The organism is Bacteroidales bacterium, assembly GCA_023228145.1.
In the GTDB taxonomy this organism is placed as follows: Bacteria; Bacteroidota; Bacteroidia; order Bacteroidales; family CAIWKO01; genus CAIWKO01.
On the sequence record JALOBU010000027.1, the window covers coordinates 1 to 40,444 of the forward strand.

A 40,444-nucleotide genomic window follows, 5' to 3' on the forward strand; every position below is an offset into this window, starting at 1 on the left:
GTTGTCCCGTCAGGGGTCGAACCTGAACTCTTCTGATCCAGAGTCAGACGTGTTGCCAGTTACACCACGGGACAATGCGGGTACAAAATTATGAATTTTTATAAATAAAAAATGAATTTTTTGATTTTTATCACTCTCGTCATACTCAAATTCATTTCGGACATGCTGAGCCGTTGTTCTGGAAAAAGATTCTATTTGATGAAAATCAAGAACAACGAGTCCCTGCCCGACTGCAGGCGGGGAAGTTGACCGATTAAGAAAAAGTATTTCGGATTATAACATTTGAGCTACATTTCAGCCTCAAAAATATGAGACTGCTTAATGTGACTCAATATCTTTTTCCACCAGACCGTTTGGATAAAAATAAGGATATAAATTATTTTGGAGGTTGCCAGACACCTTTTAATCCCACGGTTTTATTAAAAACTTTCAGTTCATTTGTTGAATCTGGATCCACACAAAAATACCCCACGCGTTCAAACTGCACGATGTCGCCAGATTTAAGATGATTTGTGGCAGGCTCGGTAAAACATTTAACGATTTTCAGTGAATCAGGATTAAGATTTGACCTGAAATCCATTCCTTCGGTAACGTCTTCCGGATTTTCCTTAGTAAAAAGTTTGTCATACAATCGGGCTTCGGCTTCAAGAGTGTATTTCGCCGACACCCAGTGTATGGTGGCTTTCACCTTGCGGTTGCTGTCGGGCATGCCACTGCGTGTATCGGGCAAATAAGTACAATGTACTTCTTTTACCTTGCCATTTTCATCCTTTTCAACACTGTCGCAGCGAATAATATAGGCATATTTTAGCCGCACTTCGTTTCCCGGATACAAACGAAAATATTTGTGAGCAGGCACTTCCATAAAATCTTCCTGTTCTATGTACAATTCACGGGAAAAAGGAATCTTTCGTGTCCCTGCTGCAGGGTCTTCGGGATTGTTAACAGCTTCCATTTCTTCTTCCTTGTCTGCAGGATAATTGTCCAGTATAAGTTTTACGGGGTTTATCACGCCCATCATGCGGCGGGCTTTTTTGTTGAGGTCTTCGCGCAGACAGTGTTCCAGCAGTGAAACATCAATAACATTATCGCGTTTAGCCACTCCAATTATATCGGCAAAATTCCTTAGGGCTTCGGGAGTATATCCGCGGCGGCGTATGCCGCAGATGGTGGGCATGCGCGGGTCATCCCAACCGTTAACTACTTTTTCCTGAACCAGTGACAACAGCTTGCGCTTGCTCATCACAGTATAATTTATATTAAGGCGGGCAAATTCTATTTGCTGTGGGGCATATATCTCCAGCTCCTGAATGAACCATTCGTACAATGGGCGGTGTACTTCAAACTCAAGGGTACATATTGAATGTGTTATGCGTTCAATGGAATCGCACTGCCCATGGGCAAAGTCGTACATCGGATATATACACCACTTGTTTCCTGTACGATGGTGGTCGGAATGTAAAATCCGGTAAAGTATCGGGTCGCGCATAAGCATATTCGGGGAGGCCATATCAATTTTTGCCCTAAGAACTTTTGCCCCGTCGGGGAATTCACCGTTTCGCATACGGGCAAATAAATCCAGGTTTTCTTCAATGCTGCGGTTGCGGTAAGGGCTTTCTGTTCCGGGCTTTGTTACGGTTCCGCGGGTGGTGCCCATTTCTTCCTGAGTCAAATCACAAACATAAGCTTTCCCCTTTTTTATCAGCCTGACTGCATATTCGTATAAAGTTTCAAAATAATCCGAGGCATAAAACTCTCCATCCCACTGAAATCCCAGCCAGCGGATATCTTCCATAATAGAATCTACATATTCCGTGTCTTCTTTTGTAGGATTTGTATCATCAAAACGAAGGTTGCATTTTCCTCCGTATTTTTTGGCCAGTCCGAAATTCAGGCATATAGATTTGGCATGGCCTATATGCAGATAGCCGTTAGGTTCCGGCGGAAATCGCGTATGTACTCTTTGGTCATTTTTCCCTTTTAAAAGGTCTTCTTCAATGATTTGTTCAATAAAATTCAATGATTTTGCATCACTCGCAGCAGATGATAAAGGGTTCAAAGTGTTGAAGTTTTCTTCCATAAATAGTTTTTTGCTATAGAGATGCAAAAGTAATCATTTACCGTGTTTTTTGGCTAATTTTGCCCCCTCAAATAAATTTTTATGGGTAGAATAATTCTTGAAAATATTGAGTTTTACGCTTATCATGGTTGTTTTACCGAAGAGCAGATTGTTGGCAGCAAATTTCTGGTAACTGTAAAATTTGATTACAACAGCATGGAGGCTGAAAAAACGGATAGCCTTTCAAAAACCATTAATTATCAGGAAGTATATGTTTTGATAAAAAAAGAAATGGAACAAAAATCCAGGTTGCTTGAACATGTGGCATCGCGAATAGCGGATGCTATTAAAAATAATTTTCATGAAGCAGAGAAAATTTCTGTAAAAGTTACAAAAATTAATCCTCCTTTAGGGGGCAAGATAGCGGGCGTTAGCTTTACCATCAAGAAATAATTAAAAATGAGTTTATAATGGTTTATTTTCAACGAACCCTATGAAACCGTATGCCATGATTGTTTTTCTTATCATAGTCTTTACAGTTCATCTGCTGGTTAACATTTATATTTTTCTGCGCGGCTGGCAGGCATTAGCATTCGCTCCTTCCATAAGGCCTTATTATATTGCATTGTTTGTTGTTTTGTTCTTATCATATATTATAGCCCGTGCATTAGAAAATTATATTGGCTATACCATTGCAGGTGTTTTCAATTGGATAGGCTCTTTCTGGTTTGCTGCAATGCTGTATTTTTTTCTCCTTATTCTTTGCATAGATATTATTCGCTTGCTTAACTACTGGTTTCATTTTTTGCCCGCCATATTTTATGCCGATTATGCCAAAACAAAAATTCTGGTAATGCTTGGTTCTATAATGGTGGTTTTCCTTTTGATGATATATGGTTTTATTAACGCATCGCAGGTGAAAATTTCAAAACTTGATTTAAAGCTAGATAAAAAGGCCGGGCAGCTGAAATCTTTGAATATTGTAATGCTTTCAGACATTCATTTAGGAACTATTATTGGCGCAAAAAAACTTAAAAAAATAACGAAGACAATTAATACTTTATCGCCTGATATTGTTTTGTTTGCCGGTGACCTTGTAGATGAAAATATCCGTCATGTTATTAAACAAAATCTGGGAGAACACCTCGAAAATATCACATCAAAATATGGCTCTTATGCTGTTCCCGGCAATCATGAGTTTATTGGCGGGGCAAATGCTGCCATTGCCTATCTGGAAAAGCATAGCGTTAAGTTTTTGCTCGATTCTGCAGTTCTGATTGACAGTGTTTTCTGGCTTGCCGGACGTAACGACAAAGATATGAAACGTTTTACAGGAAAGGAACGCCAGCCTCTTAATTCACTATTGGAAGGTGTTGAGAAAACATTGCCTGTCATCTTGCTTGATCATCAGCCTTTTTATCTTGAAAAAACTGCAGAAGCAGGAGTGGATTTGCAATTATCAGGGCATACACATAACGGACAAATATTTCCGCTCAATCTAATAACAAGAGCTATATATAACCCCGACTGGGGTTACAGAAAAATTGGCAACAGTCATTTTTATATTTCCTGCGGTGTTGGAACGTGGGGGCCGCCTTTAAGAATAGGAAATCATCCGGAAATTGTAAACATTACCCTTCATTTTATATAGCTGCTTAAACCTTTTATTAATTTTACAAAAAATTCCAGTATAAACCTGGGCGAGATATTAATGTTTGTTTTTTTTAATCCAAATTCGTCATTTAAAAATTAATTTCTAATGACCGTTATTTGACTCCATTTATTCCCGGGGGGTATTACCTGCTCCCCGAAATTTTAAAACTAAGTTTAAGGGCGAAATTTTTCAGCTCATTATCAAAAGCATAGGCTCCATAACGGTAAAAAACACCAACGCCCAGCTTCAGGTAAGCGAGATTGAACAATTTCAGTCGTAATAAATTGTCGAACATCAAACCCGATTCAAAATACCATTTATCTGGAACTTTGAAATCAATACCACTGTGATATTCTTTATGTGAAAGCTCTCCATAAAGTATGCTTTGGCATATATTTGGTTCGGGCCTGAATTTTTTTCCTTTAAATAAATAATTTCCAAAAGAATGCCTGAAATGAAAAGCAAAATATCGGTCATATAAAAATTCATCAATACGCATGGTCTGAAACGTATTCCTGAAATAAAAAACAAAGCTTGTTGTATAAGAACCCTTGCCTTTAAAAAGTTTTGTATAAGGCACTTCACCCCATATATAACCCGCTTCAAGAAACAGATATGTTTTCCCCAGGTGTTTTATTAAAAATTCCTTTTCCAGTGCCAGTTCCAGTTTGTCATAATTGAATTGCCCTCCCAGCAAGCCTTTAAAGCCATGAATATACGTTAAATATAAAACAGGATACTTTGTTCCGAGTGTATATCGTTTATTAAAAGCATCAATAAGTTTTTCGTCGTGAGCATAGCGAACACCGATTTTCAATTCGGTATATTTATGAATATTTCCGGCAAAAGTGTCTGATACTGTTGGTAAATAGTAATATGGATATTCCGGATTGCGGTTTTCATGCAATCCCGAAATTTCAAATTGTGCATACCTTAATGTCCTGAAATTAAAATATATATTGAGCTTTTCTGCAAAATCAATCCGGTCAATCAGAAATTCATTCCAATAAGAAAAATTTCGAAACCCCACAAAATCTGTCATCCCAGGAGTTTCCAAATCTTTAAGATAATACGCTCCAATAAATATTTCATGTTTTTTTGATAATGTAAATTCAAAATTACCGCCGTATTTAAATTTTTTGTCCCAAAAACCGTAAGCACCAAAGCCGCCGATGGTAAACCACCGACAAAGTTTTTCGTTAGTGCGAAGTCCCAATCCAATCCTAACACCTTCAATATTATTATAATTAAAAAGTTCCTCTAGTGAAAAGTCTAAAAAACTAAGTGGGATATAGCCTTCGAGTATTTTTTCAATTGCCAGAGAATAATAATCAAACTTATGTTTCTTTCCTAAGGAATCAATGACATGATACGTTTTTATTTCCTTTGCAGTGAGGGAATCTTTTCGGGAATTTTGCCAAAAGTCTGCATTACGAGAACCAGCTCCATTTTCAAAAACAAGATTGCTGGGGCCGAAATTTGAATTTTTCAATTCAGGGGAAAAATTAACATCAGAAATATAGCTCCTTCCCTTCATCACCACGCCCACTTTTTCTGAGGGATAATTAGGCAATAACCAGTCGTAATTAAGCTGTGACGGAAACCAGTATTTGTTATCCACAAATGTGTATAGTTGCTGTATTTTTATGGACCACAACCCTTCTTCGGCGGGCTGCGCAATTACATTCTGAATAGCATATCGGTTAGAATTAATGTAAAGAACTCCTTTCAAAGCATTAAAATTTTTTCCTTTCATGGGCATAAAAGAAATAACAAATACGCTGTCATTGCCGTCAAACAATGTGTCTTCCAGTATAAAACTGTATCTGCCAATACTTCCATTACTTATGGGGTTTAGATAGTCTTTTACGTCCGTTATGGAAAGCGAAATAAAATCCGTATAAAACGAAAAGGGTTGTATATCGGTGGCAAGTGTCGTAAAGTTTGCGTCAGTAAACCCTGAAACTTTTGTTCCCAAAACGGTTTCCTGGCTTTTCCCATCCTTGTAAATACGTTCGGTAAAGGCTTCGAGCATCATTATATGTTGTTCATCGGCTAAACGACTCATCTTCAAAAAAGTACTATCATCTTTTAACTTTGAGTCGGGATTGGAACTAATGGTATATTTTGTTTTGTCTAGATACCATTCGGCAACGACTTTGTTGTAACAATTATACTTAAATAAAGGAATGTTTTCCGGATTGTTTATTTTCTTATTTGCCTGAACTTTCCGTATAATGTTATGAGCGGGGTTTTCGCCCGGATATATTTCCACGCCGCTTAATTCAAGGCTTTTGCGCAGCATCAAGATTTTTAGTGATTTTGCCGGGGCCGTCATTTTGACAACAACAGGGTTATACCCGACAAACTTAAATGTCAGCGTTTGTATGGGAGTGGGCGATTTAAAATAAAAATTTCCGTCAATATCCGTTGAGCCGCCAAAATCGTTGTCGTTGACCAGAATATTAACAAAGGCCAGGGGCGCCCCGGTTACCGAGTCAATAACTTTACCAAATGCGAGATGTTGTGCCGTTGAAATTAAAACGGCTATATGCAACAAAAAAACAAATATGAAAAGGCGGCGTATCATTGCGGCAAAGAAAATAAGAATTACTGTAATAACAGATTGTTTTCTTTAAAATTGCATTTAAAAAACTTATTTATGGGTATTTATTTTATGTAAATTTGTGCTTCAGCTTGTAAATTCAGGTTGTTATTGTAAGCATTTGGATTTCCCGAAATGAGAAAAATAATTGGATACATCGCGAGGAATATCTACAAAAACAAGTTCTCTCAATTACAAGAACAACTTCTTTTTGAATACTCATTTTCATTGAAGGGTAAAAGAAATTTGATTAAAAACTACAATTGTAATAAAGCATTTTCAAATGGCCGAACATAACGAACTCGGAAAACAGGGCGAAGATGTTGCTGCAAAATACCTTGCTGAAAAAGGATACAAAATTTTGTTCCGTAACTGGCGTTATGGAAAAGATGAACTTGATATTATTGCCGAAACGGACACCCACCTTGTTTTTGTTGAAATAAAAACCCGAAGCAATATCATTTTCGGTGAACCCGAAACTGCTGTAACCAAAAAGAAACAAAGCTTTCTGATACGTGCGGCAAATGCGTACATCGAAAAAAATAATTGCACAAAAGAAGCCCGCTTTGATATTATTTCCGTAATTTTGCCGTCGCATCCTGTGCATATAAGCCATATTGAAGATGCTTTTTATCCAACTCTTTGAAATTTTATATTATGAAAAAATCCGGTAGTTCCCCTTTTAAAAAAAACACTAACGGCCAGAAAAACCGGAAACCAAGCGATAAAAAACCTTTTTCCCGTAAACGCTACGACAAGCCATCTGGTAAATATAGCCACGAAAAAGAAGGCTCATCAGTTCCTTCTGCTAAATCCTTTGAAAATAACTACAGTGGCTCTGAAAAAAAATATTCTAAAACAAGCGGCTACAAAAACAAAACAACAAAACCATATAGAAAAGAAGAAAAAGATGGCCCTGACAGGCCAATAGAACGTTACATCCACAAAAGAAGCAGCGAAGACAAAAAACCATATTCCGATAAACCATATGGTTTGAGAGAAAAAAAATATAGGGAGAAATCAACGTATTCTGATAAAAAATTCACCGGCAAAAATAATTACAAAAAAAGAACAACACGTCCATCCCGGAAAGAAGAAGGTGTTGCCGACAGGCCAATAGAGCGTTATACCCACAAACGAAGTAGTGAAGATAAAACATCCTATACTGACAAGCAACATTTTTTGCATAATGGTGAAAATGAAAACACTCATTTTTCGAACAAAAAAAGGCCGCGCAAAACAGAACAAAAAACGTATATCCCCCGAAAACATGAATATCGCAATACGGAGATATTTGTGCAAGACAACACGTATGCCCCGCGGCGTAATCAAAACAACAAGCTGGGAGAAAAAGGTATCCGCCTGAACAAATATATTGCTAATGCGGGTGTATGCTCCCGCCGCGAAGCAGACAAACTTATTGAGTCGGGCGCAATTACTGTAAACGGAAAAATAGTTACACAGTTAGGCATAAAAATTAAACAAGGAGATGTGGTAAATTTAGGTGGTCAAATATTAAGCGGAGAAGCGCTGCAGTATTTACTTTTAAATAAACCCAAAGGATATCTTACCACAACAGACGACCCTCAGGAAAGGCAAACCGTAATGGAAATCATTAAGGACGCTTGTAAAGAGCGAATCTATCCTGTGGGCCGACTGGATAAAAACACTTCGGGTTTGCTACTGTTCACCAACGATGGTGAGCTTGCAAAACGACTTACGCACCCGAAGCACAGAGTTGAAAAAGTTTATAAAGCCGTATTGGATAAACCGCTTTTGTATGAAGATTTAAAAAAAATTATTGCAGGTATCGAACTCGAAGATGGTTTTATTAAGGTGGACGATATCGCTTACGGTGAAACAAAAAAAGAAATAGGCTTAGAACTTCACTCCGGCAGAAACCGTATTGTACGAAGAATTTTTGAATCATTGGGTTACGAAGTAATAAAACTTGACCGTGTTGTTTTTGCAGGGTTAACGAAAAAAGATTTGCCTCGGGGAAAATACCGTTTTTTGAGCAACGAAGAAGTGAATATTTTGCGAAGAATCACATAAATCATTCAACTGCCATCTTCTTCCGTTTTAAATTTTATTATTTTTACACAAGATATTAAATCCATAAAATTTTTTACGTATGAAAAAAATATTACTTGTTTCTTTCGCAGTCCTTATGCTGTTTGTGTTATCTTCTTGCAATAAACTTGAAAAACAAATTGTAGGTACATGGACAAAATCGGTTCTCTCTGTTACGCTGACAGCGGTTTTTTCTGACGGAGGCTCTATAACCCTTACATGGGGTGCTTACAACACCAACGGAGTTTATTCTTTAGACGACAACGAGCTTACAATAACCACCAACGATTGTGTACCAGTCGGGGTTTATACCATTGCCATTGATGGAGATGCAATGACTTTAGTAAAAGTAAGCGATGATTGTGACGGACGTAAAGATTTGCTGGCCGGGGTGTTTAATAATAACTGATTTTTTACTTTACGATGGCTTTCTTAAAGAACCGCGAGTTCCGATAGCTCCCTGTAAGCCGGCATAAAGCTGTATTCCGGCTAAACAGCCCTTCGTTATCGGAATTGCCATTGCTGTTCCATAGAGCATTTATGTTGCGGCTTATAAATTCTAAAATTTTATTTTTTGAATTAATGCAATTATATTTGCTGAAAAGATATTTTTTGTTTTTCATAGAGATTAGAAAACTTTGAATGCATAAATTTTCAAAATTTTTTCTTTTACTACTTCTGTTTCATACGGTAATAAGAATATTTATTACTGTTTTCACTAATTTGGGCGTGGATGAAGCATACTATTTTGCATACGGTTTGTATTTAGACTGGAGTTATTTTGACCATCCTCCCATGGTTGGATTGCTTGTCAGGGCTTCAACATTATTGTTTAACAGCAATTCCGAACTCGGCGTCAGGATGCTGGCACTAATTATAGGAACTATAAATCTCATTTTAATTTATAAAACAGGTCAACTATTAAAAGACAACATGACCGGGTTTTATGCCGCTTTATTGTTTTCGGCATCCTTTTACTGTTCTATCATATCCTCTGTTTTTGTTCTGCCCGACAATCCTTTAACTTTTTTCTGGCTTCTGGCCGTATATTTCTTTATTCAATTTTTATATGCAGAAAGGAAAAAACAATTATACCTTATTTTCTTTGGAATAGCTGCCGGCATGGCTTTCCTTTCAAAATATTCGGCTTTGTTTTTATGGCTGGGGTTGTTGTTGTTTGCATTAAAGGAAAAAAAATTAAAACTTTTTAAAAATCCCTATTTGTATGTTTCTGCAATTGTTTCTTTAAGCCTGTTTTTGCCCGTAATCATATGGAATTTCAACAATGACTTATCAAGCTTTGCGTTTCATGGTAAAAGAATTGTTTTTGAAAACCTGCAATTTAAACCAGGATATTTTGCTGCGGAATTTTTCGGGCAGTTATTTTACAACAATCCTGTAAACATATTTATTATTTTGTCCAGTATGGTGTTTTTTTTAAAAAATAAAAAACAAGTAAAGGAGCCTGCGATTTCTTTTTTGTTTTTTGTGAGTTTGCCGGTTATTGTTACTGTTTTATTTATTTCTTTTTTTAACAGAACACTTCCTCATTGGAGTGGTCCTGGCTATCTCGGACTCATATTATTTTCGGCAGTTATGCTAAGAGAAAAACATAATAAATCAACAAATTCCAAAGCATTTAAAAGCGTTTTTTTAGGAAATATTTTTTATTTATTTATAGTTGTATCTGGGCTGGTTTTCGTTAATTACGGCATTTTTTTAAACAGCAAAAACTCTGAAGCCGAGACATTGGGAAAAAACGATATAAGCCTTGACCTGTACGGGTGGCAACAAGTTAAGGAACAAACTGTAAAAATGATAAATGACGACCTTAAGAATGGCCAAATTGACAGCAATTATGTATTTATAACACACAACTGGTTTCCTGCGGGACATATTGAATTTTATATTGCAAGTCATTTTAAAAAGAATTTGTATGTTTATGGAAACGCAAATCACGCCCATCAATATTTACGCATTAACTATCTTAGGGGTGCCATTCCACAAAATACCGATGCTTATTTTATAACTACCAGCCGTTATTACAGCTACCCGGAACAATCATTACTAAATAAATTTGAACACTTTGATGCCGGAGAAACCATACGTGTTTCAAGAAATTCCAAACCAGCATACAATGTTTTTATTTACAGATTGAAAAAAGCAAAAGCGGAATTTTCCGCCTCTAATAATCTTTAAAATAACCATCATTTGCCGAAACCAAAAAAAACATAACAATGACAAACAGAAAAAAAAAGCGATTTTTAAAAACCATTATAACGCTTTTTGTCATTTTGTTAATCATAATTACCCTTCCTTATTATAAAACAAAAATTTATCGTTTTTCAGAGCCGGCACCTTTTAAAGGCGAAATATTTTATAATCCTTATGAAAATTTAAAGGAGAATTGGATAAAAGCCAATTTCCATGCACATTCAAAAACATTTGGAGGCATTACTAATGGAAAAAACACCGTTGAAGAAATTATTGAAAGATATGTTTCTTTGGGCTATAATCTCATAGGTATTTCAAATTATAACCAAACTACCGAAAAGAAAATTTCACAAAAAATATTCTTTTATGTATATGAACATGGCTATAATTTGATGCGTTCCCATCAATTGGTAATAAATTCAGAAAAACCATCCTATTTTGATTTTCCTCTTTTTTTAAGCAGAAGCCATAAACAGTACATCATAAACGACATTAAAAAAGAAAACAACATCATTGTTCTTGCGCATCCTTTATTTAAGAAGGGTTACAGCCATGACGATTTAAAATACCTTGTAAACTACGATTGTATTGAGGGTGTAAGCCCCATGGCTCAATCTGTTTCGCATTGGGATTATGCGTTATCTCATGGTCATACCGCATGGATAATGGGAAATGACGATGCACACGATATAACCGATGGCAAGTCCGGCGTTTGCTGGACAATGATAAACGCAGATACACAGGAAGAGAAAACCGTCATGGAAAGTTTAAAAAGAGGCAGCTTTTATGCCGTAAAAGGTTGGCTGGGGCAGGAAATGAACCGGATAAAAAGTGTTGCTGTACACCATGATACATTTGAACTGGTGCTTGACAAAATTTCTGATTCTATAATTATAAAAAGCGATTGGGGAAAAACCGTTTCTTTTGAAATCAATACTGATAAAATTACTTATAAAATAAAAGAATCAGATTCTTATATACGCGCAGAGATTTTTGATACCGAACCCTACAACGATTACACAAAAATTTACCTTAATCCCGTCATCAGAACAAATGATAATTGTTTTATTAAACACAACAATACCATTCAAAAAAATTATACGGCAACTATATTTTTTGTTGTTTTGTTAGTTTTAGTTCACTGTACTTTGATTTATCTGATTTTTTTATTAAATTTCAGAAAGAAAAAAGTAAATAAATTTTTACCATAAAAAAATTGTTATACAATTTAAGTTTTCATACCCTCAGTGTTTAGCTAAATCGGGTTAAGTTTAATAAATTTGTATTAAATTATACGCATGAAAAAATTTATATTTTTTTTATTATTTTTATCATCCATGTATCTAGCTGCACAACAAAAAGATGATAATTATCCTTATCGGGAATTTTTTGAGGAGGCTTACCAAAAATTTCCTGAGATTCCCCGGGGCGCGCTTGAAGCTATAGCTTATACAAATACTCATATACGCCATATAAATCCTTTAACAGAAGAAATAAGTTGCACGGGTATGCCTGGGTTTTATGGAGTGATGGGTCTGGTATTGGACGGCAAAGGGTGGTTTCGTGAAAATCTGAAAACGGTGGCCTACCTGTCGGGTTATAATTTAAATGATATTATCATTGAACCGCGCTCTAATATTCTTGCTTATGCAGCAGCGTTTGATAATGTTCTTTCACAACAAAAAAGTAATGGCGATGTCGCTTTAAAAATTTCCCGGGCTTTGATTCATCTTAGCGAATTAAATATTGAAGGGCTTTCCGGCATAAGTGATTATACTATGAATTTATACATTTATGCTATCTTTCGTTTTTTAAACGAAAAGTCTAATCAACAACAATATCTTTTTCCAGAATACACTATTAACCTGAAAGAATTTTTCGGGGAAGAAAATCTTAACATATTTTCTTCAAAGCGGGTTAATATTTCAAAAGAAAAAGCCGTTGATGAAGAAGGAAATGTGTATGTTCCTGTCTTTTTATCCGGCCCCTGTCCGGATTACAACCAGCCAAACTGCACCTGGATAGAATCTCCCAATCATTATACAGGCTGGAATGGATATACTGTTTCCGCTATCGCCATACATACAGTTCAAGGGTCCTACACAAGTTGTATCAACTGGTTTCAAAACCCTGATGCCAATGCTTCAACTCATTATGTGGTGGCGTCCAATTCTAGTTATGCTGGACAGGTTACTCAAATGGTTAATGAAAACAATGCAGCCTGGCATGTTTTAAGCGAAAACTGGTATGCCATCGGTTACGAACACGAAGGATGGATTGATGACCCGACATGGTACACGCCTTTGATGTATCAGACTTCAGCAGCCCTCACGCGGGATGTTTGCAACGACCATAATATAAATCCCCTGCGGACTTTTTGCAGAGAAACCCTTGATGACGGCACACAGTTAGATAACGGGCTTCACCCTCTGGGTGGAGAAACGGCTTGTGTCAAAATAAAAGGGCATCAGCATTTTTATAATCAATTACATACCGACCCGGGGCCAAACTGGGACTGGGAATATTATTACAAGCTCATAAATAACTCAACGCCCGTTACAACCTTAATCTCTGCATCGGGGAATTTTTATGATAGCGGAGGAAGCTCGGGAAACTATGGAGATGATGAGCGTTTGTTCTGGCTCATACAGCCTCCCGGAGCTTTGAGCGTGACATTAACATTCTCACAATTTAATGTTGAAGCAGATTACGATTTTCTTTATGTATATGATGGACCCAATGAATTTGCTCCGCTCATAGGAAGATACAATACTATCAGCCCCACAACAATAAGTTCCACAGGGGGTTCGCTTTTTATTGAATTCCGTTCCGACTGTGCAACAACAGCATCCGGCTGGGTTGCAAACTGGACGTCCACTCAAACGGATACAGAAAATCCTTCTACAAATATCAGTGCTTTACCTCCATGGGTTAATAGTGATTTCACGGCTACTTTCAACGACACAGATAATCCCGGCGGCAGCGGTGTAAGTGACAAATATTACCAGGTAATCGACTTTAACGGAGCTAATTGGTATGCCAATGTTCAGAACGGTTTTTTCAATGATAATTTTGATACAGCTTTGAACGCAGACTGGGACATTGCTGATTCTCTGGGAATATGGAACGTAAGCAACGGATATCTAAATCAAATATATACAGGTCCTGACAAAACAAGGCTTTCGGCTTATGTTTCCCAGGATTCAAACCATACATGGTTGTATCATTGGCAGATGGCTTTCAATGCGGGAAGCAACAGGCGCGCCGGGATATATATCATGTGTTCTGATTTTGCACAATCATATCTTGGCAATGCATACATGATTTGGTTTCGCACCGATGACGATGCTTGCCAATTATACACGGTAAAGGATAGCATTATTTCATCAAACCTTACCAACGATCCCTGTACTATTAACGATGGCGTATGGTATGATTATAAAGTAACTTATGAGCCTTTAACCGGCATTCTTAAAGCTTACCAGAATAATGTGATGATTTCCACTTTTACCGACCCCCTGCCTCTGCATACAGGAATTGGCGTTTCATACCGCACAGGCAACGCCAGTGTGATGTTTGATGATTTAAAAGTTTATAAATCACGTGATGTTTCTATATTAACAAAGGTGGGCCCGGCCAACACGAAGGATGTCCGTTATCAGAGTCCTGATAATGCAACAGAATCATGCCGGATAAATTCTGTAGTGATTGATGAAACAAACAACTGGTCGGCTGTGGCTTCTGCTAATGTCAGGGTTGATTGGACATCTCCGGAGACCGAAGTAAATGCATTGCCTTTGTGGCAAACATCGGATTTTACGGCAACATTTTCTGATAATGATGTTCTGAGCGGTTTTGAAACCGGATATTATCAGGTAATAGAAAACCAGAACGGAATATGGGGCACTAATGCTTCGAGGGGATTTTTTGCTGATAACTTTGATGTGCTTGATACAATTAACATATGGAATATACCCGTATCCTCGGGGATCTGGAGCCTGAGCTCCGGATTATTGCAGCAAACCGATGAAGGGGTTTATAATTCCAACTTTTATACACCACTTAATCAAAATTTATCAGATAAATACCTGTATCACTTTAAAGCAAAGGCAGAAGGTTCGGGTACCAATCGCCGTTTTGGGTTTCATTATTTCTGCGACAGCGCATCGCTCTCCAACAGAGGTAATTCATATTTTGTGTGGTTTCGTTTAGAATATCAAACACTGGAGTTTTTTAAAGTAATTAATAATAGTTTTTCCTCAGCAAAAAAAATAATTTCCAATGTGAAAACCATACCCGGACAATGGTATGATTTTAAAATTATTTTTGACCGGACATCGGGAAAAACCGACGTGTACCGGAATGATACCCTGCTGGGTAGTTGGACAGATTCCACGCCACACACAAACGGGAAATATATTTCCTTCCGCAGCGGAAATTCAAAACTTAGTGTTGACGAAATTAAAGTTTACCGCTCAAGAAGTAATGCCGTTAATATAACCGTTGGCTCGTCATCTGATAATGACATCCGTTATGAAAATCAGGACCCTGGTACATTTTCAGCAAAAATAAAATCAATAGTTGTGGATAGCGCCTCCAATATCTCCCCCATTTATTATTACTATCTGAATGTTGATTTTTCACCTCCGTTAACAGTTTTAGTATCCGATGGAAATGATGCGGATATAGACACGACTTTTATTCCAAATACACTCAGCGCCCATTGGAGTGCATCGTCTGACAGTAATTCTGAAGTTGTAAAATACTGGTATGCGATAGGAACAACTCCGGGAGCTACAGATGTATTAGGCTGGACAGATAACGGAATAAATTTATCGTTTACACAAACAGGCCTTGTCCTGAATGATTGTCAGGTTTATTATATTGCAATCAAAGCCGAAAATGGTGCCGGTCTTTTTTCTGAAACTGCAGTTTCAGACGGGCAATTATACCTGATATCCACAGTGATTGATAAAAATAAAGATAATATATTTTTTACGCTTGCACCCAATCCCTTTAAAAAAGAAACATATGTTTCTTTTTTAATACCTTCGGCTGAAAATATCAAAATCTCTCTTCATGAACGCTCAGGCAGATTGGTTGGAATATTGCACAACGGCCCTATGACTGCTGGGCATCATAAACTGGTTTTAAACAAAGAAAAAATGAAACTCGTCAGAGGCATGTATTTTCTTAATTTTGTTAGTTCCGGAAAAAACCTCACCACAAAAATAATTATACTGTAACATGGAAAACTTTGTAATAAATAACCCCACCTGTCTTCATTTTGGCAGAGGGGTAATTCAAGAATTGCCGGCCGTAATAAAAAAATACGGGAAACGTGTGCTGTTGGTATATGGAAAAAATTCAATTAAAAATAATGGCATTTACCAGGATATTATCAAACAACTTAAAACAGCAGGAGCAGAAATAGTAGAATATTCCGGCATCAAATCCAACCCGGTTATCAGCGATGTTGATGCGGCGGCTGCAACTGGAAGAAAAAACAACGTGGAGATGGTTGTCGCTGTCGGTGGGGGCAGTGTTATTGATTCCGCAAAAATAATTGCTCTGGCAATACTGCTAAAAAATAAAGCCTGGGATTTGTTTGAATATAAAGTAAAGCCCACTGGCGCCCTTCCGCTGATAGCGGTGTTAACACTTGCAGCGACAGGTTCGGAAATGAATGCTTTTGCTGTAGTTCAAAATGATGAAACCAAACAAAAACCCGGATATTTCAGCCCATTTATTTACCCCAGGCATTCATTTCTGGATCCTGAATACACCTTGTCGGTTCCGGCAAATTATACAACTTATGGTATTGTAGATTTAATTGCTCATGCATTGGAGGGTTATTTTGGTAAAGGTGAAACCTCGCTCACCGACAGATTTATTTTTTCAATTATCAAAGAAGCCGTTGAATACGGTCCATTGTTATTGGACAACCTTAAAAATTACATTTATCGTGAAAAAATAATGTTTGCCGCCACTTGCGCTTTGAACGGAATGACTGCATTTGGAAAAAGAATGGGCGATTGGGGTGTTCACAGCATAGGACACACCTTATCCGTTCTTTATGATATTCCTCATGGTGCCTCCCTTTCTGTGGCTTACCCCGCCTGGATGAAACATTTTAAAGAGACCGTTGCAGATAAAATTAAATTGCTCGGCAGGGAAGTTTTGGGGAGCTCTGACACAGGAGAAACAATTGAACAACTAGAATATTTTTTCAAGCATATTCAGGCACCTGTTAGGCTCTCCGAATTTGGACTCAATGGTCAGCATAAAAAAGAAATTATTGAAAATCTTTTACACAATAAAGCCAGTGGCGATAATATTACAATGTCAATAAAAGATTACAACAATATATTTGATTTAATGACATAATTTGTTTTTTATTCAACACAATTATTCAATTGTCTTATATAAAAAACATTTCAAGTATTTTTTCTAAATTTGCACCATCTATTAACTCGAAAAATAATTTCATGAAAAAACTTCTATTTTTTACTTTGATTTTCTCTCTATACTATATGAATATTAATGCGCAAGTAAGTTTGGGAGGAACACCTTTAAGTTTTGATTATCCGAATCTTGAGAAAATAATAGATTTCATATCTATCCCCGCACCAAATCTTGATGCTTTAGCCTCAGAAGATGCAGAACGTGTTGCCAAAAGTGAACCATACCGCATAGGGGTTTCAATACCTGTTGATTTGAACTTGAATAATTCCGGAACGTGGATCAATCTGCCTGATAATAACGGAAGTTTGTGGAGACTTTCTTTACGTTCGGAAAGTGCACTGGCAATAGGGCTAAGTTACAGAGACTTCTTCCTGCCGGAGGGGGCAACGCTTTTTATTTATAATAAAGACAAATCCATGATACTTGGCGCATACACCGAAATCAATAACATAGATAACCGTTCTTTTGCAAATGAATATATTCAGGGCGATGAATTTACTCTTGAATTATTCGTACCTGAAAATCGAGTCAATCAAGTTGCACTGAATATCAGCTCTGTTGAATATTTTTACAGAGGGATTAATTTTCCCAATCAATCTAAATCATCAGACTATTGTGAGGTAGATATTAATTGCCCTGAAGGAGCCAACTGGCAGGATGAAAAAAAAGGTATATGTAAAATTGATATTAAAATTGGTAGCGCATGGTTTAACTGTACGGGTTCATTGATGAACAATACTAAAAATGACTGTAAACCTTACATTTTGCTTGCCGACCACTGCATTTATTATGGAGGCTACCCTTCTGCTTCTGATTATAATTCCTGGGTTTTCAGATTTCATTATGAGAGAACTACCTGTGGGGGCTCCACAAATGCCGCTGTAAAAACAATGACCGGATGTGCTCTGAAAGCTCATGATACATATGGACAAACATATACGGGTTCTGATTTTTGTTTGGTACAATTAAATTCAACAATTCCTACTACACATAATGTTTATTATAACGGATGGGACAGGTCAACTTCTGCAAGTTCAAGCGGAGTCGGAATTCATCACCCTTCGGCAGATGTAATGAAAATCTCCACATATACTACAACCCTGACAAATTCAAATTATGGTACTACACATTGGAAGGTGTATTGGGCAGCTACAGTTACCGAGCATGGAGTTACCGAAGAAGGTTCTTCCGGTTCTCCATTATTTAACAGTTCCGGCAGAGTTGTAGGAACTCTTACCGGTGGCTCGTCTTATTGTTCCACTCCTAACGACCCGGATCATTACGGAAAATTTTCCAAACATTGGGATGCAAACGGAAGCGTTCCTGCCAAACGCCTTAAAGACTGGCTGGACCCAACACCATCCACAGGAGTTACTTATGTAAACGGTATCGCCACCTGTAATTCGGCAGGTATTTTTGAAAATTTCCCACAAGAAGAAAAAATACAAATCTACCCTTCTCCTGCCAACGATGAGATATATTTGAATTTTTCTGTTGTCGGAAATAAAATTGAAAATGTAATTATCTACAACATCATGGGCGTTGCTGTAAAAAACACCCCCCTGCTCATTCTTGAAAACGGGAAAGCATCAATAAATATCAGCGACCTGAGTGACGGCGTTTATTTTCTGACAGCCCAAAATGATAAAGTCATCTTTAAAGGCGACTTTATAAAACTAAAATAATTTTTTCATGAAGAAGCTATTATTAATACCGGCTTTTGTTTTCATCTCACTAAGTTGTAAAGCGCAAATAAGCCAGGGCGGGTCTCCTTTGAGTTTTAGTCTGCCTGAAATTCCTCAAACATTTGAAACAAAAATATTACAGCAGCCTGACATGAATTTTATTGGCATGGAAGATACTGATGATGAAAAAAACGGAGTATTAAGAAAAATAGCACGTTCGGTTTCCGCTGACATTAACCTGAATAATTCCGGCACATGGGAAGTGTTATCTGATGGCAACAGGATATGGCGCCTTAAAATTGTTTGTAAAGATGCCCTGGCACTTGGTGTATATTATAACAGATTCTGGTTGCCCGATGGTGCAAAATTATTTTTATACAACGAAAATAAATCTCAGGTTTTAGGTGCTTATACCAAAGAAAATAACCACGAATCCGGTTTATTTGCTAATGAACTGATAGCCGGTGATGTGGTCATTCTTGAATATTTTGAGCCTGCAAGGACACAGGGAGCCTCGATAATTCAAATTTCAGAGATTGCATATGTTTACAGGGACTTTAACCCAAGAAACGGCGAAAAAGATTTTGGCGAGTCAGAAAGCTGTGAAGTTAATATCAATTGTTCAGAGGGGGCTAACTGGCAGGATGAAAAAAAAGGTGTGGCGCGTATCATGATTAAAGTTGGGTTTAGCTATGGCTGGTGCACAGGCACCCTGCTAAATAACGAGCGGGAAGACTGCACTCCTTATTTTCTAACTGCAGATCACTGTGGGGAGGGAGCGTCCACAGCAGATCTGAATCAATGGGTTTTTTACTTTAACTATGAAGCACCAGGATGTCCAAGCCCTTCTACAGAACCAAGCTCTAATACAATGACTGGTTGTGCCTTTAAATCTTCGGGAGGAAATGGCGGCAGTACAGGTTCTGATTTTTACCTTGTGCAATTAAACCAGACACCAAGTTTTAATCCTTATTATAACGGATGGGGCAGAAACGACAATCCCAGTTCCAGCGGCGTCAGCATTCATCATCCTTATGGAGATATAAAGAAAATTTCCACTTACACAACAGCATTAGTATCATCCACATGGCAATCTGTACCCAACACACATTGGAGGGTAGTTTGGGCAGCTACGGCTAATGGGCACGGGGTTACAGAAGAGGGTTCTTCAGGTTCGCCCATTTTTAACAGCAACGGACAAGTGGTTGGAGACCTTACCGGGGGAGGCTCTTATTGCAATACGCCCACACAGCCCGATCTTTATGGAAAATTTTCATATTCCTGGGACCAAAATGGAACGACACCGGCTACCAGATTAAAAGATTGGCTTGACCCTGATGAAACAGGTATCACAACGCTGAATGGTTTTTACTGCGGCGGAGGCACAGCTCTTAATGCTAATTTTTCCGGTACGCCAACATCAATTCCTGTGGGAGGTACTGTTGACTTTTCAGACTTATCTTCCGGCAGTCCAACATCGTGGTCATGGACTTTTACCGGAGGAACTCCTTCATCTTCCGCAACACAGAATCCAACAGGTATTCAATATAATACAGCCGGCATTTATCCTGTATCCTTAACCGCAAGTAACGCAACCGACACGGATACAGAAACAAAAAACAACTACATTACCGTAGGGGACCCTCCTCCAGCAGCAGATTTTGTCGGCAATCCCACAAGTGTTCTTGTTGGCGGAACCGTCAACTTTACAGATTTATCGGGAGGCAGCCCCACTTCGTGGTCATGGACTTTTACCGGAGGAACTCCTTCATCTTCAACTTTACAAAACCCCACAGGAATACAATATAATGCTCCCGGAAGTTATGCCGTATCCCTCACAGCAACAAATGCAAACGGCTCTGATACCGAAACCAAAACAGCATATATCTATGTTGGAAATGAACCCGGATTAATACAGTGCGACTCTTTACGTTATCCTCTACCCGGAAATTTGGTTATGTATTCTGTGTATTATCCAAATGGAACTTATGGCTATGTTTCAGGGAACAATGGTTATTCCGACAAAGCAAAGGCAGATTTTTTTACACCCATGGCTCCTTTTACAAAAATTGAAGGCGTATTATTTAAATTCGGCAGAGCAAAAAGACTGTCTTCGCATCATAACAATATTGCTGTTCATGTATGGGATAACTCAGGTCCTGGCGGCTCTCCGGGAAATATTTTGTTGACCGACTCTATTCCTTTTGCTCAAATAATTTCGGATGTTAACAACCACAATTATACTTTTTTTGAATTTTCAACTCCTTTAGATGTTACGAATTCTTTTTTCCTTGGAGTTGTCCTTCCTTCATTGCCGGGCGATACTCTAGCTCTTATGACAAACAAATCCGGGCAATCGTTACCGGGAACAGCATGGGAATTATGGCAAAATGATTTATGGTACCCCTATTCCAATATAAGTTCATGGTCATACGATCTTTCTCACGCCATATTTCCGGTTCTTTGCAACCCTCTTTATTTCAATATTCCCGAAAACAAAAGTTTGAACATTAACATTTATCCGAACCCCACCAATGAATTTGCCAATGTTTCTTTCGGAACAAACTACTATGAAAACATTCGGGTGCGGGTATATAACCTTGTTGGAAAAGAAGTTAAAAACTTTGTATTTAAAGGAAGTTCCACGAATGTAATCCGGATAGACCTTTCAGATTGCCCTGCAGGAGTTTATATGTTGAATATTCAAACTGATAACTTCACGACAGGCAAAAAAATTACTTTACTTAAATAAATTAATAAAACTGTCATCATACTTTCCGGCAGTTTATTCGAATGACAAACCAGCTTGAATATTACTTGGAAAAGAATTTCATTAAAGGCAAAGAGAATATCTCTATCGCAAAAAAAATTCTTGACGCAAAACAGATAAATGTTGATGATTGTTATTATCTCTATAAAAAAGCTGATACAGGGTTTCTGGCTTTACTCGCAACTTATGTTAGGCATAAGAAAAACAAATCGAAAGTTTTTTTTATCAGAAACACACATCTGGAGCCCAGTAATATTTGTGTCTATAATTGTAAATTTTGTTCTTTTAATGATAAGTCCGGAATTTTAAAAGGCTGGAATCATTCATATGACACGATAATGCAAAAAGTTGCACAAACAAATAAAAACATTAAAGAAATTCATATAACCGGCGCCTGTCATCCTGATGCCACACTGAAATCTTTTATTGAACTCATCATGCTGGTGAGGAATATTTTACCTGAAGTCCATATTAAAGCTTTCTCTGCTGCAGAACTTTTTTATGTTTGCAATAAGGAAAAAATACCTTACGAAATAGGGATAAAAACATTAATTAAAGCCGGGATAAACTCTATCCCTGGCGGTGGCGCCGAAATTTTTGACGAAAAAATAAGGAAAAAAATCTGTCCGGAAAAAGTTTCTTCTGCAGCGTGGCTAAAAATTCACAAAACAGCACATCAATGCGGATTGTTTTCAAATGCCACCATGCTTTACGGCCATATTGAAAATTTTAAACACCGCATTGACCATATGTTACTCTTAAGAAATTTGCAAACCGAAACATCCGGATTTAAAGCTTTTATTCCCTTAAAATACAAAAAAAACAATACCCTGCGTATTCAGGAAACTACCCTTTTGGATGATATGCGGAATTATGCCATTGCAAGAATTTTTCTTGATAATTTTCCTCATCTCAAAGCTTACTGGCCTATGCTTGGAGAAGAACAGGCTCAGCTCTCTCTTTCTTTCGGAGTGGATGATATAGATGGAACTATTGACGATACCACAAAAATCTATAACACGAAAACAAATAGTAAAAACAGCTTAAGCACCGGGGAGCTTAAACATATTATCAGTCAGGCGGGTTTTAAGCCTGTGCAAAGAGATTCAGATTACCGGACTATATGAGATTAAAAAGGCCAGAAATTATTATCGAACCAAATTTTTTCTTTCAGTTCGTTATCCAGCTCATTTAAAATTTTCACATGACCTTTTTCCCAGTCGGCCAGCCACATAAAGAGCTCTTTTATGCTGACATCAGAAGATCGATTAGCAAATTCGGTATAAACTTCAACGGCTTTATTTTCCATATCTATAGACGCAGAAATAGCTGCGGCTTCATAGCCGGCTCCGCTTATCTGGTTTTTTATTTCCGGCGATAATATCATATTTACCACATTTTCGTCAGACACTTCTGGAAGTGTCTGGTGGTCGGGTTTGCCGGTATTTTTAATACTGCTGTATTGTTTTGAAAGATATTCGGCGTGAAGTTTTTCTTCACTGGCCATTATATTGAAAATGTTTTTTACATCTTCGCTTTTAGTCTGTTCGGCCACATTTTTATAAAATGCTTGTCCGCGGGCTTCCATAAGTATGGCGCTTTTTAAAATTTCCAGAGCTTTTTCATTTTCCATGTTTTAAATATTAATTTGTTTTTATTTTTCAAATACTATAAGTTTTTTAATGAGTAGTAGTGTATAATCTCCATTTATTTATCACAGCTTGCATATCTTCCGGAATTTCTGAATCAAAAAAAACATTTTTCTTGCTCGCAGGGTGCTTAAACCCCAGTGATTTGGCATGCAAGGCCTGTCGTGGTAATTCCTTAAAACAGTTTTCAACAAACTGCCGGTATTTGGTAAAAGTTGTTCCCTTTAAAATAGCATTACCACCGTAAGCTTCATCGTTAAACAACGAATGCCCTATGTGTTTCATGTGGGCGCGTATCTGGTGGGTACGGCCTGTTTCAAGTGAACACTCAATAAGGGTAACATAACGAAAACGTTCCAGCACTTTGTAATGTGTGATGGCTGTCCGCCCGACTTCCCCGTCAGGGTAAATATCCATAATTTTCCGGTTACGGATGCTGCGCCCGATATTGCCTTCAATAGTTCCCTGCTCTTTATCAAAATCGCCCCAAACCAAAGCAACGTATTTTCTGTCAATGTCGTGTTCAAAAAAGCATTTCGACAGCACAGCCTGGCTGCGCTCATTTTTTGCCACTACCAGTATTCCGGAAGTGTCTTTGTCAATGCGGTGCACCAGCAGCGGCTGTGCTTCACTTTCCTGAAAATAATATAGTAATGCATTTAACAAAGTACCGGTATAATTTCCGTAGCCGGGATGCACTACCATGCCGGCAGCTTTATTCACTACGATGATATCTTCATCTTCAAAAACGATTTCAAAAGGTATGTCTTCAGCTATCAGTTCAAATTCGTGGGGCGGGTGGGGCATTACCACCGAAATAATATCTCCGGGTTTTATTTTATAACTGGACTTAACCGGCTTGTCGTTCACCAGTATGGCGCCCGCATCAGCAGCACTTTGAACTTTGCTGCGCGATACATGTGCAATGCGGTCAGTAAGAAACTTGTCTATGCGTACCGGCTGTTGCCCCGGGTCAACCAGAAAGCGATGGTGTTCATAAAATTCTTGTTCATCATCAGGTGAAACCTTGTGCTCCTGCATGAAGTATGTGTTTAACGAGTAATCACCAGTTTTTCTGTAAAAACCTTTTTGGTATTATTGTCTGAAAGACGTATCATGTAAACGCCTTTAACTAAATCTGAAACATTTAACTGCCTTGTAAAAGGAACATTGAATATATTCCTTCCCAGAAAATCAAAAACTTCAATAGTCAATTGCCCGGAGTTGTCGGAATAATCGGAAGGCAGGGTAATATTCACAATTCTGGTGCTAGCAGGGTTTGGATATATAGAGAAATGCAAATCTTTTTCAGGATTTTCATGTACGCTTAAATACTGTTGCCATTTTTTCCCCAACAACGGCCTTATCATCAAAGCCCCGTTAAAAGAGGAGTTTACCCAACTTCCTCCCACATTATAAAACATGTTTGTTTTTGCATTGTTGTTTCTGTCAAAACCCACATTCAGATTGTTATCTGTAACCTGTTGCCAGCCGACATAAAAAGTTCCTTCAATGAGCAAAGTTGTATCACTAAATACGTAAGTACAATATTCATTAATACTATCCGTAATGACCGGTTGTTTTTGCGGTGATTTATAAACGAGGGTTTCGGGGTTGAGCGACGACCATACCATCAGGTTAAAATATTTACTTGCTGTGGAACTGTATGTTTGATTAAAATAAATCTGTACGCCACCCAGTGTGTCAGGTTGATTCAGGTTAAATTTATAAGCAAGCTTTGAGTTTTCGCCTGAAAGTCCGTATCCGTTTTCTGCAGAACCATCGTCGTAAGCAAAATAATTATTAAACTCCTGTATGTATCTTACTGTGTCGTTTAAAAGTATTTCGTCGGTCCATCCATTGCTCGACAGCATATGCGTTATCGAAAAAGCAGTTTTTTCCATTCCAGCCAGTGAGGGCAATGAAAAATCTACAACCGGCGAAGTATGTAATTGATAGTTATGATATCCGTTAGTAATAAACGGGAGAATATCCCATACCCCGCCCGACTTTGTATAGGTGAAAGCACCTCCTATTTCGTTCACAACATATTGGCATGAAATGTTGTCAAGCACATTATTTAGGTTACTGATTTTTAAATGAAGCGTGTCTGTGAGTTCCGAGTCGTTAAACTGCCTTATGGGCATTTGTTGGTAATTTTTAAGTATGGCGGGAGCCTTGTCGACAAATGTTACATCGGCAAAAACAGTATCATTTTTACTGCGTTCTGTATTCAGATACACATAATCAACATTCCACTGGTCAGCATTGCTTTGCCAGCTGGGCATACTGAAGGGGGCAATGCTGGCATAATTTTTAAAACGGAATTTAAAGCCTTTCTGTATATATGTAGTATCGGTAATAGGTATCATAACCTGCTTAAAGTATGTATTATATTTTGTCAGGAATGTGTCAAGTTTCATACCCTGCGAAGCCCATATTGTATTCCACTCGTCCAGATGCGGGGAATAAAATTCAAGAACAAGAGAGTCGTCTGTTTCCGGAGCATCGGCATTGCCCTGTGGTTGATAATAAAAACTAAAATATATGGAATCGGCAGCGGTAATGGCTGTTGGAGTTCCATTAAATAGTGAATCAAGTCGTATCGGCAATGATGTCAGAACATCGGAAATAAAGGGCGTAGTAGTTGCATTAGGATATACGGCCCCTGTGTCATTTAAAACATCAAAAGTGGCAACTCCCAAGCTCGGAGGATTGATAGAGTATCCGCTATTAATGAAAACATCCCTGTCTTCCCACAAAGTGTCACTGGGAAAAACACTTTTAACACCTGAAAAATCGTCCACAAAAGGCAATTTTGCTTCTGTTGCCTGTTTAATAACATTGATTTGTTCAAGGTTTTTTGGTAATAATTTGGAATTTATATAGATACCGGTTAAATACTCCTGTGCGTTAAGAGTACAGCTTATGACGACTAAGACAACAGGGATTATGAGCTTTTTAATCATCGGTATTGTTTTTATTATTAGTAAAATCATATTTTTTTTCTGAGCGGTACCATACATCCACTGTACCTCCATACTGAATAGCAGTATTGGCTTCAGGCCTCTGTTTGTAAACTCTTGCAACGGTAGTATCATTACCGTCTAAAAAAATTTCATTCCCGATATTCAAAGAAGCGCTTTGTAATATAGATAATACCTGGTTTTGCTTTTTACCAAACAAGTCCGGGGCTTTTGTGCTTTCATTATCTTCTCCCTTTCCCAATACCAAATCAATGCTTGAGCCTTTTTCAATAAGTGTTCCTTCTTTAATGTCAGCGCCTTTGAATTTCTGGCGCAGAACAGCATTGTGAGCGATGTCGGGGACATAGGTCAGTGAGCCAGCTTTCAGCCCGTAAGTTTCAAGCATGGACAAAGCCTGCCGCATAGTCAGGTCAATGAGGTTAGGCATATTTACCTGTTCGGGATTCAGTGCAACAACCGTGAGGTATATTTTTCTGTTTTTTTTAACTTTTGTGCCCGGCAAAGGATCTTGTTTTATCACACTACCCTTGGGCTGAGCATTATCATACAAAGAATCGTTTATTATATATTTTATGTCATGGTCAGAAGCAAAATCTTCAAGGTCAGCAATAACAACGCCGTAAAAATCAGGAACAATGATGTAACTTCCATGACGTGTATAAGCATTAAGCAATTTTAAAGATACCCATATAATCACCACCGTTAGTACAATGGCTATCATGGTGTGTCGTAAAAAAATTTTGCTTTTTAAAAATTTAAGAAAGCCCATGCACGTAAAAAATTTATCAGGTAAAAAACTGAATGAGTGCGAATTATTAACTTTTTTTACATTAAAATATTGTAACCGCCTGCAAATATAACAAAAAAAGGACGATACATAAATCACAAATTCTGGTTAAATTTGCGCAAAATAATAAGTGTATGAAGAAAAATATTGCGATACTGGCCGGGGGATTTTCTGACGAGTATGAAATTTCAATTAAAAGTTCCCGTATGCTGATAAATAACATTGATAAAAAAAAGTATAATTGTTATTTAATTTGTATCACGCGCTTAAAATGGGTTTATATTGATGAGAAAAACAAAGAATACCCTGTTGACAAAAATGATTTTTCCGTAAAGATTGGTAAAACAAAAATAACTTTCGATTGCGTTTTTAATATCATTCATGGTACGCCCGGTGAAGATGGAAAAATTTTAGGATATTTTGATTTGCTTGGTATTCCATATACTTCAAGCAACCACTGTGTTTCTGCGTTTACCTTTAACAAAGCGTATTGCAATAGTATCGTTGAATCCTTAGGTGTCAGCGTACCCAAATCCGAGCATCTTTTCAAGAGAGATAAATATAATATTAAGAAAATTATAGAAAAAATTAAGCTTCCGGCATTTGTAAAACCATGCAATGGCGGCTCAAGTTTCGGGACTTCTAAGGTAAAAACCACGGGCGAAATGGAAAAAGCCATACAATTGGCCTTTAGTATTGATGATGAAATACTTGTTGAAGAATTTATTAACGGTACAGAAATAACCTGCGGCCTTTTCAGGTTTAAAAACCGCATGATGGTTTTGCCTGTTACAGAAATAGTCCCAAAAACAGATTTTTTTGATTACGAAGCGAAATATAAAGGAATGTCGGAAGAAATAACTCCGGCGCGTATCTCACAGAATGAAGCCAATTTGTGTTCGGCAACTTCTGTTTTTTTATATAACAAACTAAACTGTGAGGGGGTAGTGCGTATTGATTATATTATTACCAAGGGAGGAAAAATGTTTTTTCTTGAAGTGAATACTGTTCCCGGGATGTCTGATGTAAGTATCGTCCCCAAACAAGCAAAAGTCTTTGGCTATAAACTCCCCGAATTGCTTGATATGCTTATCGAAGAGGCGATGAGCTGTAAAAAAAATCTTTAACAACAGAATTATTTAAACGCTTTTTCCGGCAACCCATCTCCCCGCAAAGATAATCGCTCAAAATAAGATGGTACGTCTTTACCGCAAAGAGCATCTACATATATTTTTGCCAGGTACTGCCCCAGCATAAACCCCTGGCCGCGCAAGCCAAGGAATAATCCCGATTTTGTGTCAATAATCATTCGGGGCTCAATGTAATAACCTGCCCATATTGCCTGAAACCCTACCGATGACAACCGGGGAACCCAGTCTATGAATATCTCTGTAGCAATTTCAAGGAATTCTTTAGAGTTTATTTTCAGGTTTTTATCGGCTTCCTGAGGGTCAACAGCCGGTGATGCGCAGCCGATAATCTGCCCGGTTTCGGCAAGCTGCTGGCCGTAAACAGCAACAAATCCTTTGTATTTGCGGCGGTCAATAAGCATATCCAAAGGTTGGCCATTGATACCAAGCGGCGGAAGGCGGCGCGTGATAAAGGCCTGGTGCTTTACCGGATATAAGCCGGTATCAAGACCCAGCATACGGGCAAATTTTTCTCCTTCAGGACCCAAAGCATTAATGAAAATATCCGTATGATATTCCACATATTCTTTGTTGTGTTTTCTGACAAGAACTACATATTTTTCCCCTTCTTTGGTAACATTAATCAATTGACAATCTTCGAGTATTGTGCCTCCGTTTTCTATGCCGATACGGCGAATTAAATCAATTACCCTGCCCGGAGTTGCCTGCCAGCAATTGTTGGTAACAAAGGCTCCCAGATATTTATCCAATAACGGATTGATATATGGAGAAATTATACTGGTAAAATCTTTGGGTGAAAGCATATACGCATCCGACCACGACATACTTTCAACGCATGCTTTGTATGTTGGTTCATCATGAGCGAAAGTAATATAACGTGTTTGGTGGAAGTCAATGTTTTTAATTTGTTGCAACTCTTTGAATATCTCCAGATTGTGTTCGGCGATATCAGCAATTTCGGGCAAGCTGAATGCGGGGCGGCCTCCGGCAATGTTTCTCCACGATGCGCCACGCCCATAATTTATCAAAACGGGTTTCATACCGGCTTCCGCTAAATAACGAAACAAAGCACTACCCCCGATACCACCTCCGGCAACAAAAGAAGCCACTTCAATTTTTTTAATTTCCTTTCCGGCAACTGTAGTGTGAATTTTATTTGAAACAGTTTTTGGGTAAAGCTCTCCGAAATTTATTTGATTCGACAACGGCCCGCGGGGAGTTGCCTCTCCGACAAGCGAAATGTCGTATCCGCGCAACACCTGTTTCAAACGCCTTATACAGCGTTTTCCCCTGCAGGCACCCATGCCGAGTCGTGTTGTGTGTTTAATTTCGTCAACGGAAATAAACTGCCTGTCACCAATGACATCTAAAATTTCAGTCAGAGTAACATCATCACAATGACATACATATTTTTCAAGTTCTTTGGATTTTTCCGTAGTAAGAAATTTTATTTTTTCAGGATAATTATCTTTTATAATAAAGCCTCTAACCGCTGTCAGAGTTTCACCATGAATGCTCAACGATTTCACCCTGACGATATCGGTTTTATTTGGTTTTTTCAGCACTTTTTCAATGATGCCTTCGCCGAGTTTTTGTCCGTTATTCCCAACCAGAAACACTTCTGACATTTCCTCTACATGATATTCCACAGGCAGGAAAAGCCAATCCTTTTTTAAACTATAGCCGAATATTGCCAAACCCGGACATTGATAAACACAATCCATACATCCCACACATTTATTAAAATCAATCTGAGGAGCAGTGCTTGTGGAAGTTTTGGTGATAGCCCCGTGCGGACAGGCAAATTCGCAGGGATTACAGGCAAAGCCGTATAAACAATCAATCAACACAAAGGGTTTCTCCGTCATACGCTCAGGAGTGGGTATATACACATCTTCAATCACCCGGATGGGATGCTGCTGTGAATCAATATATTCCTTGGATGTTGCAAGATATTCATCGTAGTTGAAGGGCTCGTTCATTTCGTTTAAAATCTCAAAAGCAACCTGCTTGCCCCGGACTACTGCACTGGTGCCTTCGCCAATGCGTATTGCATCACCGGCACCGAAACAATTTCTGCCGAAAATTTCATTTCCTTTTATCAGTAGCTGGTCGTCAGGCACAAGCCCTGTGCAAATATTTATGGCATCAATGCCGTCAATTATTTTTTCCGTTCCGGGTATGGGCTGAAAATCTTTACATTCAGCTACCACAGCTCCCAATATCCGGTCGTGTTTTTCATTCGGAATGGCTTTGATGAGGATGTGAGAAAGAATGACTGGAATTCCCAGGCGCCTTACACGATTTGCCTGGACGGGAAATCCACCCTCAACGGGCATAGCTTCAATGATAGCTTTTACTTTCGCTCCTGCTTGCATCAACTGGTAAGAGGTAAGATATCCGATATTACCAGCGCCAACCGTCAGCACATTTTTCCCCAGTAGTGTAAACTCGTTGTTCATCATTTTCTGAACCACGGCAGCAGTATAAACCCCCGGCAAGTCATCGTTTTCAAATGCCGGCATAAAAGGCACGGCTCCGGTGGCCACCACTAAATAATCAGCATCCACAAAAAAAATGTCTTCGGTTTTAAGGTTTTTAACAGCAATGCGTTTGCCTTCAAGGATATCCCAAACTGTGGAATTCAGCATAATGCCGTCGTGGTTATCTCCGGCAAGTGTTGTAGCAATATCAAATCCTCGCATACCGCCGAATTTCTTTTTTTTCTCGAAAAAGAAAAACTGATGGGTTTGCATGATAAACTGACCACCGATTTTATCATTATTATCCAGCACTATGTTTGATATGCCATACTTATTCAGTTCTTCACGGCAAGCAAGCCCCGCAGGGCCGGCACCGATAATCACCACATCCGTTTTATAAACATCATGAGGTTTTTCAGTTTGCGGTTTGGTAATTTCTGGAGTGTAATCTTTCGGGATTTCAGAAACTTCTTTAACACCATCAACCAGCGTAATACATATTCGTTTTATTTTCCCATTCACAAGCATTTCACAAGCGCCGCATTTGCCAATACCGCATTCCAGACTTCTTTCGCGGTTTTTTAAGCTGTGGCTGTGTACGGGAAATCCTGCCTGATGAAGGGCCGCAGCAATGGTATACCCGGATTGTCCTTCAACGGTTTTCCCTTCAAAACGAAAAGTAACATTGGAAGTTCCTTTTACTTCGAGTATAGGGTGTGACGATATCTTAAACATAATCTGAGTTTGTAAAATATTTATTTTTAGTTTTTGAAAAACACTACAAAATTATATTATTCGCCGCTCACAACTGATTTTTTTCAGAAAATTGTTTTATGAAACGAGGTTACTACATATAACATATTGCCTTACAGAAATATAAAGCATCGTAGTATTTCAGGGGTGAAGCCAGAATTTCTGATTGTAATAATAAGCCGAAAAAGGACTTTAGTCATGATTGATTTGATTAAATCAGTAATAATAAGTTTTAGAATAGATATATTTGTAAAACTGTAAAAGGCACTCATATGACAAAAAAACTGAAAGAATTCAATGAATATCGCAGCAAAATGAACGAGAAGCTTTTGGCTGCCGATGGTAATTTTATGAAACGTTTTTTTAATCTTGACACCAACGCATATCTCGACGGGGCACTACCAGTAAAAACAAAAGAAATGCTCGGGCTGGTGGCTTCCATGGTGTTGCGTTGCGATGACTGTATAAAATACCACCTGATAAAGTGCCATGAACAAAAACTTACCAGGGGAGAATTATTTGAGGTTTTTGCCATTGCTAACCTAGTGGGCGGCTCTATCGTGATTCCGCATACCCGCCGGGCACTTGAGTTTTGGGAAGAGTTAAATTAAGCAACGTTAGGATGATTGAGCACCAACTTGCTTTTAGACAGTCATCCCGACACAAGTCGTTTTTTATGCTTTAATAATGATGCTGCATTTTATTATTTCGCTTTGCTTACTACATTTGTATGCTTATATGTTATGAAGCAACAGGCAGTTTTTAAAATCATATGTTTATTACTGGTAATAAATTTGCCGGTTTTTGTTTCTGCTCAAAGCGACAAAACCCTGATTACAAAAATCATGGGAACCGTGATTGATGCAAGCACAAAAATACCAATACCCTTTGTGAATGTATATTTTGCAGGCAGCGATGTGCAAACCGTTACCGACTTTGATGGAAAGTATTCTATAGAAACAAAAAACGCCAAAGATTCTCTCACCGCACAATATATGGGATATGTAAGCCGTAAGTTGCCGGTGGTAAAAAACAAATTCCAATTTATAGATTTTGAACTTCAGCCCCAATCATTTGAACTTGCAGAGGCTGTGATTCTACCTGGAGAAAACCCCGCAGAGGTGTTGCTGAAAAAAGTAATTCAAAACAAGGAAAATAATGATATCGCTTTTCTCGAATATTATAAGTATGAAGCTTATACCAAAATACAAATTGACGCAAACAACTACACGGAAAAATTTCAAAATAGCCTGGTGATGAAACCCTTTAAATTTGTTTTTGAAAATTCCGATACTTCAGTTATTAACGGCAAGGTTTTTTTACCTGTATTTTTTTCCGAAGCAGTTTCTGACATATATTATCGCAGAAGTCCAAAATCTTATAAAGAACTTATCAGGGCAAGCAAAGTTACAGGTATGGAAAACAAAACTTTGTCACAATTTTTTGGGGATACCTATTTAAAAATAAATATTTATGACAACTACAATGTATTGTTTGAAAAAAACTTCGTCAGTCCCATTGCCAATTTTGGCCTTTCATATTACAAATATTATTTAATAGACAGCAATTACATTAACAATAGATGGTGCTATCACATTATGTTCAAGCCGCGCCGTTCGCAGGAACTTACCTATACCGGCAGTCTCTGGATACACGACTCAACATATGCTGTTGTTAAGGTAAACATGCGGGCAGTAAAAGATGCTAATATTAATATCATTAATGAAATTGTTTTTGACCAGGAGTTTACCTTTGTTAATGACAAGTATTGGATGCCAATAAAAGATAATATTGTTGCCGACCTGAACATCACAGAAAACCTTAGCAAGGTGATGGGCATTTATCTTCATAAAAAAACATCATATCAAAATTTTCTGGTTAATCTACCTGCTGATTTAAGCATATATAAACTGACTGATGCTATATCTATCACTGACAGTGCAGTAAAACTTTCCGACGATTATTGGGAAAAAAACAGGCCTGAAGAGCTTACAAAAGAAGAAAAAAGAATCGGGAAACTTGTTGACACTATCCAAACCTTAAAAATGTATAAAATTTATAAAGGCGTTTCGGAAGCACTTTTGGGTTTTGGGTTTAATGTAGGATATATTGACATCGGCCCGGTTTTATCTGCATACAGTTCAAATCCGGTAGAAGGTAATCGTTTCAGAATTGGTTTTCGGACAAGCAGCAAATTAAGCACAAACTTTCAGTTTATCACCCATGTTGCTTATGGTGATTTGGATGATAAGTTTAAATACGGTGCCAGTTTTTATTATATGTTTCGTAAAAATCCGCATACACTGGCTGGTGTGCGCTACCGTAACGACATAGAACAACTCGGTCAAAGTGAAAATGCTTTTAGTGAAGATTATTTTTTCCGGTCTGTCCTGGCCCGCAATCGCTCGGCAAATCTTACTATGGCACAAGATATTATGTTTTTTGTCGAAAACGACTGGTTTATGGGTTTCTCAAACATGCTTTACCTGACATATAAAAAATTTTACCCCATTTCCGGTGAATCTGTTTTTAAGTATAACGACAATCAACAGGTTTTTACAAAAAATAACATTACCATTGCCGAGATTAAACTGGTTACTCATTTTGCTTATAACGAAAAGTTTATTTCCGGGGCTTTCAGGAGGAGAAGCATCGAAACAAAGTATCCGGTTTTGGATGTAGCTTATGTGTATGGCATGAAGAATGTTTTAAATAGTGATTACGAATATCATAAAATTGACATTAGTATAAAACAAAAAAGAATCAATATAGGAAGTATTGGCTGGTCGCGATGTTCCCTGAATCTTGGAAAAATCTGGGGAACGCTACCCTATCCGCTTTTAAAAATTCATGAGGGCAACGAGACGTATATGTGGGATGAACATTCATTCAATACCATGAATTATTATGAATTTATCAGCGATCAGTATTTCAGTTGGTATTATACACATCATTTTGACGGCCTTCTTTTTAATAAAATTCCTTTGCTGAAAAAGCTGAGATGGAGGGAAGTTGTTTATTTCAGGGGCTTGATAGGAAGTATCAATAATAAAAACAAAAATTACAGTGTTTTTCCTGAAAATGTTTACTTTCTTAACAAGCCTTATTGTGAAACCGGCTTTGCTATTGAAAATATCTTTAAAATATTACGTGTTGACGGCATATGGAGGCTTAACTACCTCGATCACCCTCACACGCGTAAATTTATGGTTATGGTTTCTCTGTGGTTTAATTTTTAGTGTATTTTTGTTTGTCAATTATAGTACTATGTTATTACGTACCGATAACCTTGTAAAAAAATACCGCTCACGTACAGTGGTCAAAAATGTTTCTTTGGAGGTTAAGCAGGGTGAAATTGTTGGATTACTCGGGCCAAACGGCGCCGGAAAAACAACTTCTTTTTACATGATTGTTGGCCTTATTAAACCCAATTCGGGAGGCGTTTTTCTGGATGAAAAAAATATTACAGACGAGCCTATGTATCGCAGGGCACAAACCGGCATTGGTTATTTGCCACAGGAAGCCTCCGTATTCAGAAGATTAAGCGTGGAGGATAATGTCATGGCGGTCCTTGAATTTACCAAACTAACAAAAATCCAGCAGAAAGAGCGCCTAGAAACGCTTTTAAATGAATTTGGCTTGCAGCAGGTACGAAAAAACAAAGGCATTACTCTTTCAGGAGGCGAACGCCGCCGGACAGAAATCGCCAGGGCTTTAGCAATGGACCCAAAATTTATTTTACTTGATGAACCCTTTGCCGGAGTTGATCCTATTGCTGTTGAAGACATACAAAACATAGTGTCCAAGCTTAAAATAAAAAATATCGGTGTGTTAATAACCGACCATAATGTACACGAAACGCTATCTATAACCGACAGGGCTTATTTACTTTTTGAAGGAACTATTCTCAAATCGGGAACAGCAGAAGACCTTGCAAACGATGAACATGTTAGAAAAGTTTATCTGGGCCAAAACTTTGAATTAAGAAGATAATTTGTTTCGCTACTCGACCGGATTTTCTTCCCGTATAATATGGAAATATTTTCGCTTCACCAAAAAAAGTATCATCAGGGCAAGGTTAAACAATGCTTTTAAAACAAAAGACATAATTATTGCAATCAACAAGATTGCGTGGAATTGTTCTTCATTTACACCTTCCGGAATGGTAAAAACATCTTTCATTATTATCAATGCTTTTGCAAGGATTTCTTCTGCAATAAGTATGGACATCAGGGAATTTATAAACAATGCCATAAAATAAATCGTAGCCACTATCCATATTTTGGCATAGCGTTGATAAATGCCAAAAAGAATTATCAATGGAAAAGCAATGCAAATAAAAAATTGTGCATTTACTGCATACAATTCATAAATTATTCTTCCAAAAAATTCATAGCCGTTATTGTAAATATCCTGTAATGATAAAAGAGCCCCCATGAGCCTAAAAGCCAGAATTACAAAAATTATTTTTAATACAAGCGGTAATGGGCTCCAACCTGTTTTCATTGTTTAATTATTGATTGCTGTATTTCATCGTTTCTTCACTCATATATACAAGCTCTACTCCCGCCATAGAAAACATTTCTTCAGACTCTGCCCCTGCATGATATTTTTTTTCACAAACCACTCTGACAATTCCACAATTAATAATAAGCATGGCACATGTCCGGCAGGGAGTCATTCGGCAATAAAGGGTAGCACCGTCAAGCATGATTCCCCGGCGGGCTGCCTGACATATTGCATTTTGTTCTGCATGAACTGTCCGCATACAATGATTTGTTGTGTGCCCGTCTTCATGGGTAAGCTGCTTAAATAAATGACCCACATCATCACAATGAGGTAACCCCATTGGCGACCCTACATATCCTGTAACAAGAATTTGTTTGTCTCTGGTAATAACACATCCGCTTCGTCCCCGGTCACAGGTGGCCCGCTTGGCAACGGTATCTGCCACTTCCATAAAATAATCGTCCCAGCTGGGGCGTATATGTTTTTTTTTATTTTCTTCTGTCATGTGATTTTAAGTTTTTTAAACAAAACGGCAATCTGCTTGTATAAATCATCAATGCTTCCTTCATTAATAATTTTGTAGTCGGCCATTTCAATACATTTCTGGAGGTTTTGTTTGTTCGGGTCATCCGAGGTCATTTCCCGTTTTTCATTTTCAATAAATGTATGATAGGAAACATGGTCTGTTGCTGAAGCACGCAACTGAATGCGCTGATAACGCAAAGCAGAAGGTGCATCTACGGCAATCAAAATAAAGTGGCCTTTCTTTTTTAAAAGATATGCTTCTCCGGGGGTACGAATACTTTCAATCACGCAATTTTTTTTATTTTTTTCAGCTTTCGCAAAAAGCTGCTCCACAATATATGAGGGAGAATGTTTGGCCCTTAAATCATTAGCCACAGCAACAAGGTTGTCGCGATTTATATCAAGTTTTCTTTTTTCTAATTCCTCAGTTAAAAAAAAACGTACAGAAAAATGAACAAAGTTTTTTTTCTGTACAAGATAATCTACAATTGTTCCTTTTCCCGCACCTAATGTTCCAGTAATTCCTATAATAACCATAAAACAAAGTTACAATAAACACTTATCTGACCAAACAAAATTAAAAAAAAAACGCCTGAAAATTTCAGGCGTTTTTTTAAAGATAAAATGTTTACTTTTTCTTTGCCGGCGCTTTCTTCACAACTTTTTTTGGAGCGGCTTTCTTCACAACTTTTTTTGCCGGAGCAGCTTTCTTAACTACTTTTTTTGCCGGAGCGGCTTTCTTCACAACTTTTTTTGCCGGAGCAGCTTTCTTAACTACTTTTTTTACTACTTTTTTTGCCGGAGCTTTTTTTGCCGGAGCTTTTTTTGTTGTTGCCATTGTAATTTTGTTTTATTAATTTGATGTAAAATTATATACAAAGTTGTTGTAATAATTTTTGTTCAACAAAAAAAATAAACATATTTATTAACAATTTGATTTTTGTCATCACTTTCTGCATCTGTTTGTTTTAAAGCTATACAGAATGTCTTCATCTTTTTTTTTACAAAAATATTTTTGTAAAAAATTTTTTATAAAAAAACAGGCACCAATTTTTTTATTGATGCCTGAAATTTTAAAAGAAAAATTTTTTCTTTTTTATTTTTTCTTTCCACCGCAGCAACCTTTTTTTGCAGGTGCTTTTTTAGCTGGAGCTTTTTTTGCGGGTGCTTTTTTTGCTGTTGCCATAATATTTTGTTTTTGATTATCAATGGCAAATTTATATAGCAATTTTTTTTATGTACTTTTTATTTTAAAAAAAAACAAACATAGATATCAACAATTTTCAACTTTGAAATTCTTAAAAAGAGTATGCTTTTGTTTTTTAATATTTTTCTCTTGTTTCAAATTAATGAATATATTTGTACCCGTATATTAACCAAACTTTATCAATCATGGCTTATAAAATTTCTGAAGATTGCACAGCATGCGGAACCTGTATTGACGAATGTCCAGTCGAAGCTATTTCTGAAGGAGATATTTACAAAATTGATCCGGAAATTTGTACTGAGTGCGGTGCATGTGCTGATGTATGCCCGGTAGAAGCTATTCATCCAGAATAAGCTAAATACCCCGACAAAAAAACCCTTCCCGCAAGGAAGGGTTTTTTGTTTATAATCCGTAACTTTGTGATAAAAGAAATTAGATAACAAGCTTAAAGTTGCAGGATTTTAATTTTATTTTTTAATAATAATGAGAAAAAATATAGATTTTCTTGTCATCGGTTCCGGAATTGCAGGATTGAGTTACGCCCTAAAAGTGGCAACCCGGGGTAGTGTTTGTATTGTTACAAAATCAAAGGCCGAAGAGTCTTCCACTAATTACGCACAGGGCGGTATAGCTGCGGTTATGTACGACCCCGATACCTACGAAAAACATATTAATGACACATTAATCGCCGGGGCGGGTTTGTGTGATGAAAAAATTGTCCGATTAACTATTACCGAATCAACAGAAAGAATACAAGAACTGATAAATTGGGGAACTGAGTTTGATAAAAACCAATCCGGAAAATATGACCTAGCTAAAGAAGGTGGCCATTCGGAGTACAGGGTTCTGCACAGTAAAGACCGCACAGGAGCGGCTATTGAAAAAGCTCTGCTGGATGAAGTAAAAAAAAATAATAATATTGAAATTTTAGAAAACCACTTTGCCATTGATATCATTACCGAGCATCATTTGGGGATTGAAATTAACCGACACACTCCGGAAATAAACTGTTTCGGCGCTTACATTTTAAACCCTCAAGAAAAAAACATTATAACCATCTTGTCAAAAAACACACTGATTGCCACGGGGGGAGCCGGTAATGTTTACAGCAACACCACGAATCCTTCTGTAGCCACCGGAGATGGCATCGCTATGGTTTACCGTGCCAAAGGGAAGGTGGAGCATATGGAATTTCTTCAATTTCATCCTACGGCATTATACAACCCCAAAGAGCGCCCTTCATTTTTAATAACGGAAGCGATGAGAGGTTTTGGCGGAATATTGAAAACTATCAGAGGAAATGAATTCATGCAGAAATATGACACCCGTCAAAGCCTGGCTCCAAGAGATATTGTTGCCCGCGCAATCGACACCGAGATGAAGCTCAGCGGTGAAGAACATGTGTGTCTTGATTGTCGGCACCTGGATAAAAACGAAATGATACGCCGTTTCCCGACAATTTACGCAAAATGTCTGAGCATTGGTATTGACATAACAAAAGAAATGATACCTGTTGTGCCGGCAGCTCATTATATCTGTGGGGGTATCCGAGTAGATGAAAACGGGCGCAGTAATATAAAAAATCTTTATGCAACGGGAGAATGTGCTTGTACTGGGCTTCATGGAGCAAATCGTCTCGCCTCAAATTCCCTGCTAGAATCTGTTGTTTTTTCTCACCGTGCTGCAATGGATGCTATTAGCAATTTAAAAAACATTGATTTTAACAACAATATTCCCGAATGGAACGCTGAGGGGACTGTTCTTAACGAAGAAATGATTTTAATTACACAAACCACCAAAGAGCTTCGGGAAATCATGAGCAATTATGTGGGAATTGTCCGTTCAAACCTTCGCCTTAAAAGAGCCATGGACCGGCTTGAAATTCTTTACCGTGAAACGGAAGAGTTATATGAACACTCGGTTCTTACAGTCAAAATATGTGAATTGCGCAACATGATAAATGTAGCTTACCAGATAATAAAAATGGCATCACAACGCAAAGAAAGCCGCGGGCTTCATTTTTCACTCGATTATCCCGACCTAAAAAAATAAAATTATGGCTCTGATAAAAAAAGTTAATGGTATCGGACCTAAATGGGGGGCTGATTGCTTTTTTGCTGACAACGCAACCCTGACCGGAAACGTGGTCATGGGCGATAAATGCAGTGTTTGGTTTCAGGCGGTTGTCAGAGGCGACGTACATTATATTCGAATCGGAAACAACGTAAATATACAGGATGGTGCTATTGTGCATTGTACATACCAAAAAGCCCCAGTTAATATAGGAAATAATGTGTCCATTGCCCATAGGGCTATCATACACGGGTGTACTATTCATGATAATGTGCTGATAGGGATGGGCGCTATCATCATGGATGGTGCTATAATAGAAAGCAATTCTATCATTGCAGCAGGGGCAGTTGTTACCGAAAAAACAATAGTTGAATCGGGAAGCGTATATGCCGGTATGCCTGCAAAAAAAATAAAAAGTATGGGCACCGCCTTGTTAGAAGGTCAGATTAACCGCATATCAAAAAACTATATGATGTATGCCGGATGGTACGATAAGGACTAAAATCTGCATAAGTTTCAAAAAAAACACCGATGAAGGTTCTGGGAAAAAATTATAAAACGGTTTGGATGGAGCATGGCTCTGTATTTATGATTGAGCAGAATCTGCTTCCTTATGAATTTAGAATTTTTGAATCTAAAAATTACCGTCAAACCTGTTACGCTATAAAAACCATGATAGTTCGCGGTGCCGGGGCCATAGGTGTTGCTGCAGGATATGCCATGGCACAGGCATTTGTTGAAAGTTCCCGTGAAGACATCCCTGATTTTATCAAAAAAGCAAAAGAAGAAATTGAA

At 37.8% G+C, this 40,444-nt stretch carries 31 protein-coding genes and 1 tRNA gene; 20 read left to right on the top strand and 12 right to left on the bottom strand.

Annotation, left to right across the window (positions count from 1 at the left end):
* Window position 1 precedes the first annotated feature (1 nt).
* Together M0R16_11320 and M0R16_11325 are read right to left on the bottom strand one after the other, a co-directional pair.
* A tRNA-Gln gene (locus tag M0R16_11320) sits at window positions 2–74 on the bottom strand.
* 302 nt (window positions 75–376) lie between these two features.
* Window positions 377–2,080: a glutamine--tRNA ligase/YqeY domain fusion protein gene (locus M0R16_11325; GenBank protein MCK9613461.1), complete on the bottom strand. Its 1,704-nt coding sequence runs from the start codon at window positions 2,078–2,080 to the stop codon at window positions 377–379.
* Window positions 2,081–2,161: 81 nt separating this feature from the next.
* Between M0R16_11325 and folB the strand changes: the two genes are divergently transcribed.
* Window positions 2,162–2,512 carry a dihydroneopterin aldolase gene (gene folB, locus M0R16_11330; protein MCK9613462.1) on the top strand — a complete coding sequence of 117 codons (351 nt, stop codon included), beginning with the start codon at window positions 2,162–2,164 and terminating at the stop codon, window positions 2,510–2,512.
* A gap of 55 nt (window positions 2,513–2,567) precedes the next feature.
* Complete coding sequence (locus M0R16_11335; GenBank protein ID MCK9613463.1) at window positions 2,568–3,710, top strand: metallophosphoesterase; 1,143 nt, start codon at window positions 2,568–2,570, stop codon at window positions 3,708–3,710.
* A 145-nt stretch (window positions 3,711–3,855) separates the two neighbouring features.
* Here M0R16_11335 and M0R16_11340 read toward each other — a convergent pair whose 3' ends face one another.
* On the bottom strand, window positions 3,856–6,273 hold the full coding sequence (locus M0R16_11340; GenBank protein ID MCK9613464.1) for a DUF5686 and carboxypeptidase regulatory-like domain-containing protein: 2,418 nt from the start codon (window positions 6,271–6,273) through the stop codon (window positions 3,856–3,858).
* A 328-nt stretch (window positions 6,274–6,601) separates the two neighbouring features.
* On the opposite strand from M0R16_11340, the gene M0R16_11345 reads away from it, so the two are divergent.
* The 10 genes from M0R16_11345 to M0R16_11390 all read left to right on the top strand — a co-directional run bounded on the left by M0R16_11345 (window position 6,602) and on the right by M0R16_11390 (window position 22,652).
* Entirely contained in the window at window positions 6,602–6,964 is a 363-nt protein-coding gene (locus M0R16_11345) for a YraN family protein (protein MCK9613465.1), read from the top strand.
* Window positions 6,965–6,975: 11 nt separating this feature from the next.
* Window positions 6,976–8,373, top strand: a complete 1,398-nt coding sequence (locus M0R16_11350) for an rRNA pseudouridine synthase (GenBank protein MCK9613466.1) — start codon at window positions 6,976–6,978, stop codon at window positions 8,371–8,373.
* Between the two features lie 79 nt (window positions 8,374–8,452).
* Window positions 8,453–8,800, top strand: coding sequence for a hypothetical protein (locus M0R16_11355; GenBank protein ID MCK9613467.1), 348 nt, complete (start codon window positions 8,453–8,455; stop codon window positions 8,798–8,800).
* A 233-nt stretch (window positions 8,801–9,033) separates the two neighbouring features.
* Window positions 9,034–10,590 carry a glycosyltransferase family 39 protein gene (locus M0R16_11360; protein ID MCK9613468.1) on the top strand — a complete coding sequence of 519 codons (1,557 nt, stop codon included), beginning with the start codon at window positions 9,034–9,036 and terminating at the stop codon, window positions 10,588–10,590.
* A gap of 38 nt (window positions 10,591–10,628) precedes the next feature.
* The gene (locus M0R16_11365) at window positions 10,629–11,816 is read left to right on the top strand and encodes a hypothetical protein (GenBank protein ID MCK9613469.1); all 1,188 of its coding nucleotides are present in this window, start codon (window positions 10,629–10,631) and stop codon (window positions 11,814–11,816) included.
* Window positions 11,817–11,903: 87 nt separating this feature from the next.
* Window positions 11,904–15,851 carry an N-acetylmuramoyl-L-alanine amidase gene (locus M0R16_11370; protein ID MCK9613470.1) on the top strand — a complete coding sequence of 1,316 codons (3,948 nt, stop codon included), beginning with the start codon at window positions 11,904–11,906 and terminating at the stop codon, window positions 15,849–15,851.
* A 1-nt stretch (window position 15,852) separates the two neighbouring features.
* Window positions 15,853–16,992 (top strand): iron-containing alcohol dehydrogenase, encoded by a 1,140-nt coding sequence (locus tag M0R16_11375; protein ID MCK9613471.1) that lies wholly within the window; start codon window positions 15,853–15,855, stop codon window positions 16,990–16,992.
* A 101-nt stretch (window positions 16,993–17,093) separates the two neighbouring features.
* Window positions 17,094–18,755 (top strand): trypsin-like serine protease, encoded by a 1,662-nt coding sequence (locus M0R16_11380; GenBank protein MCK9613472.1) that lies wholly within the window; start codon window positions 17,094–17,096, stop codon window positions 18,753–18,755.
* Window positions 18,756–18,762: 7 nt separating this feature from the next.
* Complete coding sequence (locus tag M0R16_11385) at window positions 18,763–21,507, top strand: PKD domain-containing protein (protein MCK9613473.1); 2,745 nt, start codon at window positions 18,763–18,765, stop codon at window positions 21,505–21,507.
* Window positions 21,508–21,572: 65 nt separating this feature from the next.
* Window positions 21,573–22,652 (top strand): CofH family radical SAM protein, encoded by a 1,080-nt coding sequence (locus M0R16_11390; GenBank protein ID MCK9613474.1) that lies wholly within the window; start codon window positions 21,573–21,575, stop codon window positions 22,650–22,652.
* Window positions 22,653–22,654: 2 nt separating this feature from the next.
* On the opposite strand, the gene M0R16_11395 is transcribed toward M0R16_11390, so the two are convergent.
* From M0R16_11395 to M0R16_11410, 4 genes are read right to left on the bottom strand one after another with little or no spacing between them, the layout of a single operon-like run.
* Complete coding sequence (locus M0R16_11395) at window positions 22,655–23,158, bottom strand: ferritin family protein (protein ID MCK9613475.1); 504 nt, start codon at window positions 23,156–23,158, stop codon at window positions 22,655–22,657.
* A gap of 46 nt (window positions 23,159–23,204) precedes the next feature.
* A complete protein-coding gene (locus tag M0R16_11400) occupies window positions 23,205–24,215 on the bottom strand; it encodes an RluA family pseudouridine synthase (protein MCK9613476.1) in 1,011 nt (336 codons plus the stop codon).
* Window positions 24,216–24,226: 11 nt separating this feature from the next.
* Complete coding sequence (locus M0R16_11405; GenBank protein ID MCK9613477.1) at window positions 24,227–26,143, bottom strand: T9SS type A sorting domain-containing protein; 1,917 nt, start codon at window positions 26,141–26,143, stop codon at window positions 24,227–24,229.
* Complete coding sequence (locus M0R16_11410) at window positions 26,136–26,882, bottom strand: PASTA domain-containing protein (GenBank protein ID MCK9613478.1); 747 nt, start codon at window positions 26,880–26,882, stop codon at window positions 26,136–26,138. Before M0R16_11410 ends, M0R16_11405 begins: the two co-directional genes overlap by 8 nt.
* A gap of 200 nt (window positions 26,883–27,082) precedes the next feature.
* On the opposite strand from M0R16_11410, the gene M0R16_11415 reads away from it, so the two are divergent.
* Entirely contained in the window at window positions 27,083–28,075 is a 993-nt protein-coding gene (locus M0R16_11415; protein ID MCK9613479.1) for a D-alanine--D-alanine ligase, read from the top strand.
* An 8-nt stretch (window positions 28,076–28,083) separates the two neighbouring features.
* On the opposite strand, the gene M0R16_11420 is transcribed toward M0R16_11415, so the two are convergent.
* Window positions 28,084–31,317, bottom strand: a complete 3,234-nt coding sequence (locus tag M0R16_11420) for an FAD-dependent oxidoreductase (protein ID MCK9613480.1) — start codon at window positions 31,315–31,317, stop codon at window positions 28,084–28,086.
* Between the two features lie 290 nt (window positions 31,318–31,607).
* Between M0R16_11420 and M0R16_11425 the strand changes: the two genes are divergently transcribed.
* Genes M0R16_11425 through lptB form a run of 3 tightly spaced genes read left to right on the top strand, consistent with a single transcriptional unit; the run spans window position 31,608 to window position 35,328 of the window.
* Window positions 31,608–31,946: a carboxymuconolactone decarboxylase family protein gene (locus tag M0R16_11425; protein ID MCK9613481.1), complete on the top strand. Its 339-nt coding sequence runs from the start codon at window positions 31,608–31,610 to the stop codon at window positions 31,944–31,946.
* Between the two features lie 15 nt (window positions 31,947–31,961).
* The gene (locus M0R16_11430; protein MCK9613482.1) at window positions 31,962–34,574 is read left to right on the top strand and encodes a DUF5686 and carboxypeptidase regulatory-like domain-containing protein; all 2,613 of its coding nucleotides are present in this window, start codon (window positions 31,962–31,964) and stop codon (window positions 34,572–34,574) included.
* 28 nt (window positions 34,575–34,602) lie between these two features.
* Entirely contained in the window at window positions 34,603–35,328 is a 726-nt protein-coding gene (gene lptB / locus M0R16_11435) for an LPS export ABC transporter ATP-binding protein (GenBank protein MCK9613483.1), read from the top strand.
* Window positions 35,329–35,337: 9 nt separating this feature from the next.
* Here the strand turns inward: lptB and M0R16_11440 are convergent, their stop codons facing one another.
* From M0R16_11440 to M0R16_11455, 4 genes are all read right to left on the bottom strand, one after another.
* Window positions 35,338–35,841 carry a hypothetical protein gene (locus M0R16_11440; protein MCK9613484.1) on the bottom strand — a complete coding sequence of 168 codons (504 nt, stop codon included), beginning with the start codon at window positions 35,839–35,841 and terminating at the stop codon, window positions 35,338–35,340.
* A 7-nt stretch (window positions 35,842–35,848) separates the two neighbouring features.
* Window positions 35,849–36,349, bottom strand: coding sequence for a cytidine/deoxycytidylate deaminase family protein (locus tag M0R16_11445; protein MCK9613485.1), 501 nt, complete (start codon window positions 36,347–36,349; stop codon window positions 35,849–35,851).
* Window positions 36,346–36,906, bottom strand: coding sequence for an AAA family ATPase (locus tag M0R16_11450; GenBank protein ID MCK9613486.1), 561 nt, complete (start codon window positions 36,904–36,906; stop codon window positions 36,346–36,348). The genes M0R16_11445 and M0R16_11450 overlap by 4 nt, the downstream gene beginning before the upstream one ends.
* 91 nt (window positions 36,907–36,997) lie before the next feature.
* Window positions 36,998–37,207 (bottom strand): hypothetical protein, encoded by a 210-nt coding sequence (locus M0R16_11455; GenBank protein ID MCK9613487.1) that lies wholly within the window; start codon window positions 37,205–37,207, stop codon window positions 36,998–37,000.
* Window positions 37,208–37,761: 554 nt separating this feature from the next.
* Here M0R16_11455 and M0R16_11460 point away from each other — a divergent pair.
* The 4 genes from M0R16_11460 to M0R16_11475 form a co-directional block, all read left to right on the top strand.
* On the top strand, window positions 37,762–37,929 hold the full coding sequence (locus M0R16_11460) for a 4Fe-4S binding protein (protein ID MCK9613488.1): 168 nt from the start codon (window positions 37,762–37,764) through the stop codon (window positions 37,927–37,929).
* A 130-nt stretch (window positions 37,930–38,059) separates the two neighbouring features.
* Window positions 38,060–39,628, top strand: coding sequence for an L-aspartate oxidase (nadB, locus tag M0R16_11465; protein MCK9613489.1), 1,569 nt, complete (start codon window positions 38,060–38,062; stop codon window positions 39,626–39,628).
* 4 nt (window positions 39,629–39,632) lie between these two features.
* A complete protein-coding gene (locus M0R16_11470; protein MCK9613490.1) occupies window positions 39,633–40,151 on the top strand; it encodes a gamma carbonic anhydrase family protein in 519 nt (172 codons plus the stop codon).
* 29 nt (window positions 40,152–40,180) lie between these two features.
* Window positions 40,181–40,444 (top strand): hypothetical protein (locus M0R16_11475; protein MCK9613491.1); only part of this gene is annotated, 264 nt, incomplete at its 3' end.

Bases quoted from the DNA above. Each gene is read 5' to 3' on its own strand.
- M0R16_11400 (MCK9613476.1), bottom strand. From the start codon at position 24,215: ATGCAGGAGCACAAGGTTTCACCTGATGATGAACAAGAATTTTATGAA.
- M0R16_11395 (MCK9613475.1), bottom strand. From the start codon at position 23,158: ATGGAAAATGAAAAAGCTCTGGAAATTTTAAAAAGCGCCATACTTATG.
- M0R16_11415 (MCK9613479.1), top strand. From the start codon at position 27,083: ATGAAGAAAAATATTGCGATACTGGCCGGGGGATTTTCTGACGAGTAT.
- M0R16_11380 (MCK9613472.1), top strand. From the start codon at position 17,094: ATGAAAAAACTTCTATTTTTTACTTTGATTTTCTCTCTATACTATATG.
- M0R16_11355 (MCK9613467.1), top strand. From the start codon at position 8,453: ATGAAAAAAATATTACTTGTTTCTTTCGCAGTCCTTATGCTGTTTGTG.
- M0R16_11460 (MCK9613488.1), top strand. From the start codon at position 37,762: ATGGCTTATAAAATTTCTGAAGATTGCACAGCATGCGGAACCTGTATT.
- M0R16_11345 (MCK9613465.1), top strand. From the start codon at position 6,602: ATGGCCGAACATAACGAACTCGGAAAACAGGGCGAAGATGTTGCTGCA.
- M0R16_11325 (MCK9613461.1), bottom strand. From the start codon at position 2,080: ATGGAAGAAAACTTCAACACTTTGAACCCTTTATCATCTGCTGCGAGT.
- M0R16_11375 (MCK9613471.1), top strand. From the start codon at position 15,853: ATGGAAAACTTTGTAATAAATAACCCCACCTGTCTTCATTTTGGCAGA.
- lptB (MCK9613483.1), top strand. From the start codon at position 34,603: ATGTTATTACGTACCGATAACCTTGTAAAAAAATACCGCTCACGTACA.
- folB (MCK9613462.1), top strand. From the start codon at position 2,162: ATGGGTAGAATAATTCTTGAAAATATTGAGTTTTACGCTTATCATGGT.
- M0R16_11440 (MCK9613484.1), bottom strand. From the start codon at position 35,841: ATGAAAACAGGTTGGAGCCCATTACCGCTTGTATTAAAAATAATTTTT.
- M0R16_11365 (MCK9613469.1), top strand. From the start codon at position 10,629: ATGACAAACAGAAAAAAAAAGCGATTTTTAAAAACCATTATAACGCTT.
- M0R16_11335 (MCK9613463.1), top strand. From the start codon at position 2,568: ATGATTGTTTTTCTTATCATAGTCTTTACAGTTCATCTGCTGGTTAAC.
- M0R16_11455 (MCK9613487.1), bottom strand. From the start codon at position 37,207: ATGGCAACAACAAAAAAAGCTCCGGCAAAAAAAGCTCCGGCAAAAAAA.
- M0R16_11445 (MCK9613485.1), bottom strand. From the start codon at position 36,349: ATGACAGAAGAAAATAAAAAAAAACATATACGCCCCAGCTGGGACGAT.
- M0R16_11410 (MCK9613478.1), bottom strand. From the start codon at position 26,882: ATGATAGCCATTGTACTAACGGTGGTGATTATATGGGTATCTTTAAAA.
- M0R16_11470 (MCK9613490.1), top strand. From the start codon at position 39,633: ATGGCTCTGATAAAAAAAGTTAATGGTATCGGACCTAAATGGGGGGCT.
- M0R16_11450 (MCK9613486.1), bottom strand. From the start codon at position 36,906: ATGGTTATTATAGGAATTACTGGAACATTAGGTGCGGGAAAAGGAACA.
- M0R16_11370 (MCK9613470.1), top strand. From the start codon at position 11,904: ATGAAAAAATTTATATTTTTTTTATTATTTTTATCATCCATGTATCTA.
- M0R16_11425 (MCK9613481.1), top strand. From the start codon at position 31,608: ATGACAAAAAAACTGAAAGAATTCAATGAATATCGCAGCAAAATGAAC.
- nadB (MCK9613489.1), top strand. From the start codon at position 38,060: ATGAGAAAAAATATAGATTTTCTTGTCATCGGTTCCGGAATTGCAGGA.
- M0R16_11350 (MCK9613466.1), top strand. From the start codon at position 6,976: ATGAAAAAATCCGGTAGTTCCCCTTTTAAAAAAAACACTAACGGCCAG.
- M0R16_11360 (MCK9613468.1), top strand. From the start codon at position 9,034: ATGCATAAATTTTCAAAATTTTTTCTTTTACTACTTCTGTTTCATACG.
- M0R16_11420 (MCK9613480.1), bottom strand. From the start codon at position 31,317: ATGTTTAAGATATCGTCACACCCTATACTCGAAGTAAAAGGAACTTCC.
- M0R16_11385 (MCK9613473.1), top strand. From the start codon at position 18,763: ATGAAGAAGCTATTATTAATACCGGCTTTTGTTTTCATCTCACTAAGT.
- M0R16_11405 (MCK9613477.1), bottom strand. From the start codon at position 26,143: ATGATTAAAAAGCTCATAATCCCTGTTGTCTTAGTCGTCATAAGCTGT.